Origin of the sequence: uncultured Tissierella sp. (genome assembly GCF_902479755.1) — a bacterium.
Taxonomy (GTDB): domain Bacteria; phylum Bacillota; class Clostridia; order Tissierellales; family Tissierellaceae; genus Tissierella; species Tissierella carlieri.
Map to the genome: position 1 here is coordinate 57,672 of NZ_CABSQO010000002.1, position 57,671 is coordinate 115,342.

Genomic DNA, 57,671 nt, shown 5'->3' on the forward strand with positions numbered 1-57,671 from the left:
ATATGCTTGATTATTAAATTCCATGAAATAAATATTTATTGTGCGAAGAACACTGGAGTAAAATCTAAGGTCCTTCTTTATTTTTTGGGTTGGAGTAAGAATCGTATCTATTTTTCAGGTTGTATTTTATAAATTCAAAAGATATGGGGTTATGTTTAGATAAGAAAAGGACCATTTAAAGTCCTAATTCTTTAATGTGTTTTTTAGATATTAGTATAATATGGTAACTTGAAAAAGTTCCTTCCTTTATATATGCATATTATTTATATATTTTTGGAATTAATATTTTACCCCTACATTTTAAAATCCCACCCCTACTTTACCCCTACGGGAATTATTTTTCGTGCCAAATAAAAAAACAAGAACTTTAAGAGGTCCTTATTTCAATAAATTATATCATTTCAAATAAAGGGTTACTTAAATTAGTATAATCAAAATTTTATAACTCGTAAAACTAACTCTCAATACCTTATATATATGTCTCCACCTTGCAAAGAATAAATCATTATATAATATTACACTATATTACAAAATAATCTACAATACAAAATTATATAGGATTTAATAAGAAAATTACTGACACTTTATATTTCTTGATATTTAGACATTTTCTCAGCCATATTTTATAGAATTTAAATTCTTGGGCTTATAGTATTAAACTAATATCACTTTATAATTGACATAAAAGAGTGAATAATGATACAATAGGATAAGTTTAGAAAATAATACAATTTTATAAAAGTAAGTAATTAGATTTTTATTGGAAAAATATTACTATTTCAAAAAACAGTTTTCAACAATATTATTATATATAGATATTTATAAAATAAACTTGAGGGAGGACTGTTTTATATGGTATTTATTGGATGTATCTGAAGCTTAAATATTAGTGCTCAAATTTACATAATACACTAATAAATATAATAAGAAAGGAAATGGAAAATGGCAAATGAAAAAATATTAGAGATCAAAGACTTACACACTGCCTTTAGATTTCAAGATGAGTATTTTGATGCAGTCGATGGTGTCTCTTTCTCTTTACACAAGAATGAGCTGCTAGCAATAGTTGGAGAATCTGGCTGCGGAAAAAGTACAGTTGCTAACTCTATAGTAGGATTACATGACAAGAATTTTACTCGAGTCAGTGGTGAAATAATTTATGATGGCGAAAACATGGTTAATTATTCTGAGGAGCAACTAAATGAAATTAGAGGTAAGGAGATTGGTTTTATTTTTCAAGATCCATTAGCATCATTAAACCCATTACATAGGATTGGGAAACAGATAGAGGAGTCTTTAATCTATCATACGGATCTGAATAGTGATCAAAGACATGAAAGAATGTTACAGCTTTTAGATCAAGTAGGGATAGTTAATCCTAAAAGAACAGCTAATCAGTTTCCTCATCAATTATCAGGCGGTATGAGGCAAAGAGTTTTAATAGCCATAGCTCTTTCCTGTAATCCTAATATAATTATAGCCGATGAGCCTACTACTGCCTTAGATGTTACAATACAAGCTCAGATACTAGATATTTTAATGGAACTTAAAAATAAAATCAATGCTGGTATTATTCTTATTACCCACGATTTAGGGGTAGTTGCACAGATGGCAGATAGAGTTGCTGTAATGTATGCTGGACAAATCGTTGAAATTGCTGAGGCGAATGAGCTTTTTAGTAATCCACTTCATCCTTATACAAGGTCATTGCTGCAATCAATACCTCAATCTGATTCAGATGATGAAGAACTTCACGTTATTCATGGAATGGTTCCATCATTGAAGAATTTACCAAGACAAGGCTGTCGTTTTTCGTCAAGAATTCCTTGGATAGCAGCTTCAGAGCATGAAGATAATCCTGAACTTCATGAAGTTTTAAAGAATCATTTTGTAAGGTGTACTTGCTGGAAAGATTTCCACTTCGAAAATGAAGGAGGTTATTAAAATGAGTTTCCTAGAAATTAATAATTTAAAAGTTCATTTTCCTATTCGTGGAGGATTTTTTAATACGATAAAAGACTATGTCTATGCAGTTGATGGAGTCACTTTTTCAATAGAAGAAGGAAAAACCTATGGACTTATTGGTGAATCAGGTTCTGGTAAAACCACAATCGGAAAGGCTATCGTTGGACTTGAAAGGCCAACTGGTGGAGAAATTTTATATGATGGACAACCAGTCAATACAAAAAGGCTAAGAAAAAAAGTAGAATATAACAAAGATGTTCAAATGATATTTCAAGATGTTTTATCTAGTTTAGATCCTAAAAAGAGGATTAGAGATATTATCGCTGAGCCAATTCGAAATCATGAAAAATTAACAAAAGAAGAAGAACTAGAAAAAGTTTTAGAGCTATTAAATATAGTTGGAATGCCTGCTGACGCCTTATATAGGTATCCGCATGAATTCTCTGGAGGACAAAGACAAAGAATAGGTGTAGCAAGATCTGTATCTTTAAATCCAAGATTAATTGTTGCAGATGAACCCGTTTCTGCTCTTGATTTATCAGTTCAAGCACAGGTGTTAAATTTCTTGAAGGAAATACAAAAAGATTTTGGTTTAAGTTATCTTTTTATATCTCATGACTTAGGTGTAGTAAAACATATGTGTGATTACATATACATCATGTATAGAGGAAGATTTGTGGAAGCAGGGACAAGGGATGATATATACAATAATCCACAGCATATTTATACTAAAAGGCTGATTGCAGCTATTCCAGAAATTAATGCTGAAAATAGAGAAGAACTTCGCAATAATAGAATCCAAGTAGAACAAGAGTACAAAGACAGAGAACATCTATTCTATGATGAAAAAGGAAGAGTTTTTGATTTAGTTCAAATTTCTGATACTCATTATGTTGCAGTAAAAAGTAAGGAGGATTTGTAAGATGTGGAAAACAGTATTGCGTAGAGTGCTATTGATGATACCTCAGATTATAATATTGAGTTTAATTGTATTTGCACTAGGTCAGATGATGCCTGGAGACCCTTTTACAGGTTTGATAACTCCAGATATGGATCCACTGGTTATTGAACAATTAAGAGAAAAGCATGGCTTAAATAAACCTATACCTGAACAATATAAGGATTGGGTTACTAAGATCATTACAAAAGGAGAATTTGGACAATCCTATACTTATAAAATGCCTGTTGAAAAATTAATTGGGGCAAGAGCAGTAAATACATTATGGCTGTCATTATTGACTTTAACATTGACATACCTTATAGCAATACCACTTGGAATATATTCTGGAAGATACAATAATTCGCGTTTTGATAAAGGAGTAATTATATATAATTTTGTAAGCTTTGCAATACCTTCATTTATTTTGGCACTGATACTTTTAGCAATATTTGGATATAAATTTGGATGGTTTCCAACTACGGGTTCTGTAGAAGTAGGAATTCAAAAAGGAACATTTGCTTATGTTCTTAGTAGACTCCATCATATGATTTTACCTGCAATTACAGCTGCTATCTTAAGGACTACAGGAACGATACAATATCTTAGAAACGAAGTAATAGATGCTAAAACTCAAGACTATGTAAAAACTGCAAGAAGTAAGGGAGTTCCTATAAACAAGGTTTATAGTCATCATATATTTAGAAACTCATTGCTTCCAATAGCTGCGTTCTTTGGATTTACCATTACTGGACTTTTAGGCGGTTCCATTTTTATCGAAACTATATTTTCCTACTCAGGCATGGGGGAACTATTTATATCCTCAATTACCAGTAGAGATTATTCAGTAATGAATGCTTTGGTTCTATTATTTGGTGTATTGACGTTACTTGGAAGTTTATTGTCAGATATAATTATGACAATTGTTGATCCAAGAATAAGGATAGAATAGGGGGTAGCAGGTATGAATAAAGAAAAAAAAGTTGTGAAAGATGTTGCCTCTAAAATAGATGAAGAAACATTAAAATCCGTTAGTGAGGTACCCTCATTTTGGAAGGTAATAAAAAGAGAATTTAGGGCTGATAAGCTGGCAACATTCTGTCTTATTATGTTAGTTATTATTTTTACCACTGTAATAGTAGGTTCTTTTCTAATAGATCAAGAAGAGCTTATGAGGATAAATTTGAGAAATAAATATCATGCACCTAGCAAAGAATTTATTTTGGGGGCAGATATTGGAGGAAGATCAATTGCAGGACAATTGTTAATAGGTGGAAGAAACTCCATTTTAATAGGCTTTGCTGTTACCATACTGACCTCTGTAACGGGAGTGATCATGGGATTGATTGTAGGGTTTTATGGTGGGAAGGTAGATAGTATTATAATGAGAGTATGTGATTTTATCTCTATATTGCCTACAACTATGCTTATCATTACCTTCGTAGTTGTAATTCCAAAATATACTATGTGGCATTTCATATTTATTATGAGTATATTTTATTGGGTTGGGATGACTAGATTAGTAAGGAGTAAGGCATTATCGGAAAATAGAAGAGATTATATAAATGCTTCTAGGATAATGGGTACAAGTGATTTTAAGATTATGCTTACTGGAATTCTTCCAAATATTAGTTCAATCATTATTGTTGAGTTGATTTTAGGATTTGCAGGGAACATAGGAATTGAAACTGGATTATCTTTCTTAGGATTTGGTTTGCCGCCAGCGACACCATCACTTGGAACTTTGGTTTCATATGCAAGAACTCCAGGTGCCATGACAGGCAAACTATGGTTATGGTTACCTGCATCATTATTGATACTAGTAATGATGCTGTGTATAAATTACGTTGGGCAAGCTGTTAAAAGGGCGTCCGACGCGAAACAAAGATTAGGATAAAGAAGGGGGAAATTAAAATGAAAAGAAGTTGGAAAGTTATTATTCCACTACTGCTGGTATTAGTACTTGTACTAACATCCTGTGGTAAAAAGGTAGACCAAGAGCCACCAGTAAGTAATGAAGATGTGTCTCAACAGCCAGAAGATAAAGGCGATCAAGGACAAGACGAACCTGATGTAGGAGCAGGTGAGATTGTACTACCTCATCCAATGACTATTAAAAAAGATGGAGCAACAGTAGGCGGTACACTTAATGTTGCTATAGTAACAGATACACCTTTTGAAGGTATCTTCAATACATTTTTATCTTCAAATGCTGTAGATACTCAATTAGCAGAGCCTCTACAATCAGGATTCATGAGATCAGGTCCAAACAAAGAAATAGCAAATGGTGGATGGTGTGATGTTGATTTCGACAGAGAAGCTAAAACAGCTACTTACAAGATTCACAAGGATTTAACTTGGTCTGATGGAGTACCTGTGACTTCTGATGATTTAATCTTTGTATACAATAGTATAGGACACAAAGATTATAAAGGCGTTAGATTTGACAGTGATTATCACAATGTTGTAGGTATGCTTGACTATAACCAAGGAAAAGCAGATACTATTTCAGGACTTAAGAGAATCGATGATAAAACTCTTGAAGTAAGCTTCTATGAGTTTACACCAGCGATATTATGGGGTGCAGGTCTTACCTATCAAGCTGAACCGGCACATTATCTAAAGGATATTCCAATAGATAAAATGGAATCCCATGATAAAGTTAGAAAAAATCCACTATCTTATGGTCCATTTATGGTATCTAATATAGTACCTGGAGAATCAGTAGAATACGTTCCAAATCCACATTGGTTTGGAGAGAAACCAAAGGTAGATAAGATTGTAGCAAAGAGAACAGGTTCAGATACTATTGTAGAAGCATTGAAGGCTGGAACATTTGATATAGTTGATAAAATCAATGTTAATAGTTATCCAGAGTACAAGGATTTAAGCAATATCACTTTAACATCAGCTATGAGTAGATCTTTAGGATATCTAGGATTTAAACAAGGAAAGTGGGATGTAGAAACTAAAAAAGTTATGCCAGACCCAAATAAAAAATTAGCTGATGTGAAATTAAGGCAAGCAATAGCTTATGCTATGAATAATGAAGAAGTAGCAGAATTGTTCTATAACGATTTGAGAATACCTGCTAATGCATTAATTACGCCATATCATGCTAGTTTCTGGAATGATAAGCAAGAAGGTTATCCATATAACCCAGAAAAAGCAATGCAAATATTAGATGAAGCTGGATATAAAGATGTAGATGGAGATGGACTTAGAGAAGATCCAAAGGGTAACAAGCTACAAATCAACTATCTTTCAATGTCAGGTGGAGATATAGCTGAGCCATTAGCTCAATTCTATATTCAAAACTTTAGAGATGTTGGATTAGATGTAGTATTACAGAATGGTAGATTAATAGAGATGAATGCATTCTATGATATGGTAGAAGAAGATAATGAAGATATAGACTTATACATGGCAGCTTGGAGTGTAGGATCTAACCCAGAACCATCAGGATTATGGGGAAGAGATGCTATGTTTAACTATACAAGATTTGCAGCAGATGAAAACGATAAATTAATTGCAGCTATTAATTCAAATGATGCATTTGGAGAAACTGGAATGGATAATGAATACATGGTAAAAGCATATCATGATTGGCAAAAATATGCTATGGAGCAAGTTATAGTAGCTCCAACTCACTATAGAATTGAATTGACAGCACTTAATAACAGAGTTACCTACTGGGATAAAGACCCTATGAATACTGATTGGGGATGGGAGAAGGTTGGTTTATTAGCTGATACTCCTGAAAAAGCAAAATAGTAAGATTCTAATTAAATAAATTAAAGTAAAGTCTAATGATTTTTATCATTAGACTTTATTTTGATGGTGCACTATAATATTACTTTACCTTACTACACAGCAAACGTCAAATTCATATATTTTTCTGTTAGTTCTAACTCTGGTAATATTAGTTTTTTAGTTGGTTGTAAACCTAAAGAAAGATCAACCAGTGGTTTTCTTTCAATTAATTTTCATACATAGAATTAATTATGCAAAAATGGGTATAACTCATATAATAGTAAAAAAAGGTTAGGATGATATTATGAAAAACATAGCAGCATTTTTTGATATTGATGGAACCATATTTAGAAATTCCCTAATGATCGAGCATTTTAAGAAATTAAACAAATATGAGGTAATAGACCCGTCTATCTGGTATACTCGAGTAAAAAAGGTCTATGAAGAATGGGAAAAGAGATTTGGAGATTTTGAACTTTACTTAGAAACTTTGGCACAAGTATATATTGAAGAGCTAAAGGGAGTGAATAAGACATATATAGAATTCATAGCATCACAAGTAATTAATCTCAATGGTGATATGGTTTATAAATATTCTAGAGATCAAATTGAATGGCATAAAAGCCAAGGTCATAAGGTATTTTTTATTTCTGGAAGTCCAGATTTTTTAGTAGCGAAGATGGCTGAAAAATATGGTATTACAGAGTATAAAGGAACCATTTATAAAGTAGATGAAGAGAATAAGTTTACAGGGGAAATAGTTAGGATGTGGGATTCTGAAAGCAAACAGAGAGTTCTAAATGAATTGATAGCAAAGTATAATGTTGACTTAGAAAACAGTTATGCCTATGGAGATACTACTGGAGATATCTCCATGCTTAGAATGGTGGGAAACCCTATTGCTATAAATCCAAATAAACCTCTTTTTTTAGCTATAAGAGAAGATGAAGAATTATCAAACAAGATATCTATTATAGTAGAAAGAAAAAATATCATATATAAATTAAACCCAGATGTAGAAATATTATAGAAAATATAAACAAAGAACCTTTACTATACTTAAGGTCACAGCTATTTTTTCACCTTGAGTATAGATAAAGGTTTGATTTTTTATAATTCACAAGTCTCAGTTGAAACCAAGTTAGATTGTAATATTATCGTAAAGACTTTTTTATAGAAATATATTATAATTATAGTAAAAGAGGATATAATCTAAATGAAGTTATAGTTGGACAAATTAGTTATAGGAGTGATATTATGAAAAAATTATTTTCCTTATTATTAATAACATTATTAATTTTTTCTTTAATTGGATGTAAACAAGTTATATCTAAAGATCAAAGTAATATCAAAGGTGATGAAAAAATATCAACAAAGGAGATTTTAACAATAGCTGACTATTACCCTTTTAAAGAAAATACTATTATGGACTATGAAGGTATAGGAAATGAATATGCTGAACAAAAGACCTTTATAGAGTTTGTTGAAGGAAATAGAGCACAGATGAAAATCATGAATCCAGGCACTGTTTTTGTAAAAGTTATGGAATATAAAGATGGAGCGTTAACAGAAGTATTTGCAGAAGGGGAATTTTATCATATTGAAAATATGTTAAATGCTAATACAAATAGTAGTAATGTTATTCTAAAGGAACCATTGCAAGTTGGAAATACTTGGTCAAATAATGAGGGAAGTACAATGGAGATAACTAGCTTAGATAGAAAAATAGAAACACCTTCTGGGACTTATGATGCATTAGAAGTGACTACTGAGTTTAAAGATGGTAGAAATCAAAAGGAGTACTATGCAAAAGATATAGGCCTCGTGGCAAGAATATATAATGATGGAGAATATGAAGTTAAAACTCTATTAGAAGAAATAGAAAATAGTAAACATGAAATGGAAATACTATCCTATTATCCAACATCTGAGGATATTGGTACAGCATATATAGAACAAGATATGGAATTTGGAACCAATGATAGTATTGAGGAAATTTTAGCAAACATTATGAAAAATCCCCCATCAAGTAAATTGATTTCTCCAATTTCAAAAAATACTAATATAAACAAAATACATTTAAATCGAGAATCATGGACTTTAGAGGTAGATTTTTCAAAGGAATTATTAATAGATATGAATGCTGGTTCTTCTTTGGAATTAGAGATATTAAAGTCTATAGTAAATACCTTGGGGAAGTTTTATGACGTGGAAAAGGTATATATAACTATTGAGGGAAGCCCTTATGAATCTGGTCATATCGGGATAAAGCCTGGAGAATCTTTTAGTGTGGATGATGTAGATGTAAAAGAGTTTAATAAATAAATGAAGGTCCTCTAGTGATGAGGACCTTCATTTATTTATTTGTCATCTTCGTTTTTGTTGTCATCTCTTTTTGATTCTTGTTTGTTTTCATTTTTTCTCTTTTGATTATTTTGTTTATTCTTTGCCATTACCACCATTTCCCTCCTTTTTCAAATAATTATTCCTGCATTTATAGTATTACAAATAAATGAAATTTTACTCTTAAAATTGTTATAAAAACTAAAAAATAACAAATTTTTATAACAATTTATAGCAAAAAAGAGAAAGCCTAAGCTTTCCCTTTTTCTAGTTCTAATAAAAATCTTGAGGGTTCTACACTTTTACCACCAAGATTATTTAGAGTAATTAAAGATAGATGGTATTTTGCTCTACTCATCCCAACATAAAATAGTCGTCTTTCTTCTTCTATTAATTCATACTTACCTTTTTCAACTGCTTCGATGCTAGATATAGATGGAAAATCACCATCCACTAGATCTATCATATATACCCTATCAAATTCTAAGCCTTTAGCAGAGTGAACAGTAGATAAAGTTACAGCATCCTTAACATTTCTAGAACTTTTACACAGATATTCTAGATATTTTAATCTATTAATTAGTTCGTTTAAGTTATTAGTATTACTAGCTATGATTTTCAAAAAATATATAGTAGTTTTTAAAACATCATAGGTATATCCAAACTTCATGGAATTTTCCTTAAGATATTTCTCGTATTCTAAGTCATATTCGATAAAATTTATTGCATCGCTAGGGCTCATCTTTGAAAGCTTTTTGAAATCAAGTTTTAGTTCTTTAAGAATTGATTTATAAAAATTAGATATTCCAGGAAAATCCATTATCCTATCAAAGACTGAAAGACTATAATTCAAGGTTTTAGCATAGTTAATTTGTTTCTTTGAAATATAACCTCTTTTCTTATAATAGATGTTTTCGTATATACTCATATTGCTAGTATCTTGAGAAAAAATTATAAAGTTTATTATATCCTGTATAAGCCAGTGATTAAAAAATCTAACTTTAACATCCCTCATGTAAAAGGGAATTTTATGTCTCTCAAACAGTTCAATAAGGCCTATGGATGATAAATTATTTCTATATAATATGCAGCATCTAGATAATTCTCTATTTTTCAAATCTTCCACTAAGTATTTATACTGCTCAGCAATTGAGTTGACTTTTACTATATTGATAGGCTCAATAAAGTTATTATCAGTGGAAATGTTCTTATTATACCTTAATGTATTTCTTTTAATAAATTGATTACAAACAGAGACAATATTCTTTGATGACCTGTAGTTTTGTTCCATAAAGAATAACTTCCCATTGGAATAAATTTTATTAAAGTTAAGTAATCCTTTAGGATATGCCCCTCTAAACCCATAAATAGATTGGTCATCATCTGCTACAATAAATAAGTTATTTTCGGGACTTGCCAATAATTTTATTATTTCCATTTGTACTTTTGAAGTATCTTGTCCTTCATCTACTTGAATAAAATCATATTTAGCACGATATTTTTCCAATATATATTTATTTGATTCAAGAATCTCTAAAGCAGTAGTTAACATATCATCAAAATCTATGAGATTATTGTCCCTTTTATATTTTTCATAAGTATTATATATGGTTTTAAAATTCTCAATATCAGATTTATTGTTTTTCAAGAATTCATCAACCGTAAGCATCATATTTTTAATATATCCTATGGAGTTTAAAAGTGATTCTAACTTTTCTTCAGTGATATAATCTTGGTTTGCTGCAAAATATATTTTTTTAATTACGTTATATTTATTAAGTTGATTCTTTTCTTCTTCAATCAAAGTATATTTAATTTTGTTTATATATGCATATTCTCTAATTAAACTAAAGCAAAAACTATGTATTGTAGAAAATTGAACCTGAATAGGTGATAAGTCTAAAAACATTTTATTAAATCTCTCTTTCATGTCTTTGGCAGAAGCTTTACTAAATGTTATTGATAATATCCTTTCAGGACTTATTCTATGGTTTAATATTAAATTTACTGTTCTATGTATTAATACAGTAGTTTTACCTGCACCTGGGACAGCTAATACTAAAGCAGGACCTTCCTTATGTTGTATGGCTCGTTCTTGTTCTATACTTAAATGCATATCTACACCTACTTTTGAATTTATCTTCTATATTTTAACATAAAAAAGAAATAAGTAGTATAGATATATAAATCAATAAAATTATTGATAAGTGGGTAATAATAAATTACAATATAATATTAGGAGTAAAAGACAAATTTCTACAATAAATTCTATTATTAAAGGTGAAAAAATGAAAAATAAATTAAAAAAATTCGACGATCTTTTTATTAACATAATTAATAGGAAAATGAAACATAGATATTTGGATGCTATAATGTATAGAGCTACAAATCTAGGGGGAGCGGTATTTTCTTCTCTCTTAGTTTTAATTCTAATATTAATAGGAAGCAGCAATGTTAAACTTATAGGACTTGAGGCTCTTGGAGCTTTAACTATTAGTCAAATAATAGTCCATGCACTCAAAAGAATATTAAGTAGAGAAAGACCATATAAGATAATAGAGCAATTAAACACCTTTGGTATAAATTTAAAAGATTATTCATTTCCTTCAGGACATACTACTGCAAGCTTTTCTATTGCTACTACTATAGCACTTAATATACCAAAATTATCTATTGTAGTATTTGTTATTGCTATAATCGTTGGTATATCAAGGATATACTTAGGAGTTCATTATCCTACAGATGTGACTGCAGGTATATTATTAGGCATTGGTACGGCTTTAGTTATACATTTTTACCTACTTGAATATATCTATACCTTGGCAGAAAGTCTGGGACTAAAATGATAGATTAGAAAATTACAATAGTGGTATATATACTATATATTTATATTGAGGGGGTTTTGGTATGTTAATGACTAATTTTTTGAAGAAAAGAAAATCAGTGAGAGAATTCAAGAATAAAAAGATAAATAGTGATATATTAGATGAGATTAAATTATACTTAGATTCATTGGAAAGAGAATATGGTACTGGAAATTTAAAGTTTAAATTATATGAATATGGTGAGAAATTATATGAAGGTTTAAGAGGAATTGGGGGATATTCAGGTGTAATGATTGAAAGTCCACACTATATTGGACTTGAGTTAATAGATGATAAAGATAGAAATACAATCTATGGTTCATATTATATGGAAAAGCTTATAACAAAGTTAAACACTATGGGATTAGATACTTGCTGGGTAAGTGTAGGAAACGTAGGCAAGGATACTAAAAAAGATATATTTGGAGATATGGTAGGGGAAATTAATTATATTTTAGCTATAGGATACGGAAAGGCGAGAAATCCTTTTATAAATGATAGTTTTAGTGATAGGATTGGTGTTGAAGAAATAGTTTTTACTGATAAAATAGGAAATCACGCAAATGTTGATGATTTAGAAAATAGGGGACTAGGTGATTTATTTTACTATATAAGATTTGCACCATCAACTCTAAACAAGCAACCTTGGAGATTTTTACTTGAAAGAGATAAAGTGACATTATTGATTAAATATAATAAAGGAGAAGAATCAAATCTTATAGATGCAGGAATAGTAATGTATTACTTTGAATCTCTAGGAGAGTCTATAGGCTTGAATAGTAAATGGCAATTAGTGAGTAACACAGTAGAAGAAGGAAATGATTGTTATAGATATATAGCAGAATTAAAATTATAAGAAAAGCTTGGGAAGCAGTATTTACTGATATTGGAGTATCTATATTAGCCATATTAAACTCAATGAGAGCATTAAAAGTAGAGGAATAACATTTTCTCTACTTTTTTGGCGTAAATGTGATAGACTATATATAGTATAGAAATTAAGAGGTGTTTTTTTGGTGAGAGAAATAAAAGAATATACTAGACAATATAATTATGTGTTATTAGCTGAAAACGCATATATTAATGGTGATAAAGAAAAATCTATTGAATTTTATAAAAAAGCATTAAAATTTAGAGGAAGTATAGAAGATACAATAGCAATATTATATAATATTGCTGAAGTCCATGATGAATTAGATAATGCATTAAAATCTTTATCTACATATGAACAGATAACGGAAATTGATTCTGATGAAGCAGGGGCATATTACGGTATAGCAATGACATATGAAAAGATAGGAGATAAAGATAAAGCTTTAGAATATTATCATAAAGCAATAGATATAGATCCATACTATGACAGAGCATATTATTATGCGGCTAATATATTTGATGAAAAAGGTCAAAAGAGCAAAGCTATAGAATATTATAATAAGGTAATTCAATTGGTGCCTGATGATCATATAGCTTTCAACAATTTAGGATCTATATATGAAGAATTGGAAGAGTACAATAAGGCCTATGAGATGATAGAGAAGAGTTTAGATTTAGAGCCTAATTATTATAAAGCATTGTTTAATATGGGTGTTATTTACAAAGCGATGGAGAATAATGACAAAGCCTTAGAATATTATTTTAGATCAATAGACATTAATCCTGAATATTCCTATTCGTATCTAAATGTCTCTGCCATTTATATAGAAGAAAAAAGGTATGAGGACACTATTGAATTGCTAACAGAGGGAATAAATAATAACCCAGAGGCTCATGATTTATATTATAATAGAGCTTGCTGCTATTCAATATTAGATGATAAAGAAAAGGCCTTGGAAGACTTAAAAAAAGCAGTAACACTGTTGCCGCAAATAGTAGAATCTATAAAAACTGATAATGATTTTCAGAATTTATATGGAGATAAGGAGTTTTTAAAGATAATAGATAAAGAAAATAATAAAGATTAATAGGATTTATTTACTATAAACAATATTATGATATATGAAGGAAGGTAGATTAAATGATTATATTAAAAACAGAGCAAGAAATACAGAATATGAAAAAATCAGGAGAGTTATTAGCAAGACTGCATAAAGAAATAGGAAAGATGATTAAACCAGGTATATCGACTATGGAGATAGATAAATTCGTGGAAGATTATTTAAAGGAACATAATGCTTATCCAGAACAAAAAGGATATCATGGCTATCCTTATGCAACTTGTGCTTCAATAAATGATGAAATCTGTCATGGATATCCAAGACCAGAACCTTTAAAAGAAGGTGATATAGTGACTATAGATATGGTAGTCAATATAGATGGATGGCTAGCTGATTCTGCCTGGAGCTATGCTGTTGGGAATGTATCAGATGAAGCTAAGCAACTATTAGATGTAACTAAAGAAGCCTTATATAAGGGAATAGAACAGGCGGTTGTAGGTAATAGATTAGGAGACATTGGTTATGCTATACAATCTTTTGTAGAATCTTATGGGTATTCGGTTGTCAGAGATTTCGTAGGTCATGGTATAGGTAAAAAAATGCATGAAGATCCTCAAGTTCCTCATTATGGAATACCAGGTAGGGGACAAAGACTTGTTGAAGGAATGGTTATAACTATAGAGCCAATGATAAATGTAGGGACATATCGTATGAAAATGGATGATAATGAATGGACTGCTAGAACAGTTGATGGAAAGTTATCAGCACAATATGAGCATACAATAGCCATTACAAAAGAGGGACCAATGATTTTAACAGAGCAAGACTGAAAAAGATAATTAACAGATGACAATTAACAAAGAACAATTTTATCAATTAGCAATTGTCAAAAAATAATTAGAAGATTAAAGATTAAAAGATCAATATCATTTTAAGAATTTAATTTATTCCAATTTTTTTATTGTTAATTGTTAATCGTTAATTGTTAGTTGATTATAGAAAGGATAGGTGAAACGATGAAAAAAGAAAATCCAGTTCAATTATTGAGTAAGAAATATACAGTTAAAGAAGAAATTGCAAATGGAATTACTCATGGATTAGGAGTATTATTTGGTATTGCATCTTTAATTGTATTACTAGTAATTTCTATAAGGAAGGGAGATAATATATCAATTGTTGCATTTAGCATATATGGTGCATGTTTGACTTTGATGTATTTATCATCAACATTATATCATAGTATACCTAACGAAAAAGCAAAGAAAATACTTCGTGTATTTGACCACTCCTCTATATTTTTATTTATAGCTGGAACCTACACTCCTATTGCACTTCTTACTATGAAAGGAGCTTTAAGGATTGGTATACTAGTTGCTGTATGGTCTATAGCAGTATTTGGTGTTGCATTTAAAATTTTTACCTTTGGAAAATTTGATAGATTTAAGGCATTGTCATTGAGTCTATATATAGGTATGGGATGGATAGCAGTATTCACTATAAAACCAATTATTAGAATGACCTCTGTAGGATTTTTTATTTGGATATTAGGAGGAGGACTTTTATATACTTTAGGAACTATATTCTATAGTATTAAAAAGATTCCTTATCACCATGCTATATGGCATTTATTTGTATTAGCAGCATCGGTAGTTCATTTTGTAGGGATAATACTATATTTGACTTAGAATATAATGAACAATTAAAATAAAAGCAGGATGAGTCTTGAATACCTAAAATAAGTAATGTTTTTAAAAGGGGTTTATCATGATAAAAGTTCTTATAGTAGATGATCAAAGTTTAATACGAGAAGGCCTTACGATGATGCTGAGTCTTTATGATACTATAACTTTAGTAGGTGAAGCTACTAATGGTAAAGAGGCCATAGAATTAATAGATAGAATACAAGTTGATTTAATATTAATGGATATACGAATGCCCATTATGAACGGAGTAGAGGCTACGAAAATAATTAAAGAAAAACATCATGATATAAAAGTATTAATACTAACAACTTTCAATGAAGATGAGTATATCTTTGAAGGTTTGAAAAATGGTGCAGATGGTTATTTACTCAAAGATATATCGTCTCAGGATTTGGTGAAGGCTATAAAAACAGTATATGAAGGAAACGTACTGTTACAACCAGATGTAGCTAAGAAGATGTTAGGGGCTATGACGTATAATAATGCTGCACAAGGCAATCTAGATAAACATATATTTAAAGAGTTAACTAAAAAAGAATATGAAATAGCACTATTAATTGGAGAGGGAAAATCTAATAAAGAAATAGCAAATATCCTATATATAACAGAAGGAACTGTTAAAAATCATATAACAAAAATATTAGATAAGTTAGACTTGAGAGATAGAACTCAATTGGCAGTATTAATTAAAGACTAAAAACTGTGATTAACAATCACAGTTTTTTTTTAATCTATAGGAGAGCTACCACTTATTTTTGATTTTTTAAAAATAGATAATTTCAATGGTTCAAAAAAGCTGTCTTAATAATGCTTCAATAGAAGTTTTTGTTACTTTAGTCATGAAAAAACATGACCTTTAATATTACCTTAGCTAGATTTTTTATATTGAAAATTCTTATATATTTAAGGTAAGAATATTTAGGGGGTTATGCCGTGAAAGAGCTAAGAAAGGTTATCTATTTCATATCTTTTCCGTTGTCCTTTATAGGATTTATATTTCCTATTTATGCTTCTTCTATAGGAGCAAACATTATTCAAATAGCATATCTTTATTCCATATTTTCAATAATCAGTATAATAATACGGCCAATGGTTGGAAATTTAATAGATAAGAGAGGAAGAAGAATAGGGATATTAATAGGTACTATACTTTATACAATAGTGAATATATTTTTTATATTAGCTAAGGATTTTAAGTATCTATTGATAGGGAGAATAATTCAATCTTTAGGGGCTTCATTTCTATGGATAAGTGTAGATACTTTTATCTCCGATATTAGTGATGAGACTAATAGAGGTAAAAATTTTGGTTTATTAAATCAATTTATGGCTAAAGGTGAATGGGTGGGTAGTATTATTGGGTTTACTATTCTATACAATAATTTTACTGATAATCCATTTAAATTAATATTTACTATCTTTCTAATTACTAGTTCCATATCTGTCTACTATACAATTAAAAAAGTTCCGGAGACTATTAATCTTAAAAAGGAATATAAAGCAGGTAATATTAAAGATAAGAAACAATTAAAATATTTCCTGGGAATAATGGGGATTCTTTCATTTATAACTAGCTTAACTGCACCAATATATCTTATATATCTACAAGAAAATATTACAAAAGATATTGGTCTAATATCCTTCTTGTTTATTCCAGCATCTATATTGGCACTTTTTCTGCCAAATATATTCGGAAGTTTCTCTGATAAATATGGCAGAGAGAAGATAGTTATAGCTGGTATGTTCATAAATGCTATACTTCAAATATTTATACCATTTAATAAAGAATATTATAGTTTTATGATTCTTTATACATTGATTTCTATCGTTGTAATGTTTTATAGTCCAGCATTTTCTTCATTGATCATTGATTTTGTAGGAGAAAATAAAAGAGGAAGATCCTATGGTTTATATAGCTTTGCAAGTGGAATAGGGGGAGCAATAGGATATATGGCTGGTTCTTATATATATGAAAATATAGGAAATGATATTTTATTTTACACTAAAGGAATACTTTTAGTTGTAATGACTTTATTTATTTGCTATCTTTATATTAAGAATATAAGAATGAATAGAAAAATGGAGATAACTAGAATAGAACAATGAGGTAGTATAGATGAAGAATATTTATAAATACAATAATTATTTATATAGAGTATTGCAGACTTCCATAGGACTTGATATTATTTATCGATGCAAAGATAATATTACTGCTTTACTAATTTCTTTTGGGCTATTTTTAGTAATAGTAATCAATGACCATCTAAGGAGAAAATACTTTTATAGAAGTGTAAAGAAGTATTATTCATCCATATTTATATCTATGGCAATAAGCCTAATGTTGGCTTTGAAAATAAGTGGATATATAGAAATATATTTATACATGATTTTATATGAACTAATTCTATATACAGAAGGAAAAATCTCAAGGTTATTTATATCACTGGAGATCATATTTATTCTAACTCTAATTCTGCTTAGCACAATATCTGGTGAAGATATAGGTTCAATAGAATTTTGGAAAGAGAATATATTAGATGTTATTATGGTACTGATGAGTTTATTTTTCTATTCAGTAAGTTTATTTGGATATAAAGTTTTGAGAAAAGAAAAAAGAGAAGTAGAGAGGTTGAATAAAGAATTAGAATTATCCTATAACAAATTAAAAGAACAATCAGAAAGAATAGAGGAATTAACTATAGCTAAAGAGAGAAATAGAGTGGCTGGAGAAATCCATGATAATTTAGGTCATAGCCTTATAGCTTTAAATATGAATCTAGATGTGGCAGAAAAAATTATAGAAAAAGATATTATTAGAGCTAAAGAATTAATCGACAAATCTCAGATATTAACTAAGGAAAGTATGGAAAGTCTGAGAAAGGCTGTTTATGCTTTAAAAGATGAAAGAAATAGAACTTTGCTAGACTCCATAGAGAAAATTGTTGATAATATTGAAAATGCAGGAGAAGTTAGTGTAATATTAAATATAGATGAGAAGGTGGAGGAATTGCTGCCAGAATATAAAGATATTATATATACCTCTATAAAAGAAGCTTTAACTAATAGTATAAAACATGGTAGGGCAGATAAAATCAATATAGATATAAAATTAGATGAAGATGAGGTAAGAGTTGGAATTAGTGATAATGGGCTAGGATGTGTAAATTTGATTAAAGGTAATGGATTAATGGGGATAGAGAATAAGGTAAAAGCTTTTGGTGGGAAAATAATTTATAATAGAGAGGAAAAACAAGGATTTAATTTAGGTTTAATCTTTAAATTAAATTATATAGAATGTACTAATGAGGAAGGAAAATAAAATGACTAATATAAAAACAAATGCTATGCGTATTTTAGAACAGATGAAAATAGATTATAATGCTATCACCTATAGTAATAATGATGGAAAAATTGATGGTATTTCAGTTTCTGAGAAGATTGATAGAGAACTGAAATTTGTTTACAAGACATTAGTAGTCCAAGGTCATAGCAAGAATATTTATGTGTTTCTTTTACCAGTTGCAGAGGAATTGGATTTAAAAAAGGCTGCAAAAATTGCGGGAGAAAAAAGTATTGAAATGATACCAGTTAAAGATATATCAAAAATTACAGGATATATAAGAGGTGGATGTTCTCCAATAGGGATGAAGAAAATTTATAAGACATTTATAGATAAATCTGCTTTAGAGATAGATAAGATTATTGTAAGTGGAGGAAAGATAGGAGTTCAAATAGAATTGGAAACATCCAAATTAATTGAAGTCTGCCATGGTGAAGTCGGAGGTTTTACTATTATAAAATAACTATTATTTTTGGTGAATGGAAAGACTACAAGAAACTCTATATTAATTTCTAACGGTTAAGAAGGATATTTTCTTAACTGTTTTTATAACTCTTTGATCTTGGACCTATCAAATAATTATTTTATTTATTTAATGCATATATTATAAATTACATATTATGGTATAATGAATCTGCATTAGTATTAGTAATTTTTTCGAAAGGAGTGGACGATATGAGAAAAATAAATGTTAATTCAATCAGCTAGCCATTGGAGGAATTACATTTTAACTAAATGTACTTAACCCATTGGCAAAACTTAAAAAACTATTTGGGGGTATTTTAATGTCAATGGAAAAATCTATAACAGATAAAAGTATATTCAATTGGATAGAAGAAAAATTAGCACCTATATACTGCACATCAGAGGAATTCATTTATAATGAAATGGAATCTCAGTCAGGGTATAGTTTGCCAATCATCTATAAGCCTTTTGATGTAACAAAAAAATCCCATTGGGATGATAGGGGACGTATGTATGATTTTCTTTATTCAATTAAGGGAGAAGGAAAAAAATTATTAGACTTTGGACCCGGTGATGGATGGCCTTCATTAATTGTGGCACCTTATGCCAAAGAAGTAATAGGAGTAGATTCATCGGAGAAAAGAATATCAGTCTGTAAAGATAATGCTAAAAGTCTGGGAATTACAAATGCTGAATTTATATTCTATAATTCAGAAGATAGATTACCATTTGAAGATAATACTTTTGATGGAATAATGGCAGCCTCATCTATAGAACAGACACCTAATCCAAAGAAAACCATAGGAGAATTATATAGGATATTGAAGCCTGGCAGAAGTATAAGAATTTACTATGAAGCATTAAGTAGATATAAAGATGGATTTGAAAATGATATATGGATAGAAAAGTTAAATAAAGAAAGCTGTAAACTAATTATATTTGACAGAAATATTAAGGAAGAATATGTAATACAATATGGATTGACTATTGCTATGTCTGTGGAAGAATTGATTAGCAAGTTGAATAACAATACTGATTTTTCACAGATAACCATTTCTTTCTTAGAAGAGATTAAACCTAAGGTTACAAATGCTTTAGTCTTAAGAACGATTCATCCTTCTGGTAAGACATATATAAAATGGTTTAGGGAAGCAGGGTTTAGAGAAGTAATACCTACTTATTCTGGTGGTATAGCTGCTAGCAAATTATATGATTTATATAAAGAAGAATTACCTAATTCTTTAGAACTAGTCGATGAAGCAATTAAAAAAACTGTAAAGATAGTAATAGATTTAAAAGCACCTATTGAAATGGACCCAATGATTATAGCAGTAAAATAAGACATAAGCTAGACAAGGGAGATGAGATGTCTCCCTGTTTAGCTATTTTGCTAGTTGCAATAATTTTGTAAGGAGATAATAGGATGATAAAAGCAAAAGATGAATTTAAAATTTCACTACCTCAAATTCCAGCAAGGTTAGAAAACTTAGATATAACTGACAAGGATATTCAAGATGAGGACTCTTTTAATATGGCTACTATCAGTGATTGTTATATAGAAGAGCAAAGGGCAGAGAAAGTAATATTTGAGAAAATTATATTTAGAAATGTTATATTTGAAGATATATTTTTTAAGAACCTTGAGCTAACGGATGTTAAGTTTATTAATTGTGACTTATCTAATATAGATTTAAGTGGGGCAATTATACATAGAGTAGAGTTTATGGATTGTAAAATGATGGGGATAAAATTAATTGAAGGAACTATTAGAAACGTAAGATTTAATAATTGCAATTTATCCTATGCCAATTTTAGATTTTCTAATATCAAACAGGTAATTTTTATGAATTGCTTATTAAGAAATGGAGATTTTCAAAGTGTTGAACTCTTGAAAGTTAAATTTGATGAAAGTGATATGAAACAAATACAAATGAGTGGAACAAAGTTAAAGGACATAGATTTAAGTACTTGTGATATAGAAGGAATAGGTATAAGAATAGAAGAATTATATGGAGCAATAGTCTCAAATATACAAGTAATTGATTTTGCTAAGTTACTAGGACTTGTGATTAAGGATGAATAAAAAGGGGAAATAAGTGATGAAGATAGATAGACTGCTTTCTATTATAGTTATACTACTTAATAAAGATAATATAACTGCTAAGGAGCTGGCTAATAGGTTTGAAGTTTCTGTAAGGACTATATATAGAGATATAGAGACTATTAACTTAGCGGGGATTCCCATAGTGTCTAGCCAAGGGAGAGATGGAGGATTTAGAATTTTAGATAACTATAGGATGAGCCATCAGTTGCTAACATTAGATGATATGACTTCAATCATTATTGCATTAAAAAACATAGGCAATTTCTCAGAAAATGAAAATATTGACATAACAATTGATAAAATAAGCAATATTGTACCTAAAGATAAGAAGCAAGAGTTTGATTATTATTTTAATGAATTAATAATATGTGATCTGCCATGGGGATATAGAGCTAACTCGAGAGATAAAGAAAAATATAGAATCATATATGAAGCAATAAGGGAAGAAAGGCTAGTAAATATAGAATATAGAGATCCATATGGGAAGATAACAGAAAGAAAAATAGAACCTATGAGTCTTGTTTTAAAAGGACTTAATTGGTATGTTTTTTCATATTGCAATTCAAGAAATGATTATAGATTTTTTCGGCTTTCCAGAATACATAAAATCAATATATTAGAAAAAAGATTTAATCGTAGAGATATTTCTTATGAAGAGTTTAAAAAGCAAAATACTTATATAAATAATATGGTAGAATTAGTTTTAAGGTTTTCTCCTGAAGTGCAGCAAAGAGTTGATGAATTTTTCTATGAAGAAAATATTATAATAGATGAAAAGGGATATACAGTAGTTAGGATTTCATTTCCAGAGGATGAATGGGTTTATTCTATGATATTAAGCTATGGTGAATATGTAGAAGTTCTTGAGCCCCATTATATTAAAGATATAATCAAGAAGAAAGCACAAAAGATTTATGAAAAGTATTAAATATGACATACTGTTGTCAAAAGATAGTGATATTATAGGATAAAACAATAAAAGACAAGGGGGAAAATCTTATGAAACAAGAGTATTGTCAAAGTTGTGGAATGCCAATGGAAGATGTTAACCTTTATGGTACAGAAAAGGATGGAAGTAAAAGCCAAGATTACTGCACATATTGTTATGAAGATGGAAATTTTAGCAAACCTGATGAGACAATGGAAGAAATGATAGAAACTTGTGTACCTTTTATGAAAGAAAATGGAATGGATGAAGAAGAAGCAAGAAAATTATTAAATGACTCTCTTCCACATTTGAAACGTTGGAAAAAATAAAATGGTTTTTAATTTTAATTCTCCTATTTAGCAAATGTGCTGGATAGGAGAGTTTTTCATTGGCTTATCTATATAGGAATAGATATTAATTAGGAGGATAGTTAGTCTAAAATGAAATATATAGATGCTAAAACAATAATTACACATAATAAATATCCAAATGCATGGTTTGGGAATAAATATAATATGAATATTTATCGTGGGTGTAGTCATGGATGTATTTACTGTGATTCTAGATCTGATTGTTATCAGATAGAAAACTTTGATGAGATTGTAGCAAAGAAAGATGCTCTCATAATAATAGAAAAAGAATTAAGAAGTAAAAGAAATACTGGTATTGTAGGTACTGGTTCTATGAGTGATCCATACAATCCTTTAGAAAAGAAATATAATTTAACTAGAGGTGCATTAGAACTTGTAAATTCATGCGGTTTTGGCATTGGTATTACGACTAAATCAGATATTATAATTAGAGATATTGATATTTTAAAAGATATTAATAAACATTCACCAGTATGTATTGGTATTACTATAACGGCGGGAGAAGATTATTTATCACAAAATATAGAACCCTTAGCACCCTCTTCTTCAAGACGATTTGATGCTCTAGCTAAGTTATCTAAGAATGGAATATATACAGGAATTTTAATGATGCCTATTTTACCATTTATATCTGATAATGAAGAAAATATTATTTCTATTGTAAAAAAAGGAGCAGATTGTGGTATTAAATATATTTATCCAGCATTTGGAGTTACTTTACGCTCGGGGAACAGGGAATATTTTTATCACAAGCTTAATCAAACTTATCCAGGAGTTAGTGAAAGATATAAAATGAGTTTTGGATATTCCTATGAATGTTTGTCACCAAACTATAAAGAATTATGGAAAATCTTTAAAAAAGAGTGTGATAAATATAATATTGTTTATAAAATGTCTGATATTATAAAGGGTGCAGAGAAAAGCAGCCAAACTAAGCAATTATCGATGTTTAGTTGATTACCAAAAAAATTGGGATTTGCAGATTAGATAGCTAATAAAACTTTAAAAGTTTCTCTTATATAACAAATATATTACATAAGAGTTTTTTCGTTGACTTTGCTCCCTTACTCTGATAAAATCATCCTTACGTCTAAAAAATAGAGAGGAGGGTTTTATATGGTTATTGTAGCAAATGAGCTGTCAAAAGGATATAAGATATCCCAAAGAAGCCCAGGTATAGTAGGTGGACTAAAGAGCATTATACACAGGGAGTATAAGGAAATAACTGCTCTGGACAAGATATCCTTTGAAGTAGTGAGAGGAGAGTTGGTAGGATATATTGGACCAAATGGAGCTGGTAAATCTACTACAATTAAAATACTATCAGGTATTTTAACACCAGATTCAGGAGAATGTAAAGTTCTTGGAAAAGTTCCATATAAGGAAAGGATAGATTATGTAAAGGATATAGGGGTAGTTTTCGGTCAGAGAACTCAACTATGGTGGGATTTACCTGTAATTGATTCCTTTGAATTACTGAAGGATATCTACAAAATTCCTTTAGGAGACTATTTAAAGATTAAAAAAGAGCTGGTAGAATGGCTCAGCCTAGAGAACTTTATAAATACTCCAGTAAGGCAGCTAAGCTTAGGTCAGAAAATGCGATGTGAGCTAGCAGCATCACTTCTTCATTCCCCAAAAATACTTTTCCTTGATGAACCTACTATAGGGTTGGATGCTATATCTAAATTAGCTGTTAGAGAATTTATAAAAAAGCTGAACAAGGAAAGAGGAGTTACAGTCATACTTACGACCCATGATATGGATGATATCGAAACTCTATGCAATAGAGTAATCATAATAGGGAAGGGAAAAATCCTTTTAGATGGTTCCTTGCAATCCCTTAGAAACACAGTATCTAAAGACAGAAGATTGATTTTAGACTTTGATGAAGGAATAAATGGCTTTTCAATAGTGGGAGCAACTCCCATAAGTCAAGAGAATAATAGGCTTGTAATTGATTTTAATCCTGATATAATCACACCTGCAGATCTAATAACTACTTTATCCACTAAATATAAAATAAAAGATATATTAATAGAGAACCCTCCCATTGAAGAAATTATTGCCAAGCTCTATGGAGAATTTAACATATGAAGGCATTTATATCTATTATAAAAATTAGATTTAATCTATTATTGCAATACAAAGTTGCTGCTATAGCAGGTATGACTACTCAATTTTTCTTTGGGATGATTATGGTCATGGTATTATATGGGTTTTATAGTTCCTCAGGTGGAGAGATGCCTATTAATCGTGAGGTAGCTATTACCTATATATGGATAGGTCAAGCTATGCTTGGAATGTTACCATGGAATGGTGATAGTGAAATACAAAATCTAATAAGCACAGGGAACGTAACCTACGAACTTATTAGACCAATGAATTTATATAATTATTGGTTCGCAAGAGCCTTTGCTTTAAGAACTGCGCCAACTCTACTTAAATCCATTCCTTTATTTATTATAGCTTTATTATTACCAAAAGATTATAGAATGGAATTACCACCAAATGCTTTGGCTACTATAGGGTGGGCAGTAACCACCTTTGGTGCTCTTATGATTTCTTGCACCATAACTAATATAATTAATATGACTACTCTTTATTCTCTGTCAGGAGATGGAATACAAAGACTATTAGCAACCATCGTCACAATATGTTCTGGTATGATAGTACCATTACCACTTTTTCCAGATAAGTTCAAACAAGTATTAAATTACTTACCCTTTAGCGGATTAGTAGATATCCCAGCTAGATTTTTTACTGGAGAAATACCTTTTAGTCAGTTGCTTGGACATTTTTTATTTCAGTGCATATGGGCATTTGTACTATATTTATTAGGCCAATGGATTTTAAATAAAAAAATAAAAGACTTGATAGTACAAGGAGGCTAGAGTATGGATAGTATAAAATTATATTTTAAGTATATTAAACTAAGTATAGAATCTCAGCTTCAATATAAGGCCTCCTTTATTATGATGTCTATTGGTCATTTCTTAATAACTTTTATTGAATTTCTCGGTGTATGGGTATTGTTTGAAAGATTTGGTAGTATTAAAGGTTTTACTTTTGAAGAAGCCGCCTTATTCTATGGAATAGTTCATATTGCCTTTTCCATTACAGAAGGTTGGACTAGAGGATTTGATACTTTTCCTAGACTAGTCAGATTAGGAGATTTTGATAGGATATTACTTAGACCAAGGACTACAGTATTACAGATTCTAGGACATGATTTTCAGATAATGAGAATAGGTAGATTTGTTCAAGGTCTTGTAGTGCTTATATGGGCTATATTTAGATTAAAGATAGAATGGACTCTAGGGAAAATCTTATTATTGATAGGATCTATTATTGGAGGAAATTTTCTATTTTCAGGTCTTATAGTACTTCAAGCTACCTTATCTTTTTGGTCTGTACAGAGTCTAGAAATAGTAAATTCCTTTACCTATGGTGGAGTTCAAGCAGCACAATACCCCATTTCTATATATAAACCTTGGTTTAGAAAAATACTTATATATGTTATACCATTAGCTACAGTGAATTATTTTCCTGCTATGAGTATATTAGGAAAGTCTCAATTATTAAACTATCCTATTTGGATAGGGTGGGTTTCTCCATTCATTGGGTTCATGTTCTTTATATTTTCTATATTAATATGGAGAATTGGAGTAAAGCATTATACCTCTACTGGAAGTTAAAAGTAACAGGAGTTGTATCTAACAACTCCTGTTACTTTTTTATTCTCTAAATCTATATCCAATACCACTCACTGTATCAATATAATGTTTTTGTTTTTTAGTATCTCCTAGCTTTTTCCTGATAGAAGATATATGCATATCTACAACTCTAGTATCTGGGCTATAATCCAGTCCTCCAATTTTATCTAATATAGTTTGCCTATGTATAACTTTACCAGGATTTGAAGCTAATAAATATAGTATTTCAAATTCCTTGAAGGAAAAGTTAATGACTTCATTATTCTTTTTTATTATTCTCTTATTTACGTTTATTTCCAAATCATGAAAAGCTATTATAGGACCAGTTTTATCTTCAATAGCCTGAGATCTTCTTATAGAAGCATTTAATCTAGCTATTAATTCCCTATGATGGAATGGCTTTGTTATATAATCATCTGCACCCATTTCAAGTCCAAGGATAGTATCTAATTTATCATGGTTTACTGTAACTATTAAGATGGCAATATTTTTATGTATTGGGTGATTTCTAATGTATTTTAATATTTCAAACCCACTAGTGTCTGGCAGGGCTAAATCCAGTATAGCAGCAACAATTTTATTATTCATCAATGATTCTATAGACTCTGCCCCATTAGTTGCTTTTAATACAGAAAAACCATATTTATTTAATATTGCATTAAAAAGCTTCATACTTATAATATCATCTTCAACCACTAAGACTTGATTGCCCATAATTTGTCTCCTTACTAATATAGTTTAGATAATGTACTTCTTACAATTATAGTTTAAACTAAGAGAAAAATATTTTCTATCATAGATAAATATATACATTGTATCATATAAAGAGAATTTAATACAAATAATTCCGATAATAACATAAAATGGAAGGTGAGGAGAGATTGGATACTAAAAAGACAGAAAAGTGTGTATTTAAAAATATTAGAGAGATGGACAAAATAGAAGACCAGTTACATAGTATACATCCCTTGTTGGAGTATATGTTTGAAAATGCTACAGAAGGGATGTGTATTATAGATGATAATCGTAGGATAATAAAGGTTAATAGTAAATTATTAAAGATATTAGATGTTAATGAAGATAAGATATTGGATAAAAAATGTTATGAAATTAACTCTCATATTATCTGTGATTTAAAAGAATGTCCATTAGAGAGAATGAAAAAAGGAGAACATTACATTACTTATGAAATCAAAAAAAGATTAATGGATAGGGAAATTTTTTTACTTATTACAGCAACTCGACTATTTGCTATTGATAAAGAATTAAGGGGAACTGTGTTACGACTGAAAGATATAACAGTATTCAAAGAGCAAGAAAAATCTATAAAAAAACATCTGAACTTATTAAAACATACAATAGATTCTATTCAAGATATAATAGCTATAATTAAACCAGATTTAACTGTAGAACTACTAAATAAAGAAGGATATAAATTTTTTGATTCTAATCAGAATAACGTTATAGATAAAAAGTGGAATCAACTTATTGAAGAAAAACTAGGAAAAGAAGGATTATTAAATTATCAAGCAGCTAGTTGTAAAGACAGATTTATCAGGAAAAAGTATTTTCCTAAAATTGATAAGTATATGGATTGGTACAGCAAATTAATTTTTGATGAAAAGGGTAATGTAAAATTTATTATTGAAAGGTTAGTTGATATAACAACATCTGTAAAACATGAAGAAGAGCTAAATCAAGATAAAGGGTTAAATATACTACAGAATGAATTTTTAAGAGACATAAGTCATGAAATACGTACACCAATGAATGGAATTATTGGTCTGGTAGAATTATTAGGAGACACACCGTTAAACGATACACAAAGAGAATATATTGATATGTTAAGATTTACAACTGATAGGTTTCTTTCTCTTGTAAATGACATATTAGATCTATCTAAGATACAAGCTGGGAAGTTTGAGCCTATAAATGATAAATTTAATATTTTAAAACTACTCAAAGATATTACACATTATTTTAAATTGCAGGCAAATAAAAAGGGATTAGACTTTCATTATAAAATAAATGATAATATGCCCCATAGTATAATTGGCGATATGGATAGATTAAGTCAAGTCCTATTTAATATCATTGGAAACTCTATAAAATTTACCGAAAAAGGATATATTAGTCTAGAATTGGAAGTGTGTTATGAAGATGATGAACAAATAGATATTCTTTTTAGTGTAAAGGATACAGGAATAGGTATACCTAGTGAGAATATAGATACAGTTTTTGAAAGCTTTAATCAAGTAAATCTGAAAGCTTCAAGAGAATATGGAGGTACAGGTTTAGGACTTGCTATTTCTAAGAAACTTGTAGAGCTCATGGGAGGAGAAATAAAAGTAAAATCACAGCAAGGTAAAGGAAGTGTATTTTCTTTCAACTTAAAATTTTTAAAAGATGATTATAAAGGTTTAGATAAGAAATCCTTAAATTTAAAAGAAAGTTCTATAGAAAATATTTTATTTTATGGAATTCGTATTTTGGTTGCAGAAGATGATATTGTGAATCAAAGAATAATAAAAAGTATATTGGATAAAAAAAAGTGTATAGTGAGCATAGTTTCAAATGGCAAAGACACATTGGAATATTGGCAAAATAACGATGTTGATTTAATACTAATGGATATTGAAATGCCAGTGATGAACGGATTTGAAATAGTAAAAGAAATTAGAGAAAGAGAATTGGTAACAGGTAAGTATACCCCTATAATTGCATTAACTGGAGCTACGATGAGAGAAGATAGAGAGAAATGTTTAAAAATGGGAATGGATGGATATATATCAAAACCTATAAGAATAGATAGAATTTATCAAGCAATAAATAGTGTATTGAGAAAGTATAGAAAAATAGAAAGTTTAAGTATAAGGCAGTTTCTTGAGAGGGTAGATGGAGATAAAGAAGTTTTGACGGAAATAATAGAAGATATAATATCTGATGATTATGAGAAAGAATACTTAGGAAATATAGAAACATGTATAGAGCAAGGAAATTTAGAGGCTTTAAGTAAGAATATTCATAAATTTAAGGGAAGTATATCAAATTTTGACGCATATAATGCTATTAATATTCTAGAAACAATGGGTGAGAATATAAAATCTAGAAATCTATATATAATAAGGCATTTATTTAAAGAATTAAAAAATGAATTTTTTGATATTAAATGTGAGCTTAAAGAATATAAAAGAAAATTCCTAAACAACCTATAAATATAGGTTGTTTTTTACAAAAAAATTACATAATCTCCTATGGAATTTACAACGATTATATATAATAATTTTCAATAACGTCGAAGGCTGTTGTCTTTTGTAATATTATATAAAAATTTTAAGACTAATAATATAAATAAAAGCTTTGAAAAAGTTTTTCAATATGGTTTAAAGAATCTAGAGAATAAGGAGTTCACAAAAATATTATGGGAAGATATACTCTATGATAATTCCTATAGTTTTAGAGAAACTATAGAAACTGTGGCATGGGGATATTTAATTAGTAGATTCGTGGAAAAGATAAAATTTAAGAATTATTGGTTAAAAGTAAAAAATATTTATGATTTATATTATTTAAAAATTAAAATGGAGGTGTTATAAGTGAAAAGTATAAAAACAAAACTTATTATTTATTTTTCTGCATTGATTTTACTATCATCTATTGCATTAGGAGCAATTTCTATTATATATTCTAGTATAACCTTAACGGGAGAGGCAGAAAAAACTCTTATTGCCCTAACGGCAGAAGGGGCTAGGGTGACAGACAGTAGAATTGAGACTCAAATGCGAACATTAGAAGCTATAGCAAATATGGCAGATATAGGAAGTATGGATTGGACGTTACAAAGGCCTATTTTGGAAGAACAATTAAAAAGAACTAATTTTCTTGACTTTGGAGTAGTGAATCTAACAGGAAATATCTATTATGCAGATGGTACAATTTCTAAGTTTGGAGATAGAGAATATATAGAGAAGGTCTTAAAAGGTGAGGATAATATATCAGATTTAACGATTAGTAGTGTGACAGGCAAGCCTGTTTTTATGTATGGGACTCCTATAGAAAAAGATGGCAAAATAGTTGGTGCTTTAATAGGCAGTAGAGATGGATATGCTTTGAGTGATATAATAGATGAAACTGGCTATGGTGAAAGTGGTTATGCATATATGATTAATGACATTGGAACCACAGTTGCTCATCCTGATAGAGATATGGTATTGAGACAACAAAATATTATAGAAGAAGCAAAGAGTGATGAAAGTCTAGCATCAGCAGCGGAACTATTTAAAAAGATTTTAGTAGAAAAAAATGGCGTTTCAGATTATTCACTTAATAATCAAGATTTATATGCTGCATATGCACCAATAGAAGGAACTAACTGGATATTAGTTATTACGGCAAATATAGATGAGGTATTGTCTGCTATTCCACCAATGCGTAATAGCATCTTAATAGCAGCAGCAATTAGCTTAATCGTTAGTATGGCTATTACATATTTAGTAGGGAATTCAATTTCAAAACCTATTATTCAAGTGGTAAGATATTCAGAAAATATAGCCAATCTTGATATTAGGGAAAGTGTTTCCCAAGATTTTCTTAATAAAAAAGATGAAATTGGAATATTAGCAAAATCATTTCAAAGTATAACTGATAATCTTAGAGATATTATTAAAGAGGTTAATTATTCTTCAGAGCAAGTAACTTCTACTTCGGAAGAACTGACAGCTACTACACAGCAATCGGCTGCTGCTGCAGAAGAAATAGCAAGAACAGCAGATGAGATATCAAAAGGTGCAGCTGAACAAGCGCAGAATACTGAGGGAGGATCTTCAAAGGCTGTTTTATTAGGGCAGATTATCGAAAAAGACATAGGATATATGAAAAACTTGAACACTGTTTCAAATAAGATTACGGAAGTAGTTAATGAAGGATTAAAAGAAATTCAAAACCTATATGAAATAACTGAAGAAAGTAACAGTGCAACGGGAGAAATCAATGAGGTTATATTAAAAACAAATGAGAGCTCTATTAAAATAGGACAGGCTAGTAATGTAATAGCATCAATAGCAGAACAAACTAACTTATTGGCTTTAAATGCAGCAATAGAAGCAGCAAGAGCTGGAGAATCAGGAAGAGGATTTGCAGTTGTAGCAGAAGAGATTAGAAAATTAGCAGAAGAATCCACAGAGTCTACAAAGTCTATTGACCAGATAGTTAATGAATTACAGGATAATGCACAAAATGTTGTAAAGACAATGGAGAGAGTATCAGCCATATCTCATGAGCAAACAAAGAGTGTAATTAACAGTAAAGATAAATATATATTAATCGCAGAAGCTATGGAGGAGGCAGAAAAAGCAGTTTTAAAATTAAATGATTCGGGGTTAGATATGGAAAGAATGAAAAATGAAATACTTCACACCCTTGAAAATCTATCAGCTATTGCACAAGAAAATTCAGCTGCAACAGAGGAAGTAACAGCATCTATAGAAGAACAAACGGCTTCAATAGAAGAAATTGCAAGTGCCAGTGAGGGATTAGCAAACTTAGCACAAGATTTACAATCAATTATTAAGAAGTTTAGAGTTTAAGATAAAAGCTCCTATGTTTAATTAAATGACTTAAACATAGGAGCTTTTGTAACCAGTGAGAAAATAAATATAACTTTCTATAGATGGATTTCATAAAATGCTTTTTCAATATATGAATGTTTAAATGAAGGCTTTTTATATAAATCTATCTAATTATCTTGAATAATCTTTAACTTTAATGTAAAATTACTTAGAGTTACTAAATAGAGTAACTATTAATCAACTAGGAGAGGCTAATATGAGTAAAAATATTAATTTAACAGAAGGTAATATTTCCAGTACCCTTACTAAACTAGCATTACCTATTATGGGTACATCTTTTATACAGATGATGTATAATTTAACAGATATGATGTGGCTAGGGCGACTTAGTACTAAGGCTGTAGCTGGTGCAGGTACAGTGGGGTTTTTTATGTGGTTTGGGATGTCATTAGTGCTGATTTCTTCAATAGGAGTGAGTGTAGGAGTATCTCAGGCTTATGGAAGGGAAGATATGGAGGATGCTAGGGAATATATATCTAGTGGAATAAAGCTAGACATACTTATAGGTATCATATATTCATTATTATTACTAATCTTTAGACATCAGGTGATTGGATTTTTTAATTTGGGTGACGCAGAGACTATTCAATTAGCCACAGATTATTTAACAATTATAGCTTGTGGATTTATATTTCACTTTATTAACCCAATATATTCAGCAGTATTTAATGCATCAGGTAATAGTATTACACCTTTTATTATAAATACTATGGGGTTAGTTACTAATATAGTTTTAGATCCTATTTTAATCTTTGGTATAGGACCTTTTCCTGAAATGGGGATAAAGGGAGCGGCATTAGCTACTGTACTTGCTCAAGTTGTAGTTACTTCAATATACATAGTAGTATCAAGAAAAAATAAAGAGTTATTTTCCCATTTGCATCTTTTTAAGTTACCAAAGAAAAACTATATTAAAGGAATACTTAAATTAGGTTTTCCTGCGTTTTTACAGTCAGGAGCTCATGCATCAATATCAATGGTTTTGACAAAAATACTAGCAAAATGGGGTCCTACTCCAGTAGCAGTACAATCTGTAGGCTCTCAAATAGAGTCTATATCTTGGATGACAGCAGAAGGGTTTTCTACTGCAATAGCAGCCTTCGTAGGACAAAATTATGGTGCTAGAAACTATGATAGGGTAAAAGAAGGATATTATAAGGGGCTTAGGATAGTTGGTACTATAGGAATTTTTTCAACTATATTACTTATATTTGCTGGGGAACCTATATTTAGAATATTTACACCAGGAGACGCTACTGCAATAGCTCAAGGAGCCATATATCTAAGAATTTTAGGATTTTCTCAATTTTTTATAACTATTGAAATAGCATCCACAGGAGCATTTAATGGAATTGGTAGAACTCAAATCCCAGCAATAACCGGAATTATATTAAATTCACTAAGGATTCCAGGAGCTTTACTTTTATCCAGTACCATATTAGGAATGACTGGAGTATGGTGGAGTATGAGTATTAGCACTATATTTAAGGGAATTATTTTAACCTCTTTATTTATGTATGTAATAAAAAAGGGATTACATACTAAATAAGTAACAAAAATGGTGCAGCCCTAATCCTAAGCCTATTGATGGGCTAGGACGGCCACCAAGTTTGTTACTTATTATGATCAGTTTACTCTTCGAGCTGCAACTACGTCAACACCAGTACCCAATATATTTTTTATAATGATCTCTCTCTTTTCTATAGGGGCAGATACTTCAGTTACCTTGATAATTTCCATGCATTCATCAACCAAATTTTCGGGAATAACTTCATTAGTTTTAACGGGAAGTCTGCCCATAGGACCATTATTAAGTAACACTCTAGATGTAAGAATTCTTGAAGGTTCTAAGAGTTCATTAATACCATATTCTTTACCTCTATTACATCTATTACCTTCAACTGAAAATTGAGAATCATCATTTTTGGTTATTCTAAGGTCACAGCCCACAGGGCAAACCTTACATTTTTTTTCAACTATGTTCATAATAGGACCTCCATGATAAATTAACATAATCATTATAACATATTATGGTGGATGTAGTATATTTAATAAAAGGAGATGATTTAATGGATGTTTTGCAGGCTATAATGACTAGAAGAAGTATACGAAAATTTACAGGAGAAGTAATTACAGAAGAACAATTAGATACATTGCTTAGAGCGGGATTTCAAGCACCTTCTGCTCATAATATTCAACCTTGGCATTTTGTAGTAGTTAGAAATAAGGAATTACTTGAAAAAATATCAGATTTTCACAAGTATGCAAAGATGCTACCTAGTGCTGGATGTGGAATAATAGTTTGTGGTGATGAAGAAAAACAGTCAAATAGAGGGTTTTTGGTAGAGGATTGTTCTGCCGCCATACAAAACATGCTTTTAGCCGCTCACGGCATAGGATTAGGTGCAGTATGGTGTGGCCTATATGATTCTGGAAATCTAGTTGAGGTTATGAAGGATGTACTAGAGTTACCTAATAATATTATACCTATAGGTATGGTAGTAGTAGGAAATAAAGAGAAAGATATGGAACAAACAAATAGATATGATGATAATAAAATACACTATGATAAATGGTAGATAAAAAATGAGTATATGTATATAATAGAGCATAAGTATAATTAATATACCTAGATAATATTATTATAAGGGGTTTTGTTATGATATCTAGAACCGAAATAGTTACAAGGCTGTTGCTGTCTGCTATAATAGGTGGATTTATAGGCACTGAAAGAGAGGTTAACAATAGGCCAGCAGGATTAAGAACACATATACTAGTTACATTAGGATCCACCTTAGTTATGCTTGTTTCCATTGATGGATTTCAATCTGCAGATCCTTCTAGATTAGCAGCACAGGTTGTTAGTGGAATAGGTTTCCTTGGGGCGGGAACTATTATGAGAACAGGTAATAATATCAGTGGACTTACTACTGCTGCCAGTTTATGGGTATGCGCTGGAATTGGCTTAGCGGTTGGAGCAGGATATTATCTAGGAGCTATAGTTACTACTGCCATAGTCCTTGCTACTTTAATGAGTTTAGGTATATTTGAAAAAAGGATATTAAGGAAAAAATATCAGGCTATTGAAGTAATAGCCACAAATAGACCAGGGATTATAGGGCAAATAGGAGTTTTATTCGGAAAACACTATGTTTCTATTAAAGATATAACCATTTTAAATAATGACAATGAATATGACGAAGATAGCGGGATTATGGAAATTCGATTTCTAATCAAGACACCTAATAATTTTAATATAAATAACTTATATAAAGAAATCTATCAGATTCATGGTATTATTAGCGTTAGCTTTGAAGGTAATATTATACCGCATAATAAAGATATAGATTTTTAATTAATATAGTTATTGTATAATATAAGATAATGTCGTATAGAAAGTATTAAGGAACTAGGAGTTGCAAAAATGTATAAAAAAACTATTAAAATTTTAATATTATTACTAGCTACATCCTTGATTTTATTTACAGGAGGATGCAAAAAAGAAAAGATAGTAGAAAAAGAAGAAATAGAAAAAAATGAAGGAGGAAATGATATGACATTAGAGCAGCTAGAGCAACCACAAGAAGGAGAAGAAATTGCAGTTATTACTACAAATTATGGAGAAATAAAAATAAGACTTTTTCCAGAAATAGCACCAAAAGCAGTGGAAAATTTTAAGACTCATGCTAGAGATGGATATTATAATGGTGTTACTTTCCATAGAGTAATGAATGAATTTATGATTCAAGGGGGAGATCCAGATGGTACTGGTAGGGGTGGTCAAAGTATCTGGGGTAAACCTTTTGAAGATGAGTTTAATGTAAATTATAGAAACTTTAGAGGAGCATTATCCATGGCTAATGCTGGGCCTAATACTAATGGGAGTCAATTTTTCATAGTACAAAAAACAGAAACTGAGGAAAACATAATCAAGCAAATGAAAGAAGCAGGTGAACAAAGAGGATATCCAGATGCAGTAATAAATGCTTATGCTGAACTAGGAGGTACCTATTGGCTAGATGGTGCACATACAGTATTTGGTCAAGTATTTGAAGGAATGGATATTGTAGATAAAATAGCTTCTGTAGATGTTGATGCAAACGATAAACCAGTTGAGCCAGTTGTTATGGAGAAGGTGGAAATATTAGAATATAAATAATCAGCAATAAGGGGGAGGATAGCATGAAAGAAAAGGTTGGAAATATTATAAAAGAATTTGTTTTCAGCTATCAAAACAATGAGGATATATCTACAAAGTGGAAAGAACCATTAATTGCTTATGCTGATGCAGATGATATTATGTTTAGTAAATTAAAAGAAGCAGTAAGCGAAACTCATTTATTACCTCATGATTTGCTTGATGATGCAGAAACAGTAATTGCTTATTTTCTTCCCTTTGAAGAATATATACCAAATAGCAATATCGAAAATAGGCACAGCTCTAAGGAATGGGCAACTGCCTACATAGAAACAAATAAAATTATTGCGGAAATAAATAAACATCTAAAAGAGAAACTACAAGAGTCAGGATATAGCCTTGAAGTTGTACCTGCAACACATAATTTTGATACAGAAAAACTAATGAGTGATTGGTCCCATAGGCATGTAGCATATATAGCTGGACTTGGAAAGTTTGGATTAAATAATATGTTGATTACTGAAAAAGGTTGTTGCGGTAGAATAGGCACTGTGGTTACAAATATAAAAATACAGCCGACTACGAGACAAGATAAGGAAAATTGCCTATATAAGCATAATGGCAGCTGCAAGAAATGTGTAGACAGATGTGTAAATAATGCATTGAAACTAGATGAATTCAATAGACATTTATGTTATGAGATGTGTTTAACAAATGGAGAAACCTATAAAGATATGGGATTGGCAGATGTTTGTGGCAAATGTTTGGTTAAATTGCCTTGTTCTTTTAGAAATCCAGTTAAGTAGTTGTTGACAGAGTTATATGAACTAAAAACAAAGCCTATGGGTGAAATTCCATAGGTTTTGTTGTAATATAGATCGTTTTGCCAGTTCAAATTTACAAATAGAAAAACTCCAGAAGAATATGTTAATAAGATATCATCAATAGTACGCAACAAATTAAAATAGGAAGTAAATATTAATAAGGTTTTATTACAAGGGTTAGAACAAAGATTTTAAACCGTAACCTCTATCAGAGTATCAATAAAATATCAAGTAATGAGATAATTTTGGGTATATATTAAAGAGCTTATGTTTAGAGAATGTTCTCAACTTATTTTCTTATAAGATAGCTTTTTGCTAAAAAATAATTGACATGAATAATAAAGATGTGGATTTTCATATAAAGCATATATATGGGGGAGATATATGAGAAACTATAAAATTATAAGAGGTTTATTATTAACTTCAATATGTATAACATTATTGACAGCATGTGAAAAGGAATCAGAAAGTATTTCTCAAATGGAAGAGTCTGAGGTTTATAAAAGTACCTATATAACGCAAGAAAATGATAATAAGAATCAAATTGTGAATCAGAAAGTATATGAAAGTTTTAAGGGGACATGGAGTGAGGAAGGTAAACAGAAAGAAGAAATTTTACATAATGGAGGTAGTTATTTAGAAGTATATGAAATAAATAATAATTTTCTCAAGGGCTCTTATATATCTGTTCAGGAACAATCCCTAAGAATTGCTGAAGTTGATATTGCTGCGGAAATCAATGATTATTACATTTCTGAGAGCTTTTCTGATGATGGATTTGGAAATAGAGGAATCATGCAAATAAGAATGGCAACTGAAGAGGTAAGAGTTGAAATATTATTTGAACATAAAGAAGAAAGTAATTGGTCGATTCAGGATTCAGATTTAGTGCCTATGAATGAAATAAGAAAATATGACGAAGAGGAGCTTGTTTTGTATACGAGTGCAATTAATGATTATAGAGAAAAAATGGGGAAATTTGATGTAGACTATGATAATTTTATTTTTGATACGGATGAAAGAGTATATTCTATGGAGGAAATAGAAGAATTAACAGAGATACAGCGTTCTATTTTTCGAAATGAGATTTATGCAAGGCATGGATATGTATTTGAATTAGAAGTACTTAATCAGTTATTCAAAAAATATAGTTGGTATGTGCCAATGAAGTCACAAAAATTTTTTGATACAAATGATTTTTCAGAGTATGAGCAAGAGAACCTAAATAATATTGTGCAATATTAATATATATTGTTTTGATATAAGAATAATTGTGAAAAAACAACTATAAAAAACGGTGGTCATCTCAGCCAATAGGACTAGGGATACACGTTTTTTATAGTTGTTTTTATTCTACCATCTTTTAAACTTATCTTCTAATATAGCAACTAACTTATACATTACAGCGGATATAATAGCTAATATGAATACACTCATCATTACAATATCCAGCTTAAAGACTTGCCCACCATATACAATTAAATATCCTATGCCTGCTTTCGATACTAAAAACTCTCCTACAATTACTCCTACCCAAGATAAACCAATATTTATTTTTAATGTGCTTATTAGAGCAGGTATAGAAGAAGGTAATACTACTTTTTGTAAAATTTGCAGCTTAGTGGCACCAAAGGTATTTAACAATCTAATTTGATCTTCATCGACAGCTATAAAGCTTGCAAACATATTCATAATAGTGACTACTATTGATACGGTAATAGCTGTGACAATAATACCAGAATAACCTGCTCCAACCCAAATAATTATAATAGGTGCCAAGGCAGTTTTAGGAAGACTATTTAGCATAACTAGATATGGATCTAATACTTTTGCCCAAAAATCTGACCACCAAAGCCCAACGGCAACAACCATGCCTAATAATGTGCCTCCCAAAAAGCCTACTATAGTTTCAAACACTGAAATTCCCACATGATAAAATAGATTTCCTTGCTTAGTATAATTTAAAAATAGTCTCCATATTTGCGATGGGTAACTGGTTAGAAAGGTATCTATCCATTTAAAGTGTGCAGCTATTTCCCATAAACAAAGAATTAAGACTAAAATACTTATTTGAGTTAATAATATATTTCTATTTTTCCTTTTTACACTAATTAGGTAATTCTCGTGCTCTTCAGAAATATTTTTATTAGACATGAACATCCAGCTCCTTCCATATTTTATTGAAATAGTGTCTAAACTCTGGAGCTTCTCTACACTTCAGCGGTGTTCTACATCCATCAGGACAAGTTAGATTTATATCAATTATTTCCTTAATATGTGCAGGTCTCTTTGAAAGAATAACTACCCTATCTGACAAACTAATGGCTTCAGCTATATCATGAGTTATCAATAGACCAGTTTTTTTCTCTCTTTTTAATATAATTCCAATTTCATCTGCTATGGCAAGTCTTGTCTGATAATCTAAAGCAGAAAAAGGTTCATCCAGAAGAAGTAAATCAGGCTCTAGTAAAAGAGTTCTAATAAGAGCAACTCTTTGTCTCATGCCTCCTGATAATTGGCTTGGATAACTATTGATAAAATCACCTAATCCATAATTTTCTAGCATTTCCTTTGCTGCTTTGTAATCTTCAGGAGTTAATTTACCTTGAATCTCCAGTCCAAGTATTACATTTTGCATAATAGTTCTCCACTCTAAGAGTTGATCTTTTTGAAACATATAACCGATATTTCTATTAGATTTAGTTACTTTCTTGCCATTTATCAGGACACTTCCAGTACTTGGCTGGATAAGCCCAGCTATTATTGAAAGTAAGGTAGATTTTCCACATCCACTTGGTCCAACTATTCCAACGATTTCTCCCTCTAATATATTTAAATCTATATTTTTAATAGCTACAGTTTCTCCCTCTAGGCTGTGGTAAGTCATTCCAATATTTTTAATTTCTACTATAATTTTCTCATCCATAGTATCCCTCCCAAAAGTAATATATAGTACTTTATTGTATTCTCAAGGAAAGGAATATGTGAGATTACAAAAAAATATTAATTTTGTAGAAAGTAAGAAAAGATGATATAATATTGCAGTAATAATCTTAAGGGGGAATTATTTTGCATCAGTACAAAGGAAAATTAATTATACATACAGGATCTATGTTTTCTGGCAAAACTTCTAGTCTAGAAAAGGACATAAAAAGATTCAATATAGCAGGATATAAAACTGTAGCTTTCAAGCCGGCAGTAGACACTAGATATCCTAAATCTGAAATAAGAACTCATGATAATACAACATTAAATGCAGTAATGGTAAACAATATATCTGAAATATATGAATACTGCAGGATTCACAATCCAGATGTTATAGCTATAGATGAGGTACAATTTTTAGGTGGTAAAATAGAAGATATAGTGAAAGCTATCACTAAGTTTCTAGAAAAGGATGTAACAGTTGTATTAGCAGGTCTGGATATGGATTTTAGCGGACAGGCATTTGAAATAGTAAAGGAATTAATGCCTATGGCAGATTATCTATATAAACATCATGCAGTATGTGCTAAATGTGGAACAGATGCTTGGGTGAGTCATAGAAAGACTAAAGCACAAGAAAGAATAGTTATAGGAGCAACAGATGAATATGAGCCTCTTTGCAGAAAATGCTTCCTAGAAGAACAAAATGATTAGGTGAGAGAAGATATGGAAAGATATATAAAATTTGAACCTTCAAAACAGCCACTATATGATGAATATAATAAGGATTATATGTATTTATTTAATGAAGACAGACTTATGGTAGAAGTTAAGGATGGAGAGTATACTATACCTAATAGAGAAGGCTTAGAGAGATTTAAACCACATATAAACTATCTACAGTGTTTAGGTGCTTATAATGGAATAAATTGTTACTGTGGCGAAATAGAAGAACTTACAGCAGATAATTATAAGTTTATAGATTTGAGGGCATACTCGAAAAATATAAGTCACGACGATTTTTTAATATCAGCCAAAGCACTACTTTTACTAGATTATGTGAGGACTAATCAAAGATGTGGAATTTGTGGTTCTAAGATGATTATGAAAGTTAGTGGAAATGATAGAGCTATGATCTGCACAAACTGTGATCATATGGTATGGCCTAAAACGGCACCTGCAATAATCGTAGCAATTACCAAAGAAGATAAACTACTATTAGCACATAATAAAATGTTTCCAGAGGGAATGTATAGCATATTAGCAGGGTTTGTTGAGATGGGAGAGACATTCGAGGATTGTGTAAAGAGAGAAGTATTCGAAGAAACGGGAATAAAAGTGCATAATATAAAATACTTTGGTTCACAACCTTGGCCATTTCCAAATTCAATGATGATAGGATTTACAGCAGAATATCTTGAAGGTGAGATAAAGGTAGATAATGATGAAATAGTTGATGCAAAATGGTTTTCAAAAGAGGAAATGCCAGGAAAATATAGGAAATCTATTAGCATTAGCACAGAGTTAATAGAGTGGTTTTTGAATAGGTAAGCTAGAAGTAGACAGAGTACATTTCTTCTGTCCTTTTGATGATTTTGTTGATTTCTTATTGAAAAACTAGATAAGCTATGGTATCATTTAATTAATTAAAATAATATAAAAGGATGGAAATTGCAATAATGAGAATATAATTCACTTAATTTAAAGGAACAATTTGAGCTTAGAAAAATAATACCTATTTGATAGGTTTGTTTTTGGTGTAAAGATGTTCTGAAGTGGATTATTAATCGTTTATTATTTATTTAAATTAACCATGCTATTTGGTTGGTTTATTCCTTTTTGTAATAATAAAAGATATTTAGTCCCTTCAGATTTTAGGAGGGATTTTTTTATGTTGATTTTAGATATTAATAATTTAAAAAAATATTATGGATATAGGCTTATATTAGATATTAAAGATTTAAAAGTATATTCAGGTGATAAAATAGGTTTAGTTGGGCTAAACGGATCTGGAAAAACCACATTACTAAACTTAATTTCAAAAGAAATCAATCCTGAGGAAGGAACAATTAGGACCACCATGGAACCATTCTATATTAAACAGCTAGAAGACAGCCCTAATAAAGAAGTAGATAAGGAGTATATGAGTAAATTTGGGCTAAAAGATAAAAATGAGCAATTTATGAGTGGTGGAGAATTGACTAGATTAAAAATTGCTAAGTTCTTGACTGATGATAGAAAATTTCTTCTTGCAGATGAGCCAACTTCCAATCTTGATTTTGAAGGAATAAATTTATTAATAGAAAAATTATCTAAATTTGATGGAAGTATGATTATCACTTCTCATGATAGAGATTTACTAGATAAAGTATGCAATAAGATAATAGAAATCGAGGATGGAAAAATTAAAATATATGAGGGCAATTATTCTGACTATAAAGCTCAAAAAGAACTAGAGAAAAAGACTCAAGAACTAGAGTATGAGAAATATATTAGAGAAAAGGAGAGATTGCAGAAGGCTCTAATTGATACAAAACAGAATTTGGAGAAAATTAGAACGACACCTAAAAGAATGGGAAACTCAGAAGCAAGACTCCATAAGATGGGGGGGCAGGTAAATAGGAAAAAACAAGATAATAAAGTTAAAGCAATAGCTAAAAGAATAGAAAAATTAGAAGTAAAAGATAAAGTGAAAGAACTAGAAAAAATAAATCTAGATATTAGAGGTAAAGAGATTTTTTCAAAAATAGTAATTGAAGGTAAGGATATTACCAAGGCTTTTGGAAAGAGAATATTATTCAAGAACTCAGATTTTCAAATATATAATAAATCCAAGGTAGGATTAATTGGTGATAATGGTACTGGAAAGACTACATTATTGAAAATGATACTAGAGAATGCACCTAATATTAATATCTCTAAGAAAGCCAATATAGGCTATTTTAGTCAAAATTTAAATATTCTAGATGAAAATAAAAGTATAATAGAAAATCTTCTTGAATTAAGTTGTCTAGAGCAAGAGGCAAGAGATATTTTAGCAAGATTTCTATTTAAGAGGGACGATGTATACAAAAAGGTTAGTGTGTTAAGTGGTGGAGAAAAAGTAAAAGTATCTTTGGCAAAAATACTATTGAATAATTTTAATATATTAATATTAGATGAGCCAACTAATTATTTGGATATATATTCAATTGAAGCGGTAGAAGAAGCTTTAATAAATTATGATGGTACATTATTATTTGTATCACATGATAGGAGATTAATTGAAAAAGTAGCAGATACAATAATGGTAATTGAGAATAATAAAATCAATACATTTCAAGGAACTTTCAATGAATATAATAATAAAGCTTTAGTTAATGATTCTAATGACAAAGATTTGCTCTATAGGAGGGCAATATTAGAAAATAAACTAAGTGAGGTAATAGGACTTCTTTCTATTTCCAAAAATGATGAAGAGAAGGAGAAGCTTGATTTAGAGTATCAAAAAATATTGAAGGAATTAAACGAAATTAAATAAAAGGAGACAGAGAAAAATATAGACAATCTATTAGCATTAGTATAGAACTAGTAGAGTAGTTTATAAATAGGTAAAGACGGAATAAAATATTTCCGGTTTTTACCTATTTATTATTAATTAGGACCTTGTATTAGGTAGGATAGTATATAATATAGTCAACAATATTTAATAATATAAAAATACAGGGGGGATATTGGTGAATAGAAATTTTGTTGTTTCATTAATTTTATTGTTTATCTTAATTGTCATTATTGCAACTGGATGTAATCAAGCAAAAACTTGTATAGCTAGAGATATAAGCTTAATGGAAACAATAACTGAATCGAAAAATTCTATTAATGTTTCTGTTGATCCAAGAATAGAGCTTTTGTCTATTGTTCAAATTTTAAGTAATTATCCAGAAAAATTTCCAACGCTAATTACTAAAGAGAAATTTGATTACAAAGATAAAGTAATGGATTATTTTGGTGAGTTTAAAGAACATAAGGCAATAAAGACTTTAGAAGGAATGATGCCAGATTTTAGCTATGATGTACCTCCAGGACTGATGCTTTTTATGGATAAAAACTTTAATGTTAGAGAAGATGTTGAATTGACAGAATATATAATTGAGAGGGCTGATGGAAAAAATAATATAAATGAATTATTTGAATCTCTTAAAGAGTTTTGTATAGATACCAATTTTATTGATTTCTTCAATGATAATAGTAATTATTATAATAGAATAATTAATAGCACTCTTGAATTAATTCCTTCTGATTCTAATATTATCGAAGATTTAGAAGAATACTATGGAATGAAGCAGAAAAGTTATAATGTTGTATTAGTGTCTCTGTATGGAAATGGAGCATTTGGACCTAACATTGACACTAAAGAAGATGATACAGAAATATATAGTGTTTTAGGTTGTATCGGGATTGATATGATGGACCTACCAATGTTTGGTGGTTGGAGTTTCTTTACTGGATTACAGCAACATGAATTTAGCCATTCATTTATCAATCCTATAACAGACAAAAATCATAATTTGGCTTATTCTTACGAAGAATTATTCATACCGATAAAAGGCAAAATGAGAAGTATGGCATATACTAATTGGAGCACTTGTCTAAATGAACATATAATTCGTGCACTAACGTCAAGATTTGCCTATCATGAAGATAATCTTGATGGAATTAGAGCTCTTGAAATGGAAAAAGAAACTGGTTTTATTTATGTTGAAGCCCTATTTAATAAACTAGAAGAATATGAAAATAATAGAGATAAATATTCTACAATAGAAGATTTTTATCCAGAGCTTCTAAAATCATTAGATGAATTTATGGATAAAAACTAAAAATTTAAAACCTACGAAAGTGAGTTTTTTATACGGAATAAGTTGTGTATTTAGTTTTAATTTCACCTCTTTATGTTATAATATTAATATTAACTAAGAGCGAATCTAAAACACCAAGGAGATGTAATAGGATATGAAATATGTAACTAGTGATATACACGGCAGATTAGATAGGTTAAAGAAACTTATTGAAACTATAGAGCTTCGAGAAAATGATATACTCTATATAATTGGAGATTTAGTAGATAGAGGGGAAAAGCCTATTGAAACTATCGAATTTGTCATGAATCATCCACAGATAGAAGTAATTATGGGAAACCATGATGAGATGATGCTCTATGCATTAAAGTATAAAGATGAGAAACAAATAGAAAGATGGGGGAGAAATGGATGTGAGCCTACTATAGAAGGCTTTTCCAAAAGAACTTTGGAGGAACAAGAAAATATATTATCTTATATAGAAGGGTTACCATATTTTAAGATAATAGATAACAAATATTTACTTATTCATGCTGGATTTGAACCTTCAAGATTATTTGAACATATGATAGACAAGCCTTTAAAAGATGCTTTGAGTGAACAAAAAGATAGACTTGTTTGGGTAAGAGATGACTTTATAAAGAATAAAGCCTTAGATAATCTAATAACAGTATTTGGGCATTCTCCTAGAATATATATAGATAAGTTATTTGAAAGAGAGTCGAAGTTACCTTATGAAATTTGGATTGATAATGTTTATAATGATAAAATAGGTATCGATACGGGCAATTGCTATGAAGGTGGTAGAATGGCCTGCCTGAGGTTAGATGATCATGAGGTATTTTATATTGAATAGTAGCATACTCTATTTATATTGAAAAAACAAGAGTGCTGTTTAAGCACTCTTGTTTTAATCATTTATAACAAACTGTATCGTTTTATCATTCTCATAACTATATCCGATAGCAGAATCTACCTCTATATCAGGAGGAGTTTGTACTTCCTCATTTATAGTTCCGTCTCCATTTAAAGCTAATAGACTACTAAACCTTATTACTATACCACTATTAGGTAAAGAGAAGAACAATGGATCAATTCCAATCCCATCTCCACCAGTAGTTGTACCTACTAGAGTTGCAAGACCACTATCCTTACAGAAAGCAGCAAAACTTTCTGAAGAAGAATATACACCTTTATCTACCAATAAATATATTTTTCCATCAAAATCTATAGGGTTTTTTGGTTGTATAGTTCTGTTGGATATGTGATAATAATCAAAATCCATCTTTATTTCTTGAGGGAAATTTTCTAAGATATTTTTATCTAATTTTGATATTGGAGATTGTTTCATCCCTCTTGCTTTATAGAAAGGTTTTCCATAGTTACCCCTTGTGAAGATATAATTACCTACAGATATTTTTTCCTTGGTTAAAGGTTCTATAACATTTTTCATCCAATATAGATCATCGCCACCACTATTACCTCTAATGTCTATTATTAACTTATTATAATCTTTGACTTCTTCATAAAACTTTCTTATTTCTTTTCCGTCTTCTTCAACTCTTTCACCGTTCATTTGACTAATCTTCAAATAAGCTGCCTCATCAGGTATAATAATGTCTGAATGAAAAGCAGGGGCATTAGAGCCAAAAAATCCTTGGCTTTTTATATTTTCAAATTCATCTTCGTTAAATCCATACCATTTTAGAACAGTTTTGTCTTTAAAGACTTTAGACCAAGGTTTGTTAGATTTTTTATATTTAGGATTTGTGTATACAGTATAATACCATTTAAAGCTTTCTTTATCTATCACATGGGTATGACCATTGTTTAAATCTTTTACTATAGCAGATATATTATTCATAAAGATTGTATCATTATTGGAGTTTTCAACTAATTTTATATACTTTTCTTTTTGTTCTAGCCAATTAATACCATTAACTCTTTCATTAACCTTTAAAAAAGGATAATTCTCTGAAATGATTTTATACAGATATTCAAAATCTTCTAATCTATCTTCCATAGATAATGGTGTAGAAGTATCTGTAGTATTTGCTTCTTTTGCACATCCAATTAGGCTACTAAATATTAGTGTAATTAACAAAGAATATACTAAAAACCTTTTGCTAATAAACTTCAAAATTATCTCTCCCTTTTGAATCTATATATTTTATTCAGGGGAAGCTCATATGCAGATGAGTCCCCTTTATATGAATTTTCTTGTATTTCTATCTTTATCTGAATTCAACATCTCCAGATGAAGTACTAATATCAATAGATTTTTCCCCTGAACCTATTGTAGCTCTAAATCTGCCTTTTTCATTTTCTTCTATATTCATATCTACAGATGAACTGAAATCGCCAGAAGAAGCTGATCCTTTTATATTATAACTGGCATCATCACTAAGGTTGATGGAAACATCGCCAGAACTAGTAGAGATTTTCATATTTCCACTTACTTTCTCATTACCTAAAGAAATATCTCCAGAACTGGAAGTTACACTGATTTCACCTATAAATTTATCTAATTCGATATCACCGGAAGAAGTAGATAATTTTAATGATTTTCCTTCTAAATTTTCTAATTCCAAATCACCAGAACTAGAGGAGATATTTATATCTTTTCCAATTAAATTCTTCATATAGATATCTCCAGAAGAAGTAGAAGTATTAAAATCATCTTTGAATGATTTAGGTACAAATACTTCTAGAACAACATCAGATTCTACAACTGAATAACTATTGACGTTTGATTCAAGTTTAATATTTAGCTTATTAGATATTTTTTCAACTTTTAAACTAGGTACTACATTAGTCCTCATTCTGCCATAATAACGAACACGAACATCGTCTCTATCCTCTGAAGTAACTTTAACATCTATAAAGGGAGAAGAGACAACTATATTATTTATTCCGTCTATTTCAGCTAATTTCTCTTCATCAATTGTTTCCCATTTTACATCTTTAGAATTCATTCCAAACCAACCCCAATTCCAATTGTTGTCAATATTAACTCTGGATTTACCATTTTCATTAAATTTTATCCCGTCCCATCCAATTCTGACTTCATCTCCGCCATCATCTACCTTTATTCCATTCCATCCTATAGATACATGTTCATTTCCATCCCTAATTTCGATTCCATCTGTACCTATCTTTACTATCCCATCCCTAGATCTAATATTTAATAAATTGCCAGACTTGGAACTTACAAAGCTATAATTATCATTATATCTTAGGGACAAAAAACCTACTCCAAGAGCAATTAAAGCAACAGCTACTAAAATCGGAACAAATTTTCTCATATTCATTTTTCAAACCTCCTATTTATTAATTGTTTCTACATTCCATTTAATATATTTCATTACAAGTTTATAAAATCCTTTTGTTAGATATACTGACAGTATTATTCCCAATGCGCCTAATGCAAGTAACCCTATACCGAATGATATAGAAGTAAGTATGTGAGGTGATGGTATTGGAGTAAAAATAGTAATTGGAAATCCAAATAAAATTACAATTCCACCGATTACACAACTAACAGAAACGCCATATAATCCAATTAATAAGGCTACTAGAGACATAAAAGGAGCAATTACTACCACTAGGTTAAATCCTATTAACAATAATGTGACCAACAGTTTTCTTGTAGTATCATTGGAGGAATCTGTATTATAACTATTTCTATTATAGTTGGGTCTATACATTGTTCTATAATTACTAGCTACTTCTCTAGGATCTCCTAATTCATTAGATATTTCTTCTTCTGATTTGCCTTTGGAAATACCTATATCAAAATGTTCATTATAGTCTGATAGAATATCTTCTAACTCATCTGTAGGTAAACCTTGTAAAGATATTCTTAATCTATCTAAATATTCTTTTTTACTCATGATAACTCACCCCTTAATATGCTATTTACTCCATCAATAAAACTCTGCCATTCTATTTCTAATTCCTCATAAACTTCCTCGCCTCTATCAGTCAATTTATAGTATTTTCTCGGAGGACCCTCTTGAGATTCCTCTAGATAAGTAGTTACATATCCTTCGGCTCTAAACTTTCTAAGTAAGGGATAGATAGTTCCCTCAGAAATATTTATATATTGTGAGATATGTTCAACCAACTCATAACCATAAAAGTCTTTTCTATCTAGCAAGGAAAGAACACAAAGCTCTAAGACACCTTTTTTAAATTGAATATTCATAAGCTTCTCTCCCTATTATTATATATTGACTATAGTATATCATATGCTACCTTTTAATACAAGGTACTAAAATAAAAAAATAATGATTAAATAGGCGATAAATATAAAGGATGAAAAAGACAGGAGAAACATCTCCTGCCAGCTAAAAACTTAATTCTTCTCTATGAACGCTTACGCTTAATATTATTCCTATACAAATCATATTAGATAATTGGAATGTACCACCATGACTGATAAATGGCAATGGGATTCCTGTTATAGGCATGAGACCCATAGTCATTCCAATATTTTCCCATATATGGAAGAGAAACATGGCTGTAAATCCTACTATCATTAAAGAACCGAACAAATCTTTAGATTTTCTAGCTATTAAAATAAATCTACTAAGTAATATAAAATATAGAAAAATAAGCCCAAGTCCTCCCATAAGCCCAAGTTCTTCTCCTATGACAGAAAATATAAAGTCTGTTTGTTTTTCAGGTATATAGTTAAATTGGGTCTGTGCGCCTTGAAATAAGCCTCTGCCAAAGATTTTGCCAGAACCAATAGCAATTTTGCCCTGATGGGCTTGGAGTCCCGAATCAGCTAAATCTCTCTCAGGGTCTAAGAAATTCAAAATACGATTTTTTTGATAATCACCAAGCTTAAACCATAGTAGAGGAAGGCTAAATAGTCCAATTAAAAATGTATAGCCAATATATTTCCACTTGATTCCAGCAATAAATAACATTACAGCTATGAAAAAGATAAAAACCATAGCCGTACCGGCATCAGGCTGAAGAAGTATAAGAACAACTGGAGCAAAAGCGAAGGCCAATATTTTTAGCAAAGTGAAAGGATCATTTATATTTTCTTTATGATTATCTATAAATTTAGCTAAGGAAATAATTAAACCGATTTTTACAAATTCAGCAGGCTGAAAGGTTATAGGACCTACAGTAAGCCATGAGCGAGAACCCCAATCTTTATCACCTGTACCAAATACAAGAACGGCTATAAGTAAAATATTACATACTGCATAAATAGGTATATAAAGTTTCCCTAGAAACTCATAATCTAATAAGACTAATATAATAATGGCAACCAGTCCAATGATAGTAGCTATTCCTTGAGTCTTTACATATGACATAGTTTCTTTGCTTAGAGTTGCACTCTTTATCATAAGTAGACCATAGCCGCAAAGTAATAAAGTGGTTAAAAATAATATATAGTCAAATTTTTTATAAGCTTTCTTTTTAAAGTTGAACATTATACTACTTCCTTTCATCAGATAAGTTACCAGTAAAAACCAAAAATTCTCTATTTTCGCCTTAAATTCAATTATAACATATTTTATTCTTTTGAAATAGTTAAAAATAGGTGACAATATGGTATTATAATATATAAGAAAGGATGATTAGAATGTTAAATATTGGTTGTCATTTGTCTATTTCTAAAGGATTTTATAATGCAGCACTAGATGCAGTATCTATAGGGGCTAATACATTTCAATTTTTCACAAGAAATCCTAGAGGTGGCAAGGCAAAAGAAATTGATATGGAAGATATAAATAAACTTAAAGAGTTAATGATAGAGCATAAATTTGTACCACTTTTTGCTCATGGAGCTTACACTATGAATCTTGCTTCAGATAAGGAAGAAACTAGGGAATTTGCAAATATGATATTAAGGGATGATTTGGAAAGACTTAAGCTAATTCCAAATACCTATTATGTATTTCATCCAGGATCTCATGTAGGACAAGGGAGTGAAAAAGGTATAGAATTTATAGTAAACGCTCTCAATGAAGCAATAGATGAAGATAATGAGACAATAGTATTATTAGAAGGCATGTCAGGTAAAGGTACAGAAATAGGAAGAAATATGGAAGAGCTTAAATCTATAATAGATGGTGTGAAAAATAATAAAAATATTGGAATCTGCATAGATAGCTGCCATTTATATTCAGCTGGTTATGATATAGTCAATAACTTAGATGGGGTATTGGAAGAGATAGACAAAATAATTGGTATAGATAGATTAAAAGCAGTCCATCTTAATGATAGTAAGGTAGAGTTTGGATCTAATAAGGATAGACATGAAGTCATAGGAGAAGGCACTATTGGACTAGATGCAATAATAAATATAATCAATCACCCATTGTTAAGAAATTTGCCTTTTAATCTAGAGACACCAAATGAATTAGATGGCTATAAGAAGGAAATTGAAATGCTTAGAAGGGAATATAGATGAATTCATTAAATCAATATATAATTGATAAATCTAAGGAGTTAAATATAGATATCTGTGGTTTTACAGATTCATTACCATTAGATAAATTACAGGATTATCTTATCTATAGGGAAAAAATCAATATAAAAACTGAATTTGAGGAAAATGATATAGATAAAAGAATTGATCCTAAACTTACTATGCCTAATTGTAGATCTATTATAGTTGTAGGGCTTTCTTATAATGTAGATTATACTGAAAAGCCAGATTGTCTATTAAAAGGAAAATTATCAAAATCTACTTATGGTATAGATTATCATAAAGTATTGAAACAAAAAATAGAGGAACTTATTCAAGAGATAAAAAAAGTTGTAGAATTTGAATATAAATATTTTGTAGACACTGGTCCCTTAATAGACCGAGAATTGGCAAAAAAAGCTGGCGTTGGATATTATGGGAAAAATTCTTCCATTATAAATGATGAATATGGATCATTTGTGTTTTTAGGTTATATATTAACTAATTTAGATCTAGAATTCAGCAAAGAAGCATCAAACAAATGCGGAGACTGTGATTTATGTCTAAGAGCATGCCCCACTGGTGCATTGGAAGGTCCTTATAAATTTAATCCTAAGAAATGTATATCATATCTAACTCAAACAAAGAATGATATACCTGTTTCCCTTCGGGAAAAAATGGGAATAAAAATATATGGATGTGATACCTGCCAATTAGTTTGTCCTAAAAATAAAGATATAAAAAAATCTAACCATAAAGAATTTATACCAGAGATAACTAGGGGGTATATGGATATAGAGGAACTGTTATCAATTTCTAATAGAGAGTTTAATAAAAAATATGGGGATATGGCTGGCAGTTGGAGAGGAAAGAACATACTAAAGAGAAATGCAATAATTGCCTTAGGTAATATGAAAAAAGAGGAAAATATACATCTTCTTATACCAATGCTAAAAGATTCTAACCCTATGATAAGAGAGTATGCAGAATGGGCAATAGTTAATATTTTTTTTAACAATTGTATCCACTAAATAATAAATATATGTTATAATAGAATTGTGTTACATATTAGAAAATTTAGGGAGGTCTTACTGTGTCTAATGTTCACGAGTTAAGTTTTTTAAAAGAAAAAATTGAGGAATTAAAAAAAGATGGTGTTTATAGGACGTTGCCTGTATTAGGAACTCCAAGCCAAGCAGAGGTAATATTAAATGGAAAAAATGTTATAAATTTATCTTCAAATAACTATCTTGGATTTGCAAATCATCCTAGATTAAAAAGAGCTGCTATTGAAGCTGTTGAAAAATATGGTGCAGGCTCAGGTGCAGTTAGAACTATTATAGGAAATATGGACATTCATGAGAACTTAGAAGCCCTTATAGCTAAATTTAAAGGAGACGAGGCAGCATTCTTATATCAATCAGCTTTTAATTGTAATGCAGGTACTATTCAAGCAATAACAGAAGCAGGAGATATAATAATATCTGATGAATTAAATCATGCTTCAATAATAGATGGCTGTAGATTATCAAAGGCTTCAAAGGGTGTTTATAAGCACTCAGATATGGATAGCCTAGAAGCAGTATTAAAAGATGCTAGAGATAAATATAAGAATATCTTAATCATTACTGACGGTGTATTTAGTATGGATGGAGATATAGCAAAGCTTCCTGAAATAGTTGAACTAGCAGAAAAATACGAAGCTATGACCTATGTAGATGACTCACATGGTTCAGGAGTATTAGGTAGAAGCGGAAGGGGTACTATTGACCATTTTGGATTACATGGTAGAGTAGATTTTGGAATGGGATGTCTTTCTAAGGCCATAGGTGTAATGGGAGGATATGTAGCTGGCTCCAAGACTGTATATGAATGGTTAAGTCATAGGGCAAGACCAGTATTATTCAGTACATCTTTACCACCAGCAGCTGTTGGAGCAATTACTGAGGCAATAACTATGCTGATGGAATCAACAGAATACACTGATAAGCTATGGGAGAATGCTAAATATTGGAAATCAAAGATTGGCAGTCTTGGATTTGACACAGGACATAGTGAAACTCCAATTACTCCAGTAATTATTGGAGATGAAGCAAAGACTATGGAATTCAGTAGAAAGCTACTTGAAAACGGAGTTTTCGTATCAGGTATTGTATTCCCAACAGTTCCAAGAGGAACAGGAAGAGTTAGATGTATGGTAACTGCAGAACATACAAAGGAACAGCTAGATAGAGCAGCAGCTGTATTTGAAAAAGTAGGAAAAGAAATGAATATATTAAAATAATTTAAAGGGAGAGATATTCTCCCTTTTTCTTTTATAATCCAATTTAACTTAACTAGAACTTGCTATTATCCCAATGAGTTTTAAGCGGATTGCCGGAATCTTTGATTTCGTGTAAATCACTTATGCAGTGGTCAAAAAGGCCTCTTTAATATAATAGATTTTTTATAGAAGATTTTTTTACATAGAATAAGATAAAGGGTAAAATATATACTATAGAGGTGATACTAGTGATAATAGGAGCTTGTAGAGTTAAACTGCTAATATATGAATCAAATTCTCTGAAGGATAAAAGACATACTATAAAAAGCATAATAGGAAGGATACAATCAAGATTCAATGTTTCAATAGCAGAGCTAGATTTAAATGATAGTTGGAGATCATCTATAATTGGATTTGCTTGTGTGACAAATAATACAAATCTTGCTAACCAGATTTTGTCAAATGTGATAAAATTTATAGATGAGGATGGTAGAGTGGAAATATTAGAATATCAAATAGAAATATTGTAGGTGAGAAAATGAAAAAGATCTTATCAAAAAAAGAAATAAAAATAGTATTAGAAAAACTTATGGAAAGATTTCCAGATGCAAAGGCAGAATTAGACTTTACAAATTCATTTGAGCTCTTGATAGCAACAATCTTATCAGCACAATGTACAGATGTTCAAGTGAATAAGACTACATCAACTTTATTTAAAGAGCTTAAAACACCAGAAGACTATATAAAATTATCTGAAGAAGAACTGGGAGCAAGAATTAGATCCTGTGGATTTTATAAGACTAAGAGTAAGAATATCTTAGAGACATGCAAGCTTCTTATAGAAAATCATAATAGTCAAGTTCCAGATACTATGGAAAAGTTGACTGCTTTACCAGGTGTAGGTAGAAAAACTGCCAATGTAGTCTTGTCTAATGCCTTTGATACTCCAGCAATTGCTGTAGATACTCATGTTTTTAGGGTAGCCAATAGAATAGGATTGGCTAATAGTGCCAATGTCCTAGATACAGAAAGAGATTTAATGGATAATATAGAAAGAGAGATGTGGTCAAAGGCTCATCATTTATTAATTTTTCATGGAAGAAGAATTTGTAAGGCTAGAAAACCCTTATGTGATATATGCCCAATAACTGATTATTGTTTTTATTATAAAAAAGAAGTTAAACAATAGGAAGAAGGTGGTATTGTGAGAGACGAATTAATATTTTCTCTAGATATTGGAACTAGAACTATTATAGGCATAGTAGGAGAATATACTGAAGACGAAAGATTTAAAGTGTTAGCTTATTCCATAAGGGAACATAAGAAAAGAAACATGTATGATGGTCAAATTCATGATATTGATGGAGTAGTAAAGCTAGTTAAAGAAATAGTATTAGAATTAGAAGAAAAGACAGGTGAAAGATTAAAGGTTGTATCCATAGCTGCTGCTGGTCGGGCTCTTAAGACTCATAAAATTAGGATAGAAAAACATATTGATGGCTTAAAAGAGATAACTAAATTTGATGTGGAGGCCCTAGAATTAGAGGCAATACAAAGGGCACAGGATGAAATAAATGAAGTAGAAATAAATAAGCACTTTAAATATTATAGTATAGGATATACTGTATCAGATTATTATTTAGATGAAGATAGAATTGAAAAGTTAGAAGGTCATAAGGGAGAGAGAATAGGCGTAGAACTTTTAACCACATTCCTGCCTCAAATAGTTATAGAAAGCTTATATTCTGTAATCTCCAGGGTGGGGTTAGAAGTAGGTAGTATTACCCTTGAGCCGATTGCCGCAATTAATGTAGCTATAAAGAAAGAGTTAAGACTTCTTAATTTAGCATTGATAGATATTGGTGCAGGGACATCAGATATTGCTATTACCAAAGATGGGCAAATTGTTTCCTATGCTATGACTTCCACTGCAGGAGATGAAATAACTGAAAGACTAGCAAAGGCATATTTACTTGATTTTAATAGTAGTGAAAAGTTAAAAGTAAATCTAAGCAAAAAAGAAGAACATGAATTTGTAGATGTAGTAGGCATACAATATAAATTAACTACTACTGAAATAGTAAATACCATAATAGATATAATTGAAAAGATTGCAGCAGAAGTATCAGAAAGAATACTTGAATTTAATGGAAAATCACCAAATGCAGTATTTTTAATTGGTGGAAGTAGTCAAATGCCTATGTTAAAAGAAAGCATTGCGGAAAAGCTTGGATTACCAAAGGAAAGAGTTGCAATAAGAGATGCATCTATCATTGAAAATATAGAAGGGCTAGAAGAGGTTAATGGGCCAGATATGATAACACCTATAGGAATTGCAATAGAAGGCGCCCAAGATAAATATAAAAATTTTATAAAAGTAAATTTCAATGGTGAAGAAATTCGCATATTTAATACTGAAGATATAAAGGTATCAGATGTTTTAATACTGACAGGATATAATCCTAGAGATTTGCTGCCAAAGAAATCCAATGATTTTATATATTATCTAAATGGAAAGAAGAGAATAATAAAAGGTAAAGAAGGGACTCAACCACAGATAATAGTAGACAAGGAACTTGCTAATTTAAAAACTAAACTTTATGATAAAGCTAATATAGAGATAATCTCTAGTGTAGTAGAACCTTTAATTATTCCATATCTTTATGATATAGTGCAAATGGACAAGTCGGTATATTTTGAAGGAAAAGAAATAAACCTTGTTAAAACTATCAAGATAAATGATGAAATAATAAACCATAATATTATTCTTAGTCCAGAAGTATATATTGAGATTGAGGAAATAAAGACATTGGAAGAGTTAATACTAGAATATAAAAAAGACATATCTATAGATGAATTCTTGGTAAATGGAGCTAAGGTATTTCATACTTATCAATTGAAAAAGGGAGATGTTATTAAAAGAATAGTTGATATTAAAGAAGATAATAATATAAGAGATAATGAAAAAAAGATTAAATTAGTAATAAATAATGAGGAAATGGAAATATACTATAAAAAGGATAAGTTTGTTTTTGTAGATATTTTTGACTATATAGATTTTGATTTATCTTCCTTAAGGGGAAAATTAATTCTGAAAGTAAATAATAGAGATGCAGAATACTTAGAAGAATTAAAGGACGGAGATAATATAAAAGTCTATTGGGAATAAAATATTAATACTCTGGGCTGGAGGATTTAAATGAAAAAAGGTATATTGATTTTATTATTTGTTACTGTAATAGTATTAGCTATAGTTCTAGGATCTGGAACCTATATTTACAAGAATATCCTAAATATAGATACCATCTATAAAGGTATAAGGATAGATGGATATGATGTAAGTAATAAAACAATGAAACAAGCCTTAGAGTATATAAAAGAGAAAAAAGAAGCAGAAATCCAGAAGAAGTCTATGAATTTAATATATAATGAAAACATATATAAGATTAGATTAAGACAATTAGGATTTTCATATAAATATGATGAAGCAGTTAATATAGCATTTCAGCTAGGCAGGGAAGGAAATTTCATTAAAAGGTTGAGGGATATAGCTAAAATTAAATCTGGGGTAGAAATATCACTTGAATCCTTTTATGAAAGTACTAAGTTAGAAGAGGTAGCAAAAAACATTTCCCAAGAAATAAATAAGGAAGCTGTAGATGCAGTTCTTAATTTCAATAATGGTAAAATCACTGTAACAGATGAAACCTTAGGGAAGAGAGTATTAACAGATAAATTAATTGCAAGAATAGATGAAAATATCTATGAATTAAAAGACATAGAAATTCCCGTAGAAGATATACAACCACGAGTTAAAAAAAGCCTACTATCTAGAATAAATGGAGTAATAGGAGAATTCTCCACTTCTTTTAAGGGGAGTAGCAGTGGAAGAATACAAAATATTAAATTATCATCTAAAGCAATTAGTAATAAATTAATTTTACCAGGAGAAGAATTTTCATATAATAATACAACTGGACCTAGGTCTGCCCAATCTGGTTATAAAGAAGCGAATGTGATAATAGGAGGAGAATTAACGCCAGGTCTTGGAGGAGGAGTTTGCCAGACATCAACTACGATGTATAATTCCTTATTACTTGCAGATCTTACTATACTTGAACGTCACCCCCATTCTATACCAGCAAGTTATGTTCCTTATGGCCAAGATGCTGCAGTGTCATATGGTTATTTGGATTTGAA

The 57,671-nt window shown here is 30.1% G+C and carries 54 protein-coding genes (1 of these 54 only partly in view); 44 read left to right on the plus strand and 10 right to left on the minus strand.

The features are described from left to right. Positions 1-942 precede the first annotated feature (942 nt). The 7 genes from RDK80_RS01935 to RDK80_RS01965 all read left to right on the plus strand — a co-directional run bounded on the left by RDK80_RS01935 (position 943) and on the right by RDK80_RS01965 (position 8,980). Positions 943-1,944: an ABC transporter ATP-binding protein gene (locus RDK80_RS01935; RefSeq protein ID WP_308523336.1), complete on the plus strand. Its 1,002-nt coding sequence runs from the start codon at positions 943-945 to the stop codon at positions 1,942-1,944. Position 1,945: 1 nt separating this feature from the next. After that, a complete protein-coding gene (locus tag RDK80_RS01940; RefSeq protein WP_308523265.1) occupies positions 1,946-2,887 on the plus strand; it encodes an ATP-binding cassette domain-containing protein in 942 nt (313 codons plus the stop codon). A gap of 1 nt (position 2,888) precedes the next feature. Next, positions 2,889-3,854, plus strand: coding sequence for an oligopeptide ABC transporter permease (opp4B, locus tag RDK80_RS01945; protein ID WP_308523264.1), 966 nt, complete (start codon positions 2,889-2,891; stop codon positions 3,852-3,854). 12 nt (positions 3,855-3,866) lie between these two features. Beyond that, on the plus strand, positions 3,867-4,799 hold the full coding sequence (locus tag RDK80_RS01950) for an ABC transporter permease (protein WP_308523263.1): 933 nt from the start codon (positions 3,867-3,869) through the stop codon (positions 4,797-4,799). 17 nt (positions 4,800-4,816) lie between these two features. Continuing rightward, positions 4,817-6,676 (plus strand): oligopeptide ABC transporter substrate-binding protein, encoded by a 1,860-nt coding sequence (locus RDK80_RS01955; protein ID WP_308523337.1) that lies wholly within the window; start codon positions 4,817-4,819, stop codon positions 6,674-6,676. A gap of 283 nt (positions 6,677-6,959) precedes the next feature. Further along, entirely contained in the window at positions 6,960-7,685 is a 726-nt protein-coding gene (locus RDK80_RS01960; RefSeq protein ID WP_308523338.1) for an HAD-IB family hydrolase, read from the plus strand. 227 nt (positions 7,686-7,912) lie between these two features. Next, positions 7,913-8,980 (plus strand): GerMN domain-containing protein, encoded by a 1,068-nt coding sequence (locus RDK80_RS01965; RefSeq protein WP_094904113.1) that lies wholly within the window; start codon positions 7,913-7,915, stop codon positions 8,978-8,980. A gap of 268 nt (positions 8,981-9,248) precedes the next feature. On the opposite strand, the gene RDK80_RS01970 is transcribed toward RDK80_RS01965, so the two are convergent. Beyond that, positions 9,249-11,114 carry an ATP-dependent helicase gene (locus tag RDK80_RS01970; protein ID WP_308523339.1) on the minus strand — a complete coding sequence of 622 codons (1,866 nt, stop codon included), beginning with the start codon at positions 11,112-11,114 and terminating at the stop codon, positions 9,249-9,251. A gap of 172 nt (positions 11,115-11,286) precedes the next feature. Here RDK80_RS01970 and RDK80_RS01975 point away from each other — a divergent pair, with 172 nt between their 5' ends. The 17 genes from RDK80_RS01975 (at position 11,287) to RDK80_RS02055 (ending at position 26,405) form a co-directional block, all read left to right on the plus strand. Then, on the plus strand, positions 11,287-11,844 hold the full coding sequence (locus RDK80_RS01975; protein ID WP_094904115.1) for a phosphatase PAP2 family protein: 558 nt from the start codon (positions 11,287-11,289) through the stop codon (positions 11,842-11,844). Between the two features lie 61 nt (positions 11,845-11,905). Continuing rightward, on the plus strand, positions 11,906-12,718 hold the full coding sequence (locus RDK80_RS01980) for a nitroreductase family protein (protein WP_308523340.1): 813 nt from the start codon (positions 11,906-11,908) through the stop codon (positions 12,716-12,718). Between the two features lie 160 nt (positions 12,719-12,878). Then, positions 12,879-13,823, plus strand: a complete 945-nt coding sequence (locus RDK80_RS01985) for a lipopolysaccharide assembly protein LapB (protein WP_235601420.1) — start codon at positions 12,879-12,881, stop codon at positions 13,821-13,823. A gap of 53 nt (positions 13,824-13,876) precedes the next feature. Continuing rightward, on the plus strand, positions 13,877-14,626 hold the full coding sequence (gene map / locus RDK80_RS01990) for a type I methionyl aminopeptidase (protein WP_094904118.1): 750 nt from the start codon (positions 13,877-13,879) through the stop codon (positions 14,624-14,626). A gap of 186 nt (positions 14,627-14,812) precedes the next feature. Beyond that, entirely contained in the window at positions 14,813-15,481 is a 669-nt protein-coding gene (locus RDK80_RS01995) for a hemolysin III family protein (protein WP_094904119.1), read from the plus strand. Positions 15,482-15,560: 79 nt separating this feature from the next. Beyond that, entirely contained in the window at positions 15,561-16,196 is a 636-nt protein-coding gene (locus RDK80_RS02000) for a response regulator transcription factor (protein ID WP_216559351.1), read from the plus strand. Between the two features lie 236 nt (positions 16,197-16,432). Next, positions 16,433-17,605, plus strand: a complete 1,173-nt coding sequence (locus RDK80_RS02005) for an MFS transporter (protein ID WP_094904120.1) — start codon at positions 16,433-16,435, stop codon at positions 17,603-17,605. Between the two features lie 10 nt (positions 17,606-17,615). Then, positions 17,616-18,818 (plus strand): sensor histidine kinase, encoded by a 1,203-nt coding sequence (locus tag RDK80_RS02010; protein ID WP_308523341.1) that lies wholly within the window; start codon positions 17,616-17,618, stop codon positions 18,816-18,818. A 1-nt stretch (position 18,819) separates the two neighbouring features. Continuing rightward, complete coding sequence (gene ybaK, locus RDK80_RS02015) at positions 18,820-19,302, plus strand: Cys-tRNA(Pro) deacylase (protein ID WP_094904122.1); 483 nt, start codon at positions 18,820-18,822, stop codon at positions 19,300-19,302. Between the two features lie 322 nt (positions 19,303-19,624). After that, positions 19,625-20,644, plus strand: coding sequence for a class I SAM-dependent methyltransferase (locus RDK80_RS02020; RefSeq protein ID WP_308523342.1), 1,020 nt, complete (start codon positions 19,625-19,627; stop codon positions 20,642-20,644). 83 nt (positions 20,645-20,727) lie between these two features. Beyond that, positions 20,728-21,387, plus strand: a complete 660-nt coding sequence (locus RDK80_RS02025) for a pentapeptide repeat-containing protein (RefSeq protein ID WP_216559345.1) — start codon at positions 20,728-20,730, stop codon at positions 21,385-21,387. A 16-nt stretch (positions 21,388-21,403) separates the two neighbouring features. Then, the gene (locus RDK80_RS02030) at positions 21,404-22,336 is read left to right on the plus strand and encodes a YafY family protein (RefSeq protein WP_308523343.1); all 933 of its coding nucleotides are present in this window, start codon (positions 21,404-21,406) and stop codon (positions 22,334-22,336) included. A 71-nt stretch (positions 22,337-22,407) separates the two neighbouring features. Beyond that, positions 22,408-22,665 (plus strand): zinc ribbon domain-containing protein, encoded by a 258-nt coding sequence (locus RDK80_RS02035; protein ID WP_308523344.1) that lies wholly within the window; start codon positions 22,408-22,410, stop codon positions 22,663-22,665. Positions 22,666-22,776: 111 nt separating this feature from the next. Further along, positions 22,777-23,664: a radical SAM protein gene (locus tag RDK80_RS02040; protein WP_308523345.1), complete on the plus strand. Its 888-nt coding sequence runs from the start codon at positions 22,777-22,779 to the stop codon at positions 23,662-23,664. Between the two features lie 159 nt (positions 23,665-23,823). Then, the gene (locus RDK80_RS02045) at positions 23,824-24,804 is read left to right on the plus strand and encodes an ATP-binding cassette domain-containing protein (protein ID WP_308523346.1); all 981 of its coding nucleotides are present in this window, start codon (positions 23,824-23,826) and stop codon (positions 24,802-24,804) included. Next, a complete protein-coding gene (locus RDK80_RS02050) occupies positions 24,801-25,601 on the plus strand; it encodes an ABC-2 family transporter protein (protein WP_308523347.1) in 801 nt (266 codons plus the stop codon). The genes RDK80_RS02045 and RDK80_RS02050 overlap by 4 nt, the downstream gene beginning before the upstream one ends. A 3-nt stretch (positions 25,602-25,604) precedes the next feature. After that, positions 25,605-26,405, plus strand: coding sequence for an ABC-2 family transporter protein (locus RDK80_RS02055; RefSeq protein WP_308523348.1), 801 nt, complete (start codon positions 25,605-25,607; stop codon positions 26,403-26,405). A gap of 39 nt (positions 26,406-26,444) precedes the next feature. Here RDK80_RS02055 and RDK80_RS02060 read toward each other — a convergent pair whose 3' ends face one another. Continuing rightward, positions 26,445-27,137, minus strand: coding sequence for a response regulator transcription factor (locus tag RDK80_RS02060; RefSeq protein ID WP_216559339.1), 693 nt, complete (start codon positions 27,135-27,137; stop codon positions 26,445-26,447). A gap of 167 nt (positions 27,138-27,304) precedes the next feature. Between RDK80_RS02060 and RDK80_RS02065 the strand changes: the two genes are divergently transcribed. The 3 genes from RDK80_RS02065 to RDK80_RS02075 all read left to right on the plus strand — a co-directional run bounded on the left by RDK80_RS02065 (position 27,305) and on the right by RDK80_RS02075 (position 33,599). Continuing rightward, a complete protein-coding gene (locus RDK80_RS02065; protein WP_308523349.1) occupies positions 27,305-29,638 on the plus strand; it encodes a response regulator in 2,334 nt (777 codons plus the stop codon). Between the two features lie 381 nt (positions 29,639-30,019). Continuing rightward, positions 30,020-32,008 carry a methyl-accepting chemotaxis protein gene (locus RDK80_RS02070; RefSeq protein ID WP_094904135.1) on the plus strand — a complete coding sequence of 663 codons (1,989 nt, stop codon included), beginning with the start codon at positions 30,020-30,022 and terminating at the stop codon, positions 32,006-32,008. Positions 32,009-32,246: 238 nt separating this feature from the next. Further along, a complete protein-coding gene (locus RDK80_RS02075; protein WP_308523350.1) occupies positions 32,247-33,599 on the plus strand; it encodes an MATE family efflux transporter in 1,353 nt (450 codons plus the stop codon). Positions 33,600-33,676: 77 nt separating this feature from the next. Here the strand turns inward: RDK80_RS02075 and RDK80_RS02080 are convergent, their stop codons facing one another. Further along, positions 33,677-34,036: a DUF1667 domain-containing protein gene (locus RDK80_RS02080; RefSeq protein WP_308523351.1), complete on the minus strand. Its 360-nt coding sequence runs from the start codon at positions 34,034-34,036 to the stop codon at positions 33,677-33,679. Positions 34,037-34,119: 83 nt separating this feature from the next. On the opposite strand from RDK80_RS02080, the gene RDK80_RS02085 reads away from it, so the two are divergent. The 5 genes from RDK80_RS02085 (at position 34,120) to RDK80_RS02105 (ending at position 38,257) form a co-directional block, all read left to right on the plus strand. Then, entirely contained in the window at positions 34,120-34,629 is a 510-nt protein-coding gene (locus tag RDK80_RS02085) for a nitroreductase family protein (RefSeq protein WP_094904137.1), read from the plus strand. A gap of 80 nt (positions 34,630-34,709) precedes the next feature. Then, entirely contained in the window at positions 34,710-35,405 is a 696-nt protein-coding gene (locus RDK80_RS02090; protein WP_094904138.1) for an MgtC/SapB family protein, read from the plus strand. Positions 35,406-35,603: 198 nt separating this feature from the next. Beyond that, positions 35,604-36,209, plus strand: a complete 606-nt coding sequence (locus RDK80_RS02095; RefSeq protein ID WP_201260060.1) for a peptidylprolyl isomerase — start codon at positions 35,604-35,606, stop codon at positions 36,207-36,209. A 23-nt stretch (positions 36,210-36,232) separates the two neighbouring features. Then, positions 36,233-36,994 carry an epoxyqueuosine reductase gene (locus RDK80_RS02100; RefSeq protein ID WP_094904140.1) on the plus strand — a complete coding sequence of 254 codons (762 nt, stop codon included), beginning with the start codon at positions 36,233-36,235 and terminating at the stop codon, positions 36,992-36,994. A gap of 402 nt (positions 36,995-37,396) precedes the next feature. Further along, positions 37,397-38,257 carry a YARHG domain-containing protein gene (locus RDK80_RS02105; RefSeq protein WP_094904141.1) on the plus strand — a complete coding sequence of 287 codons (861 nt, stop codon included), beginning with the start codon at positions 37,397-37,399 and terminating at the stop codon, positions 38,255-38,257. A 108-nt stretch (positions 38,258-38,365) separates the two neighbouring features. Here RDK80_RS02105 and RDK80_RS02110 read toward each other — a convergent pair whose 3' ends face one another. Together RDK80_RS02110 and RDK80_RS02115 are read right to left on the minus strand one after the other, a co-directional pair. After that, complete coding sequence (locus tag RDK80_RS02110) at positions 38,366-39,166, minus strand: ABC transporter permease (RefSeq protein WP_216559325.1); 801 nt, start codon at positions 39,164-39,166, stop codon at positions 38,366-38,368. After that, the gene (locus RDK80_RS02115; RefSeq protein WP_216559323.1) at positions 39,159-39,938 is read right to left on the minus strand and encodes an ABC transporter ATP-binding protein; all 780 of its coding nucleotides are present in this window, start codon (positions 39,936-39,938) and stop codon (positions 39,159-39,161) included. The genes RDK80_RS02110 and RDK80_RS02115 overlap by 8 nt, the downstream gene beginning before the upstream one ends. 143 nt (positions 39,939-40,081) lie before the next feature. Between RDK80_RS02115 and RDK80_RS02120 the strand changes: the two genes are divergently transcribed. From RDK80_RS02120 to RDK80_RS02140, 5 genes are all read left to right on the plus strand, one after another. Continuing rightward, positions 40,082-40,651 carry a thymidine kinase gene (locus RDK80_RS02120; RefSeq protein WP_094900440.1) on the plus strand — a complete coding sequence of 190 codons (570 nt, stop codon included), beginning with the start codon at positions 40,082-40,084 and terminating at the stop codon, positions 40,649-40,651. A gap of 12 nt (positions 40,652-40,663) precedes the next feature. Then, positions 40,664-41,488, plus strand: coding sequence for an NAD(+) diphosphatase (nudC, locus tag RDK80_RS02125; protein ID WP_308523352.1), 825 nt, complete (start codon positions 40,664-40,666; stop codon positions 41,486-41,488). A 340-nt stretch (positions 41,489-41,828) separates the two neighbouring features. Next, positions 41,829-43,457: a ribosomal protection-like ABC-F family protein gene (gene abc-f, locus RDK80_RS02130; RefSeq protein ID WP_308523353.1), complete on the plus strand. Its 1,629-nt coding sequence runs from the start codon at positions 41,829-41,831 to the stop codon at positions 43,455-43,457. A 196-nt stretch (positions 43,458-43,653) separates the two neighbouring features. Beyond that, complete coding sequence (locus RDK80_RS02135) at positions 43,654-44,793, plus strand: DUF4932 domain-containing protein (protein ID WP_094900443.1); 1,140 nt, start codon at positions 43,654-43,656, stop codon at positions 44,791-44,793. A gap of 133 nt (positions 44,794-44,926) precedes the next feature. Continuing rightward, the gene (locus RDK80_RS02140; protein WP_308523354.1) at positions 44,927-45,628 is read left to right on the plus strand and encodes a fructose-bisphosphatase class III; all 702 of its coding nucleotides are present in this window, start codon (positions 44,927-44,929) and stop codon (positions 45,626-45,628) included. A 54-nt stretch (positions 45,629-45,682) separates the two neighbouring features. Here the strand turns inward: RDK80_RS02140 and RDK80_RS02145 are convergent, their stop codons facing one another. The 5 genes from RDK80_RS02145 to rodA form a co-directional block, all read right to left on the minus strand. Next, the gene (locus RDK80_RS02145; RefSeq protein WP_308523355.1) at positions 45,683-46,912 is read right to left on the minus strand and encodes a S41 family peptidase; all 1,230 of its coding nucleotides are present in this window, start codon (positions 46,910-46,912) and stop codon (positions 45,683-45,685) included. A gap of 94 nt (positions 46,913-47,006) precedes the next feature. Beyond that, positions 47,007-48,083, minus strand: coding sequence for a DUF4097 family beta strand repeat-containing protein (locus RDK80_RS02150; protein ID WP_308523356.1), 1,077 nt, complete (start codon positions 48,081-48,083; stop codon positions 47,007-47,009). A gap of 12 nt (positions 48,084-48,095) precedes the next feature. Next, entirely contained in the window at positions 48,096-48,665 is a 570-nt protein-coding gene (locus tag RDK80_RS02155; RefSeq protein WP_094900447.1) for a DUF1700 domain-containing protein, read from the minus strand. Further along, entirely contained in the window at positions 48,662-48,979 is a 318-nt protein-coding gene (locus RDK80_RS02160) for a PadR family transcriptional regulator (RefSeq protein ID WP_094900448.1), read from the minus strand. Before RDK80_RS02160 ends, RDK80_RS02155 begins: the two co-directional genes overlap by 4 nt. A gap of 142 nt (positions 48,980-49,121) precedes the next feature. Beyond that, on the minus strand, positions 49,122-50,228 hold the full coding sequence (gene rodA / locus RDK80_RS02165; protein ID WP_094900449.1) for a rod shape-determining protein RodA: 1,107 nt from the start codon (positions 50,226-50,228) through the stop codon (positions 49,122-49,124). 152 nt (positions 50,229-50,380) lie between these two features. Between rodA and RDK80_RS02170 the strand changes: the two genes are divergently transcribed. The 7 genes from RDK80_RS02170 to RDK80_RS02200 form a co-directional block, all read left to right on the plus strand. Then, positions 50,381-51,211, plus strand: coding sequence for a deoxyribonuclease IV (locus tag RDK80_RS02170; RefSeq protein ID WP_094900450.1), 831 nt, complete (start codon positions 50,381-50,383; stop codon positions 51,209-51,211). Next, positions 51,208-52,239 (plus strand): tRNA epoxyqueuosine(34) reductase QueG, encoded by a 1,032-nt coding sequence (queG, locus tag RDK80_RS02175; RefSeq protein WP_308523357.1) that lies wholly within the window; start codon positions 51,208-51,210, stop codon positions 52,237-52,239. The genes RDK80_RS02170 and queG overlap by 4 nt, the downstream gene beginning before the upstream one ends. A gap of 62 nt (positions 52,240-52,301) precedes the next feature. Beyond that, positions 52,302-53,492 (plus strand): glycine C-acetyltransferase, encoded by a 1,191-nt coding sequence (locus RDK80_RS02180; protein WP_216559301.1) that lies wholly within the window; start codon positions 52,302-52,304, stop codon positions 53,490-53,492. A gap of 227 nt (positions 53,493-53,719) precedes the next feature. After that, complete coding sequence (locus RDK80_RS02185; protein ID WP_308523358.1) at positions 53,720-54,001, plus strand: DUF503 domain-containing protein; 282 nt, start codon at positions 53,720-53,722, stop codon at positions 53,999-54,001. Positions 54,002-54,009: 8 nt separating this feature from the next. After that, on the plus strand, positions 54,010-54,660 hold the full coding sequence (gene nth / locus RDK80_RS02190; RefSeq protein ID WP_308523359.1) for an endonuclease III: 651 nt from the start codon (positions 54,010-54,012) through the stop codon (positions 54,658-54,660). A gap of 15 nt (positions 54,661-54,675) precedes the next feature. Next, positions 54,676-56,640, plus strand: a complete 1,965-nt coding sequence (locus tag RDK80_RS02195) for a cell division FtsA domain-containing protein (protein ID WP_308523360.1) — start codon at positions 54,676-54,678, stop codon at positions 56,638-56,640. A gap of 30 nt (positions 56,641-56,670) precedes the next feature. Continuing rightward, positions 56,671-57,671 carry the 5' portion of a VanW family protein gene (locus RDK80_RS02200; RefSeq protein ID WP_308523361.1) on the plus strand. The gene runs 379 nt beyond the window's last position, so the window shows 1,001 of its 1,380 coding nt (coding positions 1-1,001); it begins with the start codon at positions 56,671-56,673; the stop codon falls past the right edge of the window.

What these genes read in the sequence shown, in the direction of transcription:
- RDK80_RS01935 (WP_308523336.1), top strand. Translation starts at nt 943, where the DNA reads ATGGCAAATGAAAAAATATTAGAGATCAAAGACTTACACACTGCCTTT.
- RDK80_RS01940 (WP_308523265.1), top strand. Translation starts at nt 1,946, where the DNA reads ATGAGTTTCCTAGAAATTAATAATTTAAAAGTTCATTTTCCTATTCGT.
- opp4B (WP_308523264.1), top strand. Translation starts at nt 2,889, where the DNA reads ATGTGGAAAACAGTATTGCGTAGAGTGCTATTGATGATACCTCAGATT.
- RDK80_RS01950 (WP_308523263.1), top strand. Translation starts at nt 3,867, where the DNA reads ATGAATAAAGAAAAAAAAGTTGTGAAAGATGTTGCCTCTAAAATAGAT.
- RDK80_RS01955 (WP_308523337.1), top strand. Translation starts at nt 4,817, where the DNA reads ATGAAAAGAAGTTGGAAAGTTATTATTCCACTACTGCTGGTATTAGTA.
- RDK80_RS01960 (WP_308523338.1), top strand. Translation starts at nt 6,960, where the DNA reads ATGAAAAACATAGCAGCATTTTTTGATATTGATGGAACCATATTTAGA.
- RDK80_RS01965 (WP_094904113.1), top strand. Translation starts at nt 7,913, where the DNA reads ATGAAAAAATTATTTTCCTTATTATTAATAACATTATTAATTTTTTCT.
- RDK80_RS01970 (WP_308523339.1), bottom strand. Translation starts at nt 11,114, where the DNA reads ATGCATTTAAGTATAGAACAAGAACGAGCCATACAACATAAGGAAGGT.
- RDK80_RS01975 (WP_094904115.1), top strand. Translation starts at nt 11,287, where the DNA reads ATGAAAAATAAATTAAAAAAATTCGACGATCTTTTTATTAACATAATT.
- RDK80_RS01980 (WP_308523340.1), top strand. Translation starts at nt 11,906, where the DNA reads ATGTTAATGACTAATTTTTTGAAGAAAAGAAAATCAGTGAGAGAATTC.
- map (WP_094904118.1), top strand. Translation starts at nt 13,877, where the DNA reads ATGATTATATTAAAAACAGAGCAAGAAATACAGAATATGAAAAAATCA.
- RDK80_RS01995 (WP_094904119.1), top strand. Translation starts at nt 14,813, where the DNA reads ATGAAAAAAGAAAATCCAGTTCAATTATTGAGTAAGAAATATACAGTT.
- RDK80_RS02000 (WP_216559351.1), top strand. Translation starts at nt 15,561, where the DNA reads ATGATAAAAGTTCTTATAGTAGATGATCAAAGTTTAATACGAGAAGGC.
- RDK80_RS02010 (WP_308523341.1), top strand. Translation starts at nt 17,616, where the DNA reads ATGAAGAATATTTATAAATACAATAATTATTTATATAGAGTATTGCAG.
- ybaK (WP_094904122.1), top strand. Translation starts at nt 18,820, where the DNA reads ATGACTAATATAAAAACAAATGCTATGCGTATTTTAGAACAGATGAAA.
- RDK80_RS02020 (WP_308523342.1), top strand. Translation starts at nt 19,625, where the DNA reads ATGTCAATGGAAAAATCTATAACAGATAAAAGTATATTCAATTGGATA.
- RDK80_RS02025 (WP_216559345.1), top strand. Translation starts at nt 20,728, where the DNA reads ATGATAAAAGCAAAAGATGAATTTAAAATTTCACTACCTCAAATTCCA.
- RDK80_RS02030 (WP_308523343.1), top strand. Translation starts at nt 21,404, where the DNA reads ATGAAGATAGATAGACTGCTTTCTATTATAGTTATACTACTTAATAAA.
- RDK80_RS02035 (WP_308523344.1), top strand. Translation starts at nt 22,408, where the DNA reads ATGAAACAAGAGTATTGTCAAAGTTGTGGAATGCCAATGGAAGATGTT.
- RDK80_RS02040 (WP_308523345.1), top strand. Translation starts at nt 22,777, where the DNA reads ATGAAATATATAGATGCTAAAACAATAATTACACATAATAAATATCCA.
- RDK80_RS02045 (WP_308523346.1), top strand. Translation starts at nt 23,824, where the DNA reads ATGGTTATTGTAGCAAATGAGCTGTCAAAAGGATATAAGATATCCCAA.
- RDK80_RS02050 (WP_308523347.1), top strand. Translation starts at nt 24,801, where the DNA reads ATGAAGGCATTTATATCTATTATAAAAATTAGATTTAATCTATTATTG.
- RDK80_RS02055 (WP_308523348.1), top strand. Translation starts at nt 25,605, where the DNA reads ATGGATAGTATAAAATTATATTTTAAGTATATTAAACTAAGTATAGAA.
- RDK80_RS02060 (WP_216559339.1), bottom strand. Translation starts at nt 27,137, where the DNA reads ATGGGCAATCAAGTCTTAGTGGTTGAAGATGATATTATAAGTATGAAG.
- RDK80_RS02075 (WP_308523350.1), top strand. Translation starts at nt 32,247, where the DNA reads ATGAGTAAAAATATTAATTTAACAGAAGGTAATATTTCCAGTACCCTT.
- RDK80_RS02080 (WP_308523351.1), bottom strand. Translation starts at nt 34,036, where the DNA reads ATGAACATAGTTGAAAAAAAATGTAAGGTTTGCCCTGTGGGCTGTGAC.
- RDK80_RS02085 (WP_094904137.1), top strand. Translation starts at nt 34,120, where the DNA reads ATGGATGTTTTGCAGGCTATAATGACTAGAAGAAGTATACGAAAATTT.
- RDK80_RS02090 (WP_094904138.1), top strand. Translation starts at nt 34,710, where the DNA reads ATGATATCTAGAACCGAAATAGTTACAAGGCTGTTGCTGTCTGCTATA.
- RDK80_RS02095 (WP_201260060.1), top strand. Translation starts at nt 35,604, where the DNA reads ATGACATTAGAGCAGCTAGAGCAACCACAAGAAGGAGAAGAAATTGCA.
- RDK80_RS02100 (WP_094904140.1), top strand. Translation starts at nt 36,233, where the DNA reads ATGAAAGAAAAGGTTGGAAATATTATAAAAGAATTTGTTTTCAGCTAT.
- RDK80_RS02105 (WP_094904141.1), top strand. Translation starts at nt 37,397, where the DNA reads ATGAGAAACTATAAAATTATAAGAGGTTTATTATTAACTTCAATATGT.
- RDK80_RS02110 (WP_216559325.1), bottom strand. Translation starts at nt 39,166, where the DNA reads ATGTCTAATAAAAATATTTCTGAAGAGCACGAGAATTACCTAATTAGT.
- RDK80_RS02115 (WP_216559323.1), bottom strand. Translation starts at nt 39,938, where the DNA reads ATGGATGAGAAAATTATAGTAGAAATTAAAAATATTGGAATGACTTAC.
- nudC (WP_308523352.1), top strand. Translation starts at nt 40,664, where the DNA reads ATGGAAAGATATATAAAATTTGAACCTTCAAAACAGCCACTATATGAT.
- abc-f (WP_308523353.1), top strand. Translation starts at nt 41,829, where the DNA reads ATGTTGATTTTAGATATTAATAATTTAAAAAAATATTATGGATATAGG.
- RDK80_RS02140 (WP_308523354.1), top strand. Translation starts at nt 44,927, where the DNA reads ATGAAATATGTAACTAGTGATATACACGGCAGATTAGATAGGTTAAAG.
- RDK80_RS02150 (WP_308523356.1), bottom strand. Translation starts at nt 48,083, where the DNA reads ATGAATATGAGAAAATTTGTTCCGATTTTAGTAGCTGTTGCTTTAATT.
- RDK80_RS02155 (WP_094900447.1), bottom strand. Translation starts at nt 48,665, where the DNA reads ATGAGTAAAAAAGAATATTTAGATAGATTAAGAATATCTTTACAAGGT.
- RDK80_RS02160 (WP_094900448.1), bottom strand. Translation starts at nt 48,979, where the DNA reads ATGAATATTCAATTTAAAAAAGGTGTCTTAGAGCTTTGTGTTCTTTCC.
- rodA (WP_094900449.1), bottom strand. Translation starts at nt 50,228, where the DNA reads ATGTTCAACTTTAAAAAGAAAGCTTATAAAAAATTTGACTATATATTA.
- RDK80_RS02170 (WP_094900450.1), top strand. Translation starts at nt 50,381, where the DNA reads ATGTTAAATATTGGTTGTCATTTGTCTATTTCTAAAGGATTTTATAAT.
- queG (WP_308523357.1), top strand. Translation starts at nt 51,208, where the DNA reads ATGAATTCATTAAATCAATATATAATTGATAAATCTAAGGAGTTAAAT.
- nth (WP_308523359.1), top strand. Translation starts at nt 54,010, where the DNA reads ATGAAAAAGATCTTATCAAAAAAAGAAATAAAAATAGTATTAGAAAAA.